This is a genomic window from Indioceanicola profundi (assembly GCF_003568845.1).
Lineage (GTDB): Bacteria > Pseudomonadota > Alphaproteobacteria > Azospirillales > Azospirillaceae > Indioceanicola > Indioceanicola profundi.
The window spans coordinates 401,695-454,210 of record NZ_CP030128.1 but is presented as its reverse complement, the minus strand read 5'-3'; the positions used below and the strand labels follow the sequence as shown (position 1 = coordinate 454,210).

The window sequence follows — 52,516 nt, the reverse complement described above, 5'->3', positions numbered from 1 at the left end:
GAGAAACGTTCGCAGGGGAGTCGTCGCGAAACAATCCACATAATTCAGATGTTAGCCATAGATTAACGTTATGGCCGGTGATGCGTGTTGCACATCTATTAACCAATTGTGATGAAAAAATAAGCACTTAGGGAACATGGCTATGGACATCCGAGATCTGCAGCTCGTCATTGGGATCGCCGAAACAGGAAGTCTTTCGGCCGCGGCTCGAAAGCTGAACCTGACGCAGCCGGCCCTGAGCGCATCGCTACGCAGGCTCGAGGAGGAACTCGGCGTCAAGCTTGTGCACCGGCATTCACGCGGATCAGAACTCACCGAGGAAGGCCAATATGTATTGGAGCGGGCCTACGGCATCTGCAATGACGTTACCGATATCCGCTCCGTGGTACAGAACCTTGCGGACGAGCCCACAGGACTGGTGCGCATCGGTCTGCCTACAACGGTCGCCGGCAAGCTTATCCCAGAGTTCCTCCCGCTCCTGCGTGCGCGCTATCCCAAAATCAAACTGCATATTGTGGAGGCAATGAGCGGTGTGCTGGCCGAGCTTCTCCAGCTCGGTCGCCTCGACATCGCTATTTTATTTGATATCCAGCCCATGGCAGGACTTCGCAGCGAGCCGATTCTGCGTGAACGCCACCATCTCCTCGTTCCGCCGGGGCACGAGCTGGCTCGGAAGGATGTCGTCCGGCTGGAGGAGATGGCCCGCCTCGGCCTTCTTCTGCCAAGCCAGGGCAATTCCATCCGCCGCTATATTGATCAGACCTGCGTGGCCGAGGGGTTGAGCCTCAATATCCTCGGGGACATAGATTCCTTGAATGGGCTCATCAACTTGGTCGAGTCTGGTTACCCTACGATCCTGCCGCTCTATCTCTTAACGGATCGGATCCGGGAAAAGCGGATCGTTGCGATCCCGATTACGCGGCCTCAATTGGAATGGACTGTACATTTGGCCTCGCGCCATGATGCCACCCGTCCGCGTGCCAACCTCACTGCCAGCCGGCTTCTTATTGACGTTGCGACGCAACTTGTAAAATCCGGGAAGTGGCCAGGCCAACTTGTCGGCGCAAGTTAGAGCGGTTTCCATACGGCGGGAATCGCGAGGGATTTCCTAAAAGGTAACTTTCTGATTCAACCTGCATGCTGGATATAGAGGTCAGCATGTATGGGTCTTGGGCTTTCGATGGATTTGCGCCGGCGGGTGGTTGCAGCGGTCATGGATGAGGGAATGAGCTGCCGTATGGCGGCTGCGCGGTTTGGGATCGCGCCGTCGACAGCGATCCGCTGGTGCGCACGGACGCGGGCGACGGGCAGCCCGGCTCCGAAACCGCAGGGCGGGGACAAGCACTCGCATCGGATCGATGCGCATGCCGACGTCATCCTCGGTCTCTGGGAGGAGCAGCGCGACATCACGCTGGTGGAGATACAGCGCCGTCTGGGCGAATGCGGGACGCCGGTCGGCATCGGCACGGTACATCGCTTCTTCAAGCGCCACGGCATCACACGTAAAAAAAGACCGGGCATGCGATCGAGCAAGACCGCCCGGATGTCCTGAGCCGGCGAACATCCTGGTTCGAAGCTCAACCCGACTTTGTTCCCGAACGGCTGGCTTTCATTGATGAAACCTGGGCGTCCACAGCCATGGCCCGAACCCATGGCCGCGCTCCGCGGGGAGAGCGGCTGCGCATGGGCATACCCTTCGGCCACTGGAACACCACAACCTTTGTCGCGGGGCTGCGCCTATCCGGCATTGTCGCCCCCATGGTGCTGGATGGGTCCATCAATCGTCGCGCCTTCCAGGCCTACGTTGACCAGGTCCTCTCCGGAGTTGCGGCCCGGCGACGTGGTGATCATGGACAATCTCGCCAGCCATAAGTCCCCGAACGTCCAAGCCGCCATTGAAGCGGCAGGTGCGAAGTTACGCTTCCTGCCACCCTACAGCCCCGACTTCAACCCGATTGAAAACGCCTTCGCCAGACTGAAAGCGCTGCTCCGGAAGGCCGCCGAGCGAACCGTCAACGGCCTTTGGAACGCAATTGGCGGTCTGATCGACTGCTTCACACCAGCCGAATGCGCCAACTTCTTCACCGCAGCCGGGTACGAGCCAGAGTGAACGGAATCCGCTCTAGGAGCGGCTCCCAGATAAGGGTTCCCGCCTCGCGCTAAAGGCGGGCGGGGCAGAACACGGGGTTCTGTTGTAGCGTTTCCAGCGCTGCTCGGATCGCGTAGAACCTCGGCCGGTTCGGCAGCTAGGGTGCCAGGGTGATGCGCAACGGGAAGAGCCCGGTCAAGGGCCGGCAGTTCACGGCGGAGGTGATCCTTTGGGCGGTGCGCTGATAGCTGCGGTTTTCAAACAGCTACTGCGACCTCGAACATATGCTGGCCGACCGCGGTGCACCAGCAGCTTGCGGGCGACCAGTAGCGCGCGCACCTCCTGAGCGCTGGCCGTCTTGCAGTGGACCGGCCGGTACCAGCCTATCCGCACCATCTGGGCAATGCCGCGGGCGTCCTTACGATCGGTCTTTACCGTCATCGCCGACAACGCCGCCTTCACATGCCGGATTTCCAGCAGCACCGCCTCGAACCCGGCGGCGCTCAGCCCAGCATGAAGCCACTGCGACAGCGGCCCCGCTTCCAGTCCGATCCGGACAGGGAGCTGTGTCAGCGCCCGGAACCACGAGACCAGCGCCTCGGGATCGCTGGCCACCTTCGCTTTCCGAACGATCCGGCCCGAGGCGTCCACCACGCAGATGCTGCTCTGTTCCAAAGACACGTCGATGCCGGCATAGTGTTCCATGGCTGTCCTCCGATGATGTTGGAGCCGATAAGGACCCCGTCGCTGACACCATCACTCTGGAGGACAGCCACCCCGGCCGCTATGCTCGGCCCGGCCTCATACCGCATCTGGAAGCAGCGGCATCGCCCTGGCAAGTGAGACCGCCATTACCCGCGGCACCATTGTGCCGTTCGAGCTTGATGACTTTAAATACGTGCTCAAGTCCATGAAGGAACGCGTGTTGACCGCGGAACTGGCTGCTATCGGAAACGATCCGCAGATTGCTGCAACCGTCTTCCAGCTGGCCATCGATATGGGCCTGACATAGGCTGTCAGCTATCGCTGGTCTACCAGCACCGGGACTGGCCAAAGTCGAGCTTACAGCTTTCAGCCTAGAATCTTACCGCTGCTCAATAGGTTGGCTTCTGATCTCGTTTGCGAGATAATCCAGCGCTTTGAGCCACGATCGATCATTGTCGCCTCGGAAGCTCAGCGTGCGTTGAAACATGAGCCGTCCCGTATCCACATCATGAATTTCTGCGTGTAATGAGAGCACAAGCTCGCTCATGCGGAAAACCCGAGCCATTAAGATCCGGTCGGCTTCTGCTTGCTGAGCTAATTCTATGAGGCATGCTTTGCACTTATCGACGGGTGCACTGATATGGTCGCGAGCTACGCCATCTGGAGCGGGAGCCAAATGGCTGACCTGGTATAAGCGCTGTTCTGTTAGCGCCGACCGTAATGCCTGCGTGGCCAATTCGGTGCGCTGCCGCCACTCATCTGCGCGTGCTGCGTCGCTGAGATCACCGGATAATTCAAGGTCAGGAACAAAAATGGTGGGTAATGCCACTTCTGCTTCGGCCCGCGTTTGAGCCTCCATGATTATGAATAGCAGAAGAGCAACACAGAAGAGATGGATCATTTTTCCTATCATGCCATCACCTCTCCATGACGAAGATACCCAGCAGGAAATTCTACATCACTCCTGACGGTGCGTCTCGTTCTAGGTGACTTTCACCGAAATTGAATCGGTCCACTTCCGGTCCGGATCGAACTGATCCGGCGGGTTCTGGAGGGGAGAACGCCCCTACGGCATTGATGTGCAAAAGCGGGTCTGTTGAGAGGTGGATTCTATTCTGAAGTTCGACTTTCCATGTTTTTCAGGGCTTTGCCTGAGGAGAGTCACATGGGACTGCACTATGCCCACCTCACCCTGGCCGAGCGGCGGACGATCTTCCGGCTGCTGCAGGAGCGCCAGTCGGTTGGCTCGATTGCAACGCTGCTGGGCCGGCACCGCTCCACGATCCACCGCGAGATCGCGCGCAACTTCCACCACAGTCCGGTGCGGGATCGCTGGGACTACCCAGAGCGCGGTCACCTTCGACCGGGGTTTCAAGTTCCTGGCCTACCGCATGCTGCCGGCGCCAGCGTATTTCTGCAACCCGCAGAGCCCCTGGCAGAAGGGCGCGGTGGAGAATGCCAACGGCCGCCTGCGTCGCCACCTGCCGCTCGACAGCGCACCGGAGCAGCGCTCCGCAGGCCCGTTGAGCCCGCTGGCCCACCAGCTGAACAGCACGCCTCGAAAGTGCCTGGGCTACAGAACTCCGGCCGAGGTGTTTGCAGCACAGCTGGAAACGCTCTCCAGAAACCGCTTGCCTCACCCCTCGCCTGTCGCACTTCAGCGTGATTCCTCACTGCTGGACCGCGCCAAGGAGCAGGGGTTGGTGCGAGAGGCGGAGCCTGCGTGTGGCGGGGTGGTAAGTTCGGCCCGTTGGGTATTCCAACTGTATCCTGACTAACCCCGCGCGGCTAACGCTGCGCGGGGTTTCTTCCGTCTCCTGGAACCGATGTGTGAGTGTATCGGTTAGATATGCGCGTCTATGCCGGGCGCATCTATCTCCAGAATATGGGCCCTACGGCGGCTAGCATCTATCCCTGCCAGCCGCCGTTTTCTTTTCCCATCGGCAGGAACCATATTTCCGCGACTCGGTTGCCGCCGCACCCCATATGGGGTTCGCTTGACATGTACCGCGCCTCAGCGGCTGGTTCATACGGACCAGCCGCTTTTTCGTGCTGGGGAACGCAATTACGAGCGTAGTGTTGACGTGCCAAGCGCGCACCGTGGGACGGGGGTCCTACGGTGCGTAGGAAAGAGGGTCGCGCAGCTCCCCTGGCGACTCTCTTTCTTTGTCTGCGGCTTGGTACAGCGGATTCAACAGCCCGCCAGTATGGCTTTGCTTCTCCACGGTGCAGAGGACCGCAGCCTCTACCGCCTTCGGCAGCACGCTTACGACTGTCGCCGCCGGCCGGCGCTACGAAGTGAAGCCGATCCGCACTTACGAGCGCGCGCAGGGAATTCCCTGCCGAGAGTACGAAACCAGTGTGATGATCGGGGGGCGTCTGGAACGAGCGGCAGGGACGGCCTGCCGTCAGCCCGACGGACGCTGGGAGCGTACTTTCGGCTAAGGCCGGCAACTGCATCGGCTCCACAAGGCGTGGTGGGTCGGGCTCTGTCGTAAAGTCCGAGCGAAGGCGCATGAAACCGGCTGTCGGCATCGCTGCCGGGTCAAATGGCCTGGAGCTCCAATAGCTCGGTGACAAATTGCACGGTCCTGGCAAGCGGGCAGGGACCGAGCCCGAAGGCGCGCTCACAGAGGCCGTGCAGTTCTCAGGGAAAAGCTGGAACTTGTGGCCGCGTAACACCGGCGCATGTCGCTGTCTGCGATCAGTAGATTCACCACATCCAGCATGTGTTTGGACTCGTGAAAGATGAAAAATGCGCGGTGTGCCAACCCTTTCTCCATGAAGTTCCGGCATCTGACAAACTTTCTTCGCTCGCTGGGAAAGGAGGGGCATAAGAGGGGGCAAGCGACGCTCCATTGCAAGCCGCCCTGGCTTCGGGCAACTCTGGTGTGTCCGCCAAGAGCGACCATGATGGCCAAATGCCAATCCGACGCGAGCACCGCTTTCTCTATCCAATTGACTGGTCATTCATCAGTCGGCGCATTCGCTTTGAGCGGGCAAATGGGCGTTGTGAAGCCTGCGGCCGTCCTCATGGCACTCATATTCTGCAGCTTGCGAATGGGCATTGGCTTGACCCTGACACGGGCAACTGGCGCACCGATGCCGGAGAGACCGCCCCCGTTCCGGATTTAATGCAACTGGCTGAGGCCTGCCGAAAGCAGGTTCGCCTTGCCGCCTGTCATCGAACCCATGAGCCATGGGTGGTCCACGATGATGCACTCGCGGCTTGGTGCGGTCGATGTCATCTCCGCCATGATCGAGAAGAGCATCGCCGCCAGCGTCGCCTGACTTGGCTCCGCAGGCGCGCGCTGGGCGACCTCTTCATCGGGCGCTACCCGCTTATCTGAGCGATTGCATCCTGCCCTGACCAGTCCAGAACCGTTACAAGGGTCGGTGCTCATACACCACGTGCCGGGACATAATCTCAGCATGCTGCACCTGAAACCGGCGCGGGCTGTGGTCTGCCGCGCGTCATCGCCCAACAGCAACACGGCCACTATCGCAAGTGCGAACGCCATAGTATGCTGAATTCACTTAATTTCGAGTTAACCTGACCGCACCGCGAGGGCACGCCATGAGTCTGATCGGTTCACTGCCGCTGCGCCGTCAACTCCAGATCCCCGCAGCCATTGGCGTGCTCGGCCTGATGACAATCGGTGGCCTAACCACCTTCAGTGCCCTGGACCAGCAGAATCAGCTGAAGGCCATGGACCAGGCAGGCCAGATCGCCGCTACGGCGGAATACGTATCCGCACAGTTCGCCGAAGCTCAGGTGGCCGCGAACATCTTCCTTGCCGAACGCCAGCTCGACATTCTCACTGAACGTGATAAGGCCCTCTCCAAGGCGCGTCGTGCGGTCAACGAACTGGCTGTGCTCGGAAACGAAACCGCCGACCTCGACCAGATGCTGGCGAGCTGGGATGCGGCATTCGCCACGGCATCAGGCGCCATCATGGAGCTTGGTCTGACGGAGAAGGATGGCTTGCAGGGGAACATGCGCGCCTCCGTCCATGCGATCGAGACGCGCCTGGGGGAGCTCCCGGCAACTGGCGCAGACCCGCTGGAAATGGCACAGCTCAGCGTTCTGATGCTGCAGATGCGCCGGCACGAAAAGGACTTCATGCTGCGCAGTGCGCCCGACTATGTGGAGCGTATGGCGAAGCGTGAAGCGGAGTTCAATGCGGCACTGGCCGTTGCGCGCCTGCCTGATGCCGTCAAAGCGGAAACCGCGCGCCTGATGGATGCCTATCAGAGCGATTTCCGCAAATTCGCCCAGGGATGGCTCGCCTCCAGGGAGGCAATCAACACCGCGCACCGGATTGCAAAGGAGCTGATGCCACGCGTCGATGACCATGCGGATGCTGCGAAATCCGCATATCTCGAGGCGAAGGCAGAAGCCGAAGCGGCGGCGAAGCAGTCCATGCTGCTGGCCAATGTCGTTGCGGCTGCGGTCGGACTGGCAATCCTGGCCCTCTCACTGATTGCTGCACGGTCTGTAGGCCGGCAGGTTCGGCAGACGGCGGGGGCCATGCGCGCCTTGGCCGAAGGAGACAGGACCATAAGCGTTCCTGGGCTGAACCGGTCGGATGAGCTGGGCGATATGGCTGGGGCTCTCGAGGTGTTTCGGAGGAATGCCATCGAAACGGATCGGCTTGCCGCGGAGCAGCTCGCCGAGCAGGCGGCCAAGGAGCGCCGCACCGCCGCTGTTGATCGGCTTGTCAGCGGATTCGACAATCAGGCCAGCGGCGTCCTTCGGGCGGTGAGCGCTTCCGCCACAGAGTTGGACGCCACAGCGCAATCGATGGCCGCCATTGCCGAGGAGACCAGCCGTCAGTCGGGCTCTGTTGCGACGGCGGCCGAGCAGACAACAGCGAATGTGCAGACCGTGGCGTCGGCCGCGGAAGAGATGGCGGCAAGCATCCGCGAGATCGCGGTGCAGGTGGCTCATTCGAAGTCGATTACTGACCAGGCCAGAACTGAGGTTCAGGCAACGAACCGGACGGTGGAGGGGCTGTCGGACGCGACCCAGAGGATCGGGGCGGTGATCCAGCTCATTCAGGATATCGCCAGCCAGACAAACCTGCTGGCGCTCAACGCCACCATTGAAGCGGCCCGCGCAGGCGAGGCTGGTAAGGGCTTCGCGGTTGTCGCTTCGGAAGTGAAAGCTCTGGCAACGCAGACCGCCAAGGCGACCGAGGAGATTGCGGCGCAGGTCGCGTCGGTTCAGCAGGTCTCGGCGGAGGTGGTCGCGGCCATCCAGGAGATCGGCGGGATCGTTCAGCAGGTTGATGAAATCTCCACGTCCATTGCTGCGGCCATGGAACAGCAAGGCGCCAGCACGCAGGAGATCAGCCGGAATGTGGCGCAGGCGGCCGCGGGCACCCAGGAGGTTTCGTCCAATATTGCCGAAGTGCGTGAGGCGGCGGGGCAGACGGGTGCGGCAGCCTCACAGGTTCTGGGGGCGGCGCGGGAGCTGGCGCAGCAGTCGGCGGGGCTGCGAACCACAGTCGAGCGGTTCCTTGCCGAGATCAAGGCGGCCTAGATGCCGTAATGGGCCGTGGCTGTTTTCGGCCCTGTTGTTCAGCCCTTTGTGCTGCCGATGCTCGGCACCGGGCATGATTGTCCGCTGCGCCGCCGCGTAGCTGGCCAGCTTGTCCGTGATCATCACCCGCGGCGCCCAGCCTTGCCGTTTCAGCAGCTTGTGCAGCCGCCGCTTGGCCACAGCGGTGTTTCGGCGAGATTGGACCAGGATGTCAAGCACCTGCCCATGCTGGTCGGTGCTTGCACCGCGTTTGGCGACAGCCAAGAAGGACACCTGCGCCGTCCTGTAAGAAGGCAACAGCAGGTTCCAATGGTCTGTTGACGCCAACGGACACTTGCAGGATCAGCTGGAGGCTACCATGTTGGCAACTGATGCCAAATGGGTGCAGGAGGTCAGCATGGAAGCGGACGTTGCTGGAATTGCCAAGGTGCTCGGCGGGCGGGAGGTCCTTGGAACCGAGGTTCGCTCGCTCAGAGACCTAGAGCTCGCCGTCATCGGAGGTTTGCCGAAGGAGACACTGCGGCACGTCGCCCGGGCCGTTTATCGAGACGCGCAACATCAACGCGGGCTCATCCTCAGCATTGTGCCCGAGGCGACTTACAAGCGCCGCCGCCTGAAGCTGAACCAGGCGGAGAGTGAACGGACGGAGCGCCTGGCCCGAATTGTGGCAAAGGCGAAGGCGGTATGGAACGATGGGGACGACGCGGCGGAGTTCCTGACCGCTCCGCATCCGCTGCTTGAGGGAAGATCCCCTATCGAGGCTGCCAGGAGCGAAGTCGGGGCCAAACGGGTTGAACACGTTCTGGGGGCCATCGAATACGGCCTTCCGGTCTGATGTTGCGGGTCTGGCGGATCAGTGGCGGAGGGCATCCCGTCTTCGCGGGTGAGGGCGCACGGCTATTCGGCGGACGCTGGAACTCGCCTGGACGATCAGTGATCTACTGCGGGTCCAGTTTTGCAATCTGCATGCTTGAGCGGCTCGTATGGTCCGGTATCGGCCGTGTGCCGAAAGGCGACCTATACGTCACCGTGGACATCCCCGACGAACTCGTCGAGCACCTGGATGAAACAAAGCTGCCAGAGTGGCAGGAAAAGGATTCGGAGATGGCCCGGCAGTTTGGGGACCAGTGGCTTGATGAGGCACGCGCAGCTGCCCTGTCGGTGCCGTCTGCCGTTACAGAATTGGACCGGAACATCATCATCAACCCCCGGCATCCGGACTTTGGTCGGATCACTCCGTCCGCCGAGCGGCCGGTGGCATGGGATAGCAGGCTGCTCGGGCGCAAGCCTGCCGACTGACCTATCATGAAAGTCGTCATGAAGCGACTGGTCCGACCAGGGCCGGGGGGAGTCCCGTACTGCGCGCCGGATCGTCGCCGGTTACGAGATCATGGGGGTAATTCGCAAAGAGCAAGTCGCGCCCGTTCCCGCTCGATCCGCTGGCATCGCCACCTTGTTCGATGCCGCGGCCTGAGGCTGCCGCCCAGCACGATCCTGCGGCCATCCAGAAATGGTGCAACGGACCTGCACTGTTCAGCCCATCACAGTCGAAACCCAGGACTGCTGTCGCAGCGCCCAATCCCCGAACAAGTCGGGAATGCCGCATCATATTTTTTATGGCCGTACTCTGAAGCTGATGCTGGTATATGTACCCTGATCTACATGTCAGCAGATTGTGCTCTAGATGTTTGACCCCGCCGGCGGTGACCTCCACCGGCATGAACACGGGTACGATAAGATGAGGCCTGCGCGGTTCCCCGGATACCGCCTTTACCGGATCGTTCGCGCTGAAAGAAGAGCATGGGCCGCGCGACCTGCCCACCCTGGTTATCAGAACCCAACCTGGTAGGCATCGTGGTTGAAGGACTGCACTTCGCCCCCCTACCAACTCGGCGGACTGGCAAGATTCCCGGCCCTGCCGTACTGAACAGCATAATAGGGGGCTTGGCCCTGAGGGCCAGGGTATCCGTCCCGCTCCCCCGTTGAAGCGGAACAGTGCACCGTCGTCCGACGTGACCATATTGTCGTTGGCGCCCGCCGCGCTCCCCTCCATGCCTCATACAGAAACGCTGGCATTCTCACCGGAGTCCGGGACCGATTTGGTGAGAATGCCCCGATCGGCGCCTGTTGTCTCTTCCGCCTCCCGCATAGGCGCCTGTCCCGGCCACCAGTGTCCAGAATCACGTTGGGATCGATATTGCCTTTCTCCTCCGCGTCGAGCCACCCGCGGTTCTTTTAAAAGTCCGGGCTGTCCAAAGGCCTCAAACCACTGTGTGCAGAGCGCCGCACCATTACGAGCGACAACGCCATAGTGAAGTTTTGCTGAGGCCAAGCCGCGTCAATGCCTGGCTACGGCATGCCGATGCCGATGGCTCTTGGCGCCGGGTTCTCCGCTGTCTCCGCCTGAAGTGGCCAAGCCACGAACTTCCGGCGGCTATCTCAAATTGAGCGATCTATTCTGTTGTCTTCGCGCTCGGGCGCAGAGGGGGAAATAGACAGGTCCGTTACTCCGGCCTCACGAACCTCAGCGTCATGCGGTCGCTTTCGCCAATGGCGAGGAATTCATTGCGGCGCTCCTCACCCAGGCGGAGCGTGGGGGGAAGGGTCCAGACGCCACGTGGGTGGTCCTTGGTGTCACGCGGATTGGCGTTGATCTCGCTGGCACCGGCGAAACGGAAGCCGGCGCGCTCGGCCGCGGCGATCACGTAGTCCTGGCGAACGTAGCCGCTGGCCGCCTGCGGATCCTGCGGCTCTGTGTCGGGAGCCCGGTGCTCCACGAGGCCAAGCACGCCCCCGGGCCTCAGGCTGTTATACATGGCTGCCATGGCCTCATCCAACCAGCCGGCTGCCATCCAGTTGTGCACATTGCGGAAGGTCAGCACCATGTCGGCGGTGCCTGGCTCGATGGGCGCCAAGTCGTCACGGCTGAACTCCGTTACCCGCACCCGATCATAGATATCCGGCCGCTCCGCCAGCTTTGCCGCAAAAGCGGCATTGGCGCGGGCGGCGAAACCCTCTGCCTCCTGGTCGAAGTTGGCAGCCACGAGCTGCCCCTTCTCATCCAGCACCGGGGCCAGCACTTCAGTGTACCAGCCGCCTCCACCAGGCCAGATCTCCATCACGGTCATGTCCGGTTTCAAACCGAAGAACAGCAGCGTTGCCCTGGGGTTACGAAACCGGTCGCGGGCGCGGTTCGCCTCCGACCTATGATCGCCGGCCATAGCGGCCCCGATAGCCGCGGCAACGGCGCCCCGCTCACCAGGATTGTGGGCATCGTGAACCTCATGCTCATGCGCCTGCGCGGTCGGTGTGCCCGCCACCGTCAGTGCTGTACCGGCCCCCAACGCCAAGGCGAATGCCCCGGACACCGCACTCACATATTTCATACCTTGTTCCTTCCCGGACGTTCCGCCGCCTGTCCACCCTCAGGGATCGCCGCAGCTGGGCCTAAATTGTGCCGCCCTGACTGCCCGTTTCCCAGCGAAATCCGCCGGTGAGGCCGCCCGGCGATGGTGCGGATGGTTGCCAACGCGTCCTGTCCGATCATGAGGCGAGCGCCTGTCTCTTTTGCCGTCCCGCCGACTTTTTCCATGCCGACCATCGTCGCCATGGATCCGGGGTCGTCCGAATTTGGGCCGCGCTGATCCATGCTCATACCGGGCCTCGTTGCGACACCGACCAGGAGGTTCGTGGTACCGCTGGCGCGTAATCCAGGAAGTGGCTCAATGCGGCATTCACGGCGCCAGGCGCAACGAGATGCGGGAAGTGGCCGTCCGCCGGGATCATAGCGAGGGATGCCGCAAACGCGCCGGCCAGCCATTTCGCAGCTGCCCGGGGAACTGCCACATCAGCCATGGACTGGATAACCAGGGCCGGCATGCGGACCTTCTCGATCTCCCGCCCATAATCCGAGGTGACGGCGGCGCGAAATGCCGGCAGCGCCACATCGAGCCGGTAGGCTGCCAGAGTTCAGGTGAACTCATCCGTGAACTCCGGCCGGTCGGGATTGGCCATAGGATCAAAGCCTGCCGCCCAAGCTGCGAAATCCTGCTCAATGGCGCTCAGCAGGGCCGTAATCCGGGTAGTCGTGAACCCGCCCATATAACCGGATGGATGAGGTATTCATCAGCATAAGCGGCAAGCAGTATTACCTGTGGCGCATAATTGACCAGAACGGCGTTGTCCTCGACATCCTGGTCCAGAGCCGCCGCAAGAAGAAGGCGGCCAAGCGCTCTTTTCGCAACCTGCTGAAAGGGCTGCGCTATGCGCTGCGGGTCGTCATAACCGACAAGCTGAAATCATATGCGGCGGCGAAGAGGGAGATGAAGCTCGGTAGCGAGCATTGGCAAAGCCGCTATCTGAATAATCACTGCGAAGTTTGGCGCCAGACAACCCGAAAACGCGAGCGGCACATGAAACGGTTCAGATCCGCCGGCACGCCCAGCCGTTCCTCTCTAGCCATAGCCTGATCCACAACCACTTTCAGCTGAGCTGGCACCTCATCTCCGCCTCCGAATACCGCGCCGCCCGCACTCGTGCCCTCACTACCTGGCGCGAGGCGACCGGCATGGCCCAGGTGGGCTGACCCAAGAGGCGATCAAAGATCGGCGGCCTAAAATTCCTCGCCACATCATCAACTTGACAGCACCCGGCTGATGCCGCTGAAACCAATCCCCCAATGCCCTCTGTTGAGCTTCGCGACGTAAACATGGCGCATGCTCGTCCTCACGCCAGCATCAGAGCAGAACTCCGATAGGACAAACGGAATCTGCCCTATCGCATCAATCTCACATCGCCATCACCTTGTTCTCCCTCTGCTGATAATGGAAGATCGACTTATATCCTCCTGACCAGTCTGGCGGCACTTGGCATGGGCGCGGATCGTGATGGGCATAACGCGCCATCTTCCCCCGAATAATCTCCTGACTATGTGGGCTATCGATTGGGTTCGGCGTATAGGCCATAGCATCTGCCGAACTAAAGGTATGCAGCAACAGCGGACGTCCCGATGGCGACTCATTTGGTCGCGAGCCGTGCACCGTCCGGCAGTTGTGGATGGTAATCGATCCAGCCGGGCCAGGCAGATAGACGGCCGATACGAGATCTACCCGCTCAAGGTCCCGATCCGAGATGAAGCCGGTCCAGTTGCCGTCGGTACCGTACTGATCGAACAGCTCGCCGCTATGACTCCTCGGGATCACGGCAAGCGGTCCTTGATCCATACCGCAGTCGTAGAGGTATGTGCCGACTGTTAGTGGCGAGTAGTTCGTGTGCGGCCAGAACTGAATGTCCTGGTGCCATTTCACCTCAGCCCCGCCACGAGCCCATTTGAAGTTTAGCTTTGAATGATGAAACTTGACGTCTGTGCCGACAAGATCGGCGACGATATCTCCCAGGATCGAGTGGGAACAAAACTCCCAGTAATAGGGATGATAGTCAACTGGACTGGAGAGCCTGCGAAGCCGCGGCTCCTCGGCTGTATGGGTAGGTTCGAGATCGAAAATGTGATCGGACCGTGTCCTGCTTCGGGAGTCCTTGACCACCTCTGCCGTGACACGGCGCAGCTGGTCAATCACCTCGTCCGGAATAATCCGCTCTAAAAGCAGATAGCCATTCTCGAAGTAAAATTCCCTTTGTTTCTGGGATAGGACACGTGGTGGATTTGAAAGAACGTTCTCCGGTGTCATCGCGCTTCCTTCTCATGGTTCGCCAGTTGACGATCCGCGCAGCCGGGCTGCGATTTCCAAGGTCTGTCGACAGCTACTTCGTCGTTCTTCCCCTGGCCCCTTTACCGCCGATCTGCGGGTAACATATCAGACGTACATTACCTTGTGCTTGTAGTCAAGCGCCGTGAGGGCATCATCACGTTACCTCGAGCGATACGGCAGAAGGACAGCACCAGGGCAGTTGCCTGCATCATGCTGTTGAGCGAGCACACGTCTCCTGGTGCCAGACGGCAAAAGCGTGAGCGCGATCGGCGCGGTATTGTGCTGGAGAACTAGGCCCTGAGCGGAAAGAAACTGCCGGGCTTGCCGAGGTGACGTGAAGCGCTTCATCCGTCGCCCGCGTAGCCGGGTCGGCTGATGCGCATTCTCTGCACGGTTGTTCAGGCAGCGGCTCTGCCGATGTTGCACCCGGGGAATGATCTTGGTCTTGGCGGCTCTATAGGACCTCAGGTCGTCTGTCACAATGACCTGTGGCACGTAGAGCAGGCCCTTCAGCCGCTTCTTGAAAAAGCACTTGGCCGCTTTGGTGTTGCGTCGCCTCTGCACTAGAATCGCAAGCACCACGCCCTCCTGGCCGACCTTGCGCCAGAAATCAGGTGCAAACATTACCGGCAACTTTTTGAACACTGGCCGCAGTATGGGCTGGCTATATTCGCTTCAGGCGACCATGACAGCGCCAGCCAACGCGCCGAGGTTCAGGTAGTTGATGGTGCTATTGTACCTATAGGCAGCTGATCGCCGTCACCAGTTGCGACGTCCCAGCACGGCCCCTTTGGAGAGCGGCTGCACCAGCTGGCCGTAGAGGGATAGCCAGCCGAACTGGGATGGTGGTGCCGGCGGCGTCCAGCTCTTGGCCCGCTCTGCGAGATCAGCGTCGGGTACCAGCAATTCGATGCTGAGCTGGTTGAGGTCGATGGCGATGCGGTCGTCGTCACGGACCAACGCCAGTGGTCCCCCTTCGGCGGCCTCGGGCATGACTTGGCCAACGGTGATGCCGCTGTTGAGGCCGGACAGCTCGCCGTCCGTTACGACGGCGACGCCGCTGCTAAGGCCGGCTCCCACAAGAGCCGCCATAAAACTACAAGCAAAGACGGTACCCGGTCCGCCCTTCGGCCCTAGATTGCGGAGTACGATCACCTGCCCACGCTGGATTGAGCCATCTTCCAAGCCTTTGATAGCCAGATCTTCGTCCTCGAAGACCCGCGCAGTACCCTCAAAAGTGCGTACAGCAGCGGGGACGGCTGAAAGTTTGACTACGGCGCCATCGGGGGCAAGGTTTCCGCGAATAATGACAAGGCCGGGTTCATTGCGGAACGGTCGGTCCAGCGGCCGGATATAGGTCTCATCCGGAGCGGGAACCTCGGCGAGATTGGCGCCCATGGTCTTACCGGTCACGGTCATGACGTCCAGATCCAGCTTCGGCGATAGCTGACGCATGGCACCGGCGCAGCCGCCCGCCTTATCGAGATCCTCGATGCGGTGCGGTCCGTTCGGGCGAACCTGGGTGATCTGGACGGAATCATGGGAGAGACGGTCATATTCGGCGACGACATCGATGTCGCATTGGGTCTCAATCGCAATAGCTGTGAGATGGCGAACCGTATTCACGGAGCAGCCCAGCGCCTGTGCAACGCGGATGGCATTGCGGAAAGCGCCAGGCGTCATGATCTGGCGCGGGCGCAAATCCTGCTCGATCAAGCGGACAATGGCGCTGCCTGCCTTTGCGGCATAGTCGTAGAGCGCCGGGCCGTTGGCCCGAATCGGCGCATTCCCGGTCAGGGCCATGCCAAGCGCCTCGGCCAGGACATGCATGGAATTAGCTGTAGCGAGACCCGCGCAAACGCCAGGCCCCTTGATGGCCTGACAGGACATGGCGGTGAGATCGTCCAGAGTGATCTGGCCGGACTTGTAGGTTCCGACGCTGTTGTACAGATCCTCGATATCAACGGACTTGCCGCCGCACTGGCCGCCAAGCTGATAGCCGCAGGTGAGCACCAGAGAAGGAATGTTCAGGCGTCCCGCTGCCATCAACTGGCCAGGTGTGGTCTTATCGCACGATGCCAGGAGCACCATGCCGTCCAGCTCCGCCCCTTCCACCTGAACCTCGACATCGTTGACCAGAAGGTCGCGCGAGGGCATCAGGTAGCGGGCCTTGCGGCCGGCCGACGTTACGAAGTCGGAGGGGGCCACGGTGCGGATCTCGAAAGGCAATCCGCCGGCGTCGCGAATGGCGCTCTGCACGGCCTTCGACACCTCATCAAGGTGTTGATAGCAGACCGAGAGGCCGCTGGAGGAATTCACCACCGCGATTTTCGGCTTGTGAAAGTCCTCCTCTTTGATACCCATAGCCAGCCATTGAGCGCGGCGGACTGCCCAGCGGGTCGTGCCAGGCTCAAATTCGCTCCGCAGTGTCTTACGCGTCTTGTCGGACATCTTTTTCTTCTCCTGGGGCGGCGGATGCAAGGCCGCCTGCATGTAAGTTCGATCCTGGAGGGGACGTGGTATGCTACAGAGCGCTGCCGTTCCGTTTCATCATGTCGCGGACGGCATCGCCCGGCAGGTCGCGGAAGGGAGTGTTATCGTTTAAAGACATGATGGCTGCGGACGCGGCGGCATGGCCGTATTCGAAGCATTGGGCGGTGACGCGCGCGGAAGCGAGAGCTTCATGCTCAGCACTTAGGCAACGTCCAGCCACGATGATGTTTTCGCCTATTTCCGGGACAAGCGCCAAATATGGCACTTCGTAATAATCGTCGAGAAGCCAGTGCAGCTTTGGTTTCTCGCCGGCATGCAGCTCAATGGGCCAAGGAACACGACAGATGCCATCCGGTCGTTTGCGCCCTTCGACGACATCGTCGTTGCGCAGCCTGTCTACCCCGACAATGGAGCGTGTTTGGCGAATCCCTGCTTCGACGCCGGTATCCACCACATAGCTGTTCTCGCAACCCGGCACGGTCTCGGCCAGGAAACGGGCATAGTCCCGGACTTGCTGACGTCCGGAAATTTCCGCTTCCGTAAAATCGGCGGGATCGATGACATTCAGCATGCGGCCGTCTTTGCTACTGAGCCGGGTCGCATTCACCATCAGCTCATTGGCACGGGGAGTCGGGAAAATCCAGATCTTATGGCGCGGAAGGTTATAAGCCCCACTGGCATTGGCCTGTTGGATGGCTTCGGTCAGCTTGGGCGGGCAAATCGTATCCTCGCCATAATAAGCTAAGTACCGCTCGATATCGACATTGCCGAGCCTGAAGAACATGGTTGGGTTTTGGATCTTCCCGTTGTCGCCAAAAACATAGCGGTGTCCGGCACGGGCAACCACGGCGGCATCGCCAGAAGCATCGATGATCCGTTTGGCGTAGATCATAGACCGGCCAGCGTTGGATTCCACGATCACACCGCGATAGGTGTCAGCGCTCATGAGAACGCCGGTAACAACAGTATGGAACAGCACGCAGACATCAGCCTCGACCAGAAAACTGTCAGCCGTTTCCCGCCACATGAGCGGATCATGGGTCACGGTAAAGGTCTTGCCATAGATCTGCGGCTTAGTAAGACCGCCACGTTGCTCGATCGCTTGCCGAAATCGCTCGGTGAAGCCGAAAACAACCTGTTCCGGCTGGTTCTGGCGTTCGCTGGCGAGATACATGCCGCAGATCGTGCCGGACATGCCGGCCACGGCAGCACCGCCACAGAAACCGTAGCGCTCGATCAGTGCGACGGAACGTCCAGCCTCAGCAGCAACCGTCGCAGCGGCCACCCCGGCGGCTCCGCCACCGACAACAAGTACGTCTACGTCGGCAAGCACCTGGAGATCAGGGTCTTGCTCCAGGCGGCAGGCCGTTGTCCAGCCGGTGAAGGGTTCAGATCGATTCATACGGCGCTTCCTCCCGGTATTCGATTGTTCTTGGCCTTTGCGGGCTTGCGACCGACTGGGCTGATTATAGATAGACATCTAGTATATCACGCGCTGGATAACGCTATCTCCGTAGGAATGCCTTGTCGATCAGTTTTATAGAGGCGAGCGCTCTGGCAGAATCAGCCAGAGGCTGCCAACGACTCCTTGTGTTTCGGCCGGTCGTCGATCCGGCGTAGTGTCTGATAAGCGTATTCCGTGAGATAATCGTTGAGGGCGAGAGCTGCGGCGGAAGCAGCGGACTCGTCGCTGCGCGCAATGGCGCGGAGGGCTGCAGCGTGATAGCTGGCTGCTTTGCGCATCTCAGTTTCGCGGTTCTTGATATTCGCGAGATTTGCAAACCAGAACCGGCGCGACAGACCTTGGAGCGGTGCCATGGCGAGGCGCAGATATTCGTTCTGAGCCGCAGTGACAATGCACTCATGGACCAGCCGGAGCGAGTGTCCATAGGCATGCAGATCATTGGCGCAGTCCGGGCCCCCAAGCTGGTCGGCCAGAGCAAGCATCGTGCGCTGCTGTTCGGGGCTTGCCCGGCGCGCCGCCATGCGCACGGCCAACTCCTCAACAGCCCGCCGCAGTTCGAGGAGCTTTAGCTGCACCTCGACGGAGATCGGCGGGATGATGTTGCCGCGGCGGGGATGAATCTCGACCATGCGTTCACGCGCCAGGCGCTGCAGCGCTTCCCGGACCGGCGTGCGTCCGAACCCGGTGGCGTCCATCAGCATGCCTTCGGACACCATGCTTCCGGGCCTCAGCTCCTGGAAGGTGATCATGGACAGAATTCGGTCGTAGGCCTGATCGGCCTTATTGATCGTCGGCGACATGGCCTCGCTCCTACCTGGCTGAACAACCCGTTCCGCTGATGGGGCGGTCCGGTCACAAAGCTATCGACAAATCCAAACGAGCACAATATCGTGATCGGCGAGTGATATACCAGCATGTATATCAGCTGGCGAGCGGGTCGTCTCGCAAGGGCAGGAGGTCCAACGCAAACACGTGTTCTGGGCGCAGAATGGTTGGTCTAACCAGATAAGGACATTGACGGAGCACCGTCGGCAGACCAACATGGCAATGGGCAACCGGTGAGATATCACCGGACAAGCAGCGGTCTATCACTCGATGGATCAGCAGAATAATGCTAGGGAGGTTACGCATGAAGCGGATGTGGAAGTTGGCCTGTGGGGTTGCTGCCGCGTTGATGCTGGTCAGCCCTGCCATGGCGCAGGAGACCTTCAAGTGGAAGATGGCCACCGGCTGGGCCAGCGGCCCGCTGATGGATTATGGTGCAAAGGCCTTCGCCGAGCGCCTCAGCGAGCTGACCGACGGGCGGATACAGGTCCAGGTCTTCACCGGCGGTGCGCTTGGCAATGCGCTCAAGGTCTCGGATACCGTGAAGAACGGCGTTGCCGAGATGGGCCATACCTGGATGGGCTACGATTGGGGCAAGGACCCGACAGTGGTTCTGTTCGGTGGTTATGCCGGAAGCCCGGACAGCGAGCGCATGCTCCACTGGCTCTATTCTGGCGGTGGGGCCGAGCTGCAGCGCCAGTTCCGGGAAGAGAAGTTCGGTGTTGTCTCCTTCCCGCTGTTCATCCGGCCTACCGAAGTGTTTCTGCATTCGCGCAAGCCCGTGCGCACCCTGGAAGATCTGAAGGGGCTCAAGCTGCGGACGGCTGGGTCCTGGCTGGAAATGGCCAAGGAGTTGGGAGCGGCTCCGGTGACCACGGCAGGCGGCGATGTGTTCCCGATGCTGGAACGCGGCGCCATTGATGCCACTGAGTGGGGCACGCTTTCTGAAAACATCCCGACCGGTTTCCACAAGGTCGCGAAGTATGTGATCATTCCGGGCGTGCACCAGCCATCCGCTCCGTTCGAGCTTGTCGTGAACAAGCAGGCTTTCGAAAAGCTGTCGGATCACGACAAAAAGATGGTGGAGCTGGCCGCAAAGCTCGTCACCTTCGAGAGCTGGACCAAAGTGGGCCAGGATGACGCGAAGGCGTTGGAGTTCTTCCACAAGGAGGGGAACGAGATCATCGAGCTCGCTCCGGAAGTTCAACACCAGACGCGGGAAATCGCCAATAAGTGGGCCGAGAAGACGGCCGCCGAAAATCCCTGGTTTGCCAAGGTGCATGAAAACCAGGTCACTTTCGACAAGCTTTGGAAAGAGGCTCCGAGCTATCGGAACCTGAAGCTGAAGGACTGAGCCGAGGGAAGCGGGGCATGCCCCGCTTCCATCCTGGTTCCCCTCCACGCGGAGTCCCTGAACATGAAATGGTTAATTACAGCCATTGATCGGTTGACCGGTGCGACTGGCGTGCTGGGTGCCTGGATGGTCGCTCCTCTTGTTATCGCGATCTGCTACGAGGTCTTTGCACGGTACATACTCGGTGCGCCGACGATCTGGGCTTTTGAGCTTGGTTACATGCTGACAGGTGCCAACTTCCTGTTGGGTGCTGCTCTCGTTTTGCGGTCAGACTGCCATATCAGGGTTGACGTTTTATATGGCCGTTATTCGGAGCGCACAAAAGCCATCGTCAATGGCCTGACCTATTTGGTGATCGTTGTTCCGTTTTGCGCCTGGCTCTCGATTGCCCTCTGGCATTATGCCTTTGAAGCTTATGTGAGCATGGAAGGCAGCGGTCAGTCCGCCTGGAACCCGCCGATCTGGCCGTATCGTGTCGTCTATTTCATCTCCTTTGCGATCCTCGGCTTGCAGGCTTTCGCTCAGCTGCTGCGCTGCCTTGATGTGATCTTTGGCCGCTCGGCAGACGCTGATGACCATGTCATTTCTCTTCAGGCCACCGGCCATCCGCGGGGGCGGTAATCAGTATGCTCGCACTTTATATGTTCCCGGCTCTGCTCAGCGCGCTGGTGATCGGCGTCCCGGTTGCTTTCGCTATGATGGGTGTAGCCATGCTGTTCGGCTACATCGTGTTCCAGGACGCGATCATCTACCAGCTGATCGAAAAGGTGGATGATGTCGCCAGCAACTATGTGCTGGCCGCTGTAGCGCTGTTCGTCTTCATGGGCTGCATGCTGGAGCGGGCGGGCGTCGCCCAGCGCCTGTTCGAGGCGGTGCACCTCTGGACGCGGCGTGTACCGGGCGGCCTCGCCGCTGGCACGGTGTTGATGTGCATCATCTTTGCGGCAGCTAGCGGTGTTGTCGGAGCGACGGAAGCCGTGGTCGGTTTGCTCGCCATCCCCGTGATGATGAAGCATAAATATAACAAAGGGCTGATCTCTGGCACGATCTGTGCTGGCGGCTCGCTGGGAACCATCATCCCGCCCTCTGTCGTGGTGGTGGTCATGGGACCGCTGGCCAATGTCTCGGTTGGTGATCTACTGGTCGGCATGGTGTTCCCCGGCCTGATCATGGCGGGGCTGTATCTGACCTATATCATCGCACGCTGCTACTTCCAGCCCTCCGCCGGGCCCGTGGTGCGCGAAGAGGACGATCCGATTCCGCTGCGGGAAAAGCTGCGCATCACGGCGACTGCCCTGATCCCGCCGCTCTGCATGATCGTGGCCGTGCTCGGCTCCATCATGACCGGCATCGCCGCCCCGACGGAAGCGGCGGCGATCGGTGCAGCGGGTGCCGTGCTGCTGAGCATGTTCTATCGCACTTTCAGCTGGGATGTGCTGAATGACGCCATCATGAAAACCGTGCAGATCACAGCAATGATCATGCTGATCCTGCTTGCCGGCAGCATGATGACCGGGGTCTTCATCTCGGCTGGCGGCGTATCGCTGACGCAGGAGCTTGTGGATGCCCTAAGTCTGGGGCCCTGGGGGCTGCTGTTCCTGGTCCTGGGTTTGGCCTTCCTGGGCGGCTTCTTCCTGGATTGGATTTCGATTGTTCTGATCATGATCCCGCTTTTTACCCCGCTGATCGTGGCACAGGGTTTTGATCCGGCTTGGTTCTGCATTGCCTTCCTGGTGGTGATCCAGACCAGCTACTTGACGCCGCCAATGGCTCCGGCCATTTTCTATCTGCGTGGCATTGCGCCGATCGAGATCACCACGCGCGACATGTATCTGGGTGTGCTGCCGTTCATCGCCCTGCAGTTTGTCACCCTGGCGATCGTGCTGAGTTTCCCGCAGACGGTGCTTTGGCTACCGCAGAAGCTGCTTGGCTTCTGAGCCGATCTGGCTGACGCTCAAAACAGACCGGCCGCCTCAGATGAGGCGGCCGGTTTTCTGTGTGAGGATGCTTGCCTTAGGCGTCGAGGGTGCGTCGGGCAAAGCTCTCAATGTAGTCGATCAACGCATCCGACGCGGAAGCGGCGGCCGGGGCATCGCGCCGTGCGATGGCATCGGCCACGGCAGCGTGCAAGCGGGCGCAGAGGGGCAGATCGGCCACCTGCTTATAATGCTGATACCAGAAGCGGCGAGACAATCCGTGCATCAGCCCCATCGAACGCTGAGCGAATTCGTTGCGGGCTGCCTGGGCCACCAGCGTATTCATCTGCTGATCCAAGCGCATGAAGGCGAGATCGTCAGCCTCTTCGGAGGCCTTGCGCATGCCGGCAGCAAGTTCGGAAAACTCGGCGCATTCTGCGGGCGTGGCCCGCTCGGCGGCTGTCCGTGCCATCAGCCGTTCCAGCTCGCGCCGGACTTCCAGCAAGCGGAGCTGGGTGCGCAGATTGATCTCGGAGACGAGGATACCCCGGCGCGGAAGGATCATGACGAGTCCTTCACGCGCGAGGCGCTGAAGCGCTTCCCGGATTGGCGTGCGGCCGATCATGAGCTTCTTGGCCAGCATCTGCTCCGACAAGACAGTGCCAGGCGGCAACCGCAAGGTTGCAATCAACTCCTCGAGCTGCCGATAGGCCCGGTCGGTGAGGGTTGCATCAGCAGCGTCTGCGGTGTTTTCAGCTTCCGGCGCATCCGTGGGAACTGGATTTGCTGGCATCAACTTGGCAGCTACCCGAGGTGCAGCACGCCGCCGCCCAGGGGCGGGAGCAGCCGAGGCCGGCACGTCGGCTTCGTCCTCAATGGGAGCAACGGCCGTCTTCTGATGTGCACGTGGCATGGGTCGATATCGTCCTTGCTATCGTATGATCACGATATGTTGCGCGTCAGCCTGCTGGGCAAGGCTGGAACAGCTAACAGAACACTGATTGCCATCAGACATGTCAGCGGTAGATTAGTCAATGCAAATTCGGGGTGGAAACCTTACAGAATCGTGAAATCTGCAAGCAGAAGGATGTCGGGGATGGAACATGCAACATCGGTCGCAGGGAACAAGGCCTCAGACTTTCGAGCACTTCATGAACGGGACTACCCCTTTATTATCCCCAATCCCTGGGATGTCGGCACCGCGCGCCTCCTTGAGATGATGGGCTTCGAAGCGTTGGCGACCACAAGTGCAGGGCTCGCTTTCTCCAAGGGGCGCCCGGACGGGGCTGGAAGGCTTTCGCGGGAGGAAACCATCGCGCATGCGGCAGAGATCGTCTTCGCCGTTGATCTGCCAGTCTCGGCCGATCTGGAGAATGGGTTTGGTGACACGCCGGAGGAGGTTTATCGCACGATCCGGATCGCGAGTGAGGCGGGGCTGGCGGGTGGCTCCATTGAAGATGCGACCGGTCGTCCGGAAGCCCCGCTGTATGACCATACGCTGGCAGTCGAGCGGATCACGGCGGCCGTGGAAGCGGCACGCTCGCTCGGCACAAATTTCGTGCTGACCGCGCGGGCAGAAAACTTCCTAATGGGGAAGGCAAATCTCGACGACACGATCCGACGCTTGCAGGATTATGACAAGGCGGGTGCGGATGTATTGTATGCCCCTGGGCTCCCTAATTTAGGTCCTGTCTGACGGCCTCAGGGCTCGGAGATATTGCCGCATAAAGGCGAGCTTCACCATGGCAAGGAAGCTGGTGGCGAGCTTGTCGTGGCGGGTACCGACGGAGCGGCAGCCCTTCAGCCAACCCACGCAACGCTCGACGGCGTTCCGGCGCCTGTAAGTGTCGGGGTCGACCGGCAACCGCAGCCGGCCCACCCCAGGGCCTGAGCGCTGTGGGATGGCGTGGGCTATCCCGCGGCGGCGCAGGTACCGGTACACGGGCTCATACCCATAGGCCTTGTCGCCGGCCAGCCGCCCCGGCCTGCTCCTGGTCCGCCCATTGGCGAGGCGGACGCGGACGCCGTCCATCAGCGCCGGGAACACAGGCGCCTCGTGGCGCTGCCCGGGGCTCAGCATGGCCGCGAGCGGCAGGCCATTGCTGTCGGTCACCAGGTGGAGCTTCGTGGAGATGCCGCCCCGGCCGAGGCCGAGCCCATGGTCCGAGGGTTCGCGCGGGCCCCCTTTTTTCCGCCGCCCGCGGCCGAGCGGCTGGCCCGCACGTGGGTGCTGTCCACGCACCAGAGCTCGGGGTCGATGCGACCCTCGGCGTCGAGGCGAACCTGGAGGCGTTCCAGCACCCGGTCCAGCAAGCCGTCGTCGCGCCAGCGCGTGAACCGCTCGTAGACGGTCTGCCAGGGGCCGTACCGCTCCGGGACGTCACGCCATTGCGCACCCGTCACAAGCTTCCAGAACAGGCCGTTGACGACCTGCCGGTGGTTCCGCCAGCGCCCGCCGCCTCGGGCCGGGGCGGCGGGCATCAGGTCGGAGATCAGTGCCCACTGCGCCGGGCTGAGTTCGTGACGCCGCATCCTGCCCTCCCGCTCGCCATCCGCGGCGAACAGGAGCTTCGCCCCATTGTTTCGGGGCCGTCAGACAGAACCTAGATGCCATCGCCTTGACCTGTCTTTCCGTGGGCAAGCCGGTGAATGTTGTGGTCGGGCTGGCGGGAAATTTCGCCAGCGTAGCCGAGCTGGCGGCGGCGGGGGTAAAGCGCATCAGTGTGGGATCCGCCCTGGCTCGTGCGGCGCTCGGCGGATTTCTGCGGGCAGCTCGTGAGATGCAGGATAGGGGCACCTTTGAAGAGCTGCGTAAGGCTGAACCTTACGCGGTGTTGCAGACCTTCATGGCAAAGCCTTCGGCGGGTGTTTAGCCGGAACGCAGGCGAGGATCGCTGCCAAGGCCTCCGGCAGCTTTTTCCAAGGTGCCCGGCACCGCTAGCATTACAGTTGCAGCAGTAGGGATTTTTGGCTGTTGGGTCGGATTTGCGGAGGTGTCCCATGTCCGGCATTGCCGTCGATGATCTCCTCGACGTGTGGTCGGCGAAGTTGCAGGGCGCCAAAGCCCGGCTTCAGACCCCGTTTGCTTGGGCAACCGTGACCAGGTCCGCTGCCGCCTTCCTGGACGGGCTATTGGGCCCTGTAGAGAGCCTGGCCACGGCGGATGCAGTGCTGGTCATCGACGAAACAGGGGTCCTGAAGCAGGGCAAGGCGTCCTGTGGGGTTGGGCAGCAGTACACCGGCTCGGCGGGGAAGATCACCAACTGCCAAATCGGCGTGTTCGCCGCCCAGGTCTCCGCCAAGGGGCACGCCTTTGTTGACCGGCGGCTGTATCTCCCAAAGCATGGACAGATCATCTGGAGCGGTTGGCGGGCGCTCATGTGCCGGACGGGGTGAGGTTCGCCACCAAGCCCGCCATTGCAGCGGCCATGGCCCGGCGGGCGGAAAATGCCGAGGTGCCGTTTGCCTGGGGGGCGGCGGACAGCATTTATGGTGTGGGCGAGCTCGAGATGTCGCGACGCCGGGCTGGCAAGGGATATGTGCTCGGTATCGCCAGCAGCCATCTGTTCAACAGCTGGCGGGCGGACCTCTGGATTTCCGGGACCGCGCCGGCGATCGCACAAAGCCTGCCGGCCGACGATGATGTCCGGCTCTCGGCCGGCGCGGCCGCCAAGAGCTCACGCCTGTACCAAGCTTTGGCCCCGCGCCCGTTTCGGCATTCAGGCAGATTATGCCGCCATCACCCGCAGAGGCGTCGCCGGATACCAGCTGCCCTGGCCGGAGAGCGTGGCGATGTCGCGGGCCGTCCGTGCCCCGGCGATAACGGCCAAAGCCTTGAAGGGCGGAGATCAACAGCTAATCGCATAGCTGGGCCACAGGTTCTGTGCTAGAACTATGCCAAACGTTATAGGTATTGTCTAGCCGCAGTCCGGCCACCACAGATCACGCGCCGGGAAAGCTGTTGTCGTCATGACTGCCTGACATCGGTGGCCGTCGGGCATGAGGTGTCAGATGCATCGCGCATGTGCTGGGTTCTGGGTCGTCTGCTTTCTGGCCCTCTGGATCGCGGTCTCGCCGTCGTCGCTCGCGCACGAACTGCCGGTGGTGACCTTCGCCTTTCCGGACATGACCCCGTACTTGGTGCGAAATCCCGCTTCGGATGAGGTGGAAGGGCCGATTGCCGATCGCGTTTCCGACCTTGCGGCGTGGGCCGGATTGCAGATCCGGTGGGTTGGCCCCCTGCCGCGGGCGCGCATCTGGGCCGGGATGGACGCGCAGAGACCGATCTGCCATCCGAATGCCCGGAACACACCGGATCGCGCCGGCCGCTTCAAGATGACCTTGCCGATTTTCCAGGAGGCCAAATACAGGCTGATCTCCCGTGTCGGGACGGAGCTGCGGGGGCATGGAACCTTGACGGCTATGCTTGCTGACGAAGGCCTGGTATTTGGGAGGTTGCTGGGCTCAAGCCTGAACCCGGAACTGGACGGCTTGATTACGCAGAAGAAAAACATCGAAGCCATCCGCGGCTCCCTGGTCGACCTCCTGAGAATGCTGGTCAGCGGCCGAGTACACTACATCGTCTCCGACGCCAATGACCTCTGGTATGCCCTCGAGGGAACGGGATGGACGTTGAAAGACTTCGAGGTCCTGGACCTGCCGGATCTGCCGCGTCCGCAAGCAGGCCGCATAGTGTGCTCGCAGGCGATATCGGACGATGTGATTGATGCTTTCAACGCGGCAATTAATGCCCTGCCCTATACGACAGAATCTGCCCGGTAGATTATACCGCGAAACATGACGCTCAGGTGGAGAAGGGTTTCACCTCAGACGAATGATTTCGTAATTTCCGCGCGGGCAGCACTTTTCTTTCTGGCATGGCGTTTGCTCTCCGTATCCCCTTGTGCAGGCCATGAGCCTGAGACCCTGATACCGGAGACGACCATGAACATCCGCACCCGTCTTGTGAAGGTTTTCGCTGCCGCCGCCCTGAGCTCCACCGCGCTCGCGGGCGTGCTATTCTTCACCATGGACACCGCCGAGCGCTCCGCCGGCGTGCAGGAACCGCTGGTTCAGATGGCTGGCATCTGCATCTCCTGCAATCCGGACTGACATAGGATCCGACCGCTGGTCACAGGATCGGCGCGCCATATCCTTGAGGGCACAGCCATCAGGCCTGTGCAAATACAAGGGCGGCGTGTGCCCGGCACACGCCTCCTGTCCTGGTCCGTCCTCTTCACCCGCCAAACCGTCGGGGCTTGCCATATGCCCCGGCCGGAGGGCTGGCGCTGCGCCGATTCCCTGTGGAGTCCGAACCGGACTGGCTCCTTTTGGCAAGGGCGTGCTCGTATCCTCGCGGCGTGAGACGCCGAGAGCCGCATGCCGGCAGAGAAGCAGAGCCGCACCCACCCCGGCCAGAAGGGGCGGAAGATCGGATCAACGCACTGAAGCAACAGAGCGGTTCTTTCGTTGCTGCCGTGGAGGCCACGCGGATGCCGATGGTGATCATCGTTCCACAGTGGTCGACAATCTCATCATCTCTGCCAATGGCGCCTTCCGGAGGTGTGCGGGCCAGAACCACATGCTCCTGGCCGGGCAGAACACCGATCCAGAGGTGGAGACCCGTATCAGGGATGCCATGTCGACGCGCCAGAACCTGGTCGAGGATGCGCAGTTCTACCGCAAGGACGGCACGCCGATCTGGGTGGCCGCCCTTGTCAGCAGCGTCCGTTTCTTAAATCTCGGCCGCAGTATGGGCCGGCCATATCTGCTTCGGATAGCTGTGGCCGCACCGGTCAGCGCGGCCCAGGTCTGGAAGGCCTGAGCCCTGTCTCGGCGATCATCGGCATTGGAGAGGTTGGCCGGGCGGCGGAAAAGGTTGGCAACCTGGTCGTGGATGGCGAGGTACCGTTGGGCATGGCCCGGCGGCGTGAAGCGCTTCATCATCCGCTCACGTCGCCGGGTCGGCGGGTGGCTGGTCCCGGCCCTGTTCAGCCCTTTGTGCTGCCGATGCTCAGTCTCGGGCATGATCGTCCGCTTTGCCGCCGCACAACTGGCCTGCTTGTCCGTGAACATGGCCCGTCACGCCCAGCCCTGCCGCTTCAGGAGCTTGCGCGCTGGCTGCTTGACGGCCTGCTAAAGCGCTCGTCAGAGATGATCGCGCTATGGCCTTCGATCATGGCGCGTGCGGCACGATCAGGCTGAGCCTGGGAGCAAGAGGTTCCAAGTTTTTTGCCTCCGGAAACGGTGTATTAACCATAGCCGTTGCACGTATCGGATTATGGGTAACGCGGGGGCACACTCATGAAAGATTCGGCAATTGATTCTAAAATTGCAGATATGTACGCGCGGGGGCATCTGACCAATGAGATTGCGGATGCGGTCGGCTTGCGGCTCGCAGAGGTGATCGGCCGCGTCCGGGCGATGAGCTTACAGCCGCCGGGAATGGGCGTGCGCCTGAGCCGCTCAGCGCAAGGCAGTGAACCGCACGCCCAGCCTGAGCCACTGCCCAGCCACGAAAGCATTTCGAACCCCGTTGAGCTGCAGGAGGAGCGAGCTCCCCTTGTGAGGCGGACTCTTGTCTCTCTTCCGGCTGCATTGCCGAAGCGCCAACCGGTTTTGCGGTCCAAGCAGAGTACGAAGCTCGTCCGTCCAAGCCCGGCGCCGGATTTTGAGGACGATCTTGAGGACGATGACGAGCAGTCCAGACGGGCGGGCGTGCCCAAAGGATGGCTGGTGACCGAGGAGGAGTTCCACAAGGCCTTCTCCAAGGCTCAGTTCGAGACCTTGATCTTCAAGCCGGTGCCGCAACGGCGGCCGCTGTAAGGTGGAGGGTAGGAAGGCTGGGTTCTTGCCCAGCCTTCCCCAGGCGGAGGCACCACTGGCGCAGGCGGCCCCTGTGCTGCCGTCACAGCGCCAACCATCCGCTCCTGGCGGTTGGGAAGGACAGAAGCATAGAGCACGCGCCCGTGATAAGGGTCATGATGATCCGGGCGATTTATAGATATGGGTCGGGATCGGCGCCCGGCCCTTCAGCGCTTCGATCTCGCTGCCCTGGTAGACGGGACCGGTGACCACATAGCGTTCGCCGCGCCCCAACGCCCGGCCGCGCGTCGCCGTCAGGTTCCGGTTGTAGTCCAGGGCCTGCAGGATCATGCGCGCCAGTGACAAGCTCTGGTGCTGGCTTTCCGACTCCGGCATGTCGCCATTGGGCGCGAGGTGGCCGCGGTCATAGCCGGCTTCCCGCCGCATACCCGCACCAGGCGCTCCGGATCTCCCCGGCCTACATCAAGACAGGATTCCGGGACCGGGCCCAGGAGCTGGCCACCGAGCGGCTGGGCCCGATGTCCAGGCGCGAACTGGCCGCCTGCCGGCAGCAGGCCGCCGAACAGCGCACTGCATGCGGGGCGAGGCGTGGGGAGTGGTCGCGATGACGGGATGGATCGCCTGGGCCGCTGCAAACAGCTTGTGGCTCATCCCCTTGGGTGTGCTGGCCTTGGCGCCGCCGCTGGTCTTTCGCTTGCTCCAAAGGCGGCAGGGTAGCAGTGATTTCGGGTCTGACCGATGGGCGACGAAAACCGACATCAAGCGGGCGGGTCTGTTCCGATGAATCCGGCGGGCGGCGTTATCCTTGGCAGCTTCGGCGGGCGGCAACTGGTGGATCGCTCGGACGGGCATGTACTGGTGGTCGGCCATACCGGGGGGAGGCTTACGAGGCCATCCTCGTCCCATCCACGCCGATCGGACTGCGCCCGGCGATCAAGGAGCTGGCGCAAAGCCGCTCAACCTCGGAGCGGCCGGTGCTGGACCGGGATCTCTATGCCGAGGCGATCGCGGATCTCCTGGCTGCCAGCGAGGCCGGCGAGGTGATCGTCTGGCGGGCACCCCGCCGCTCCGGCAAGCGTCTCATGATCTGGGTGCCCGTCAACTTGGCCGCACGCTTCCGGGCCTTGGCCGGGCGCGAGGACATGACCCATACCGTCATCTTTCTTGAAGCGATGCGCCGGTATTGCGCCAAGTATGGCTTGGCCGTCCCGTTCTGAGGGCAGGCACTTCGGACAATTGAAATTGTCAGAAATCAGCGAGGTGCTGCAACCGGTGCCGGTGCAAACGCAGCTGGTGATGACGGTATCAGAGGCGATGTGGCGATTTTCATGATGAGCAACAGGCCCTCGCGGGTTTCACGGGCCGCACCAAGCTGCCGGACGCGGCGGAAGTTGGTATTCACCAAGGGATTGGTCATCGAAGCCACGGCATGAGTTGCTTTGGCCGCATGATCCTCCTCCAGGGGACAGGCCATTGCCATGGCCGGAGCGGTTAGCAGGATTCCCACCACGGCGATCGGCAGGTAAATGCACATGATACCTCCCAGTATTACGGGACTCTGTTCTGCTGCTGGATTATAGTAGGTATCCTGGAAAGTCTGCCTGTTCTTATTCAATAAGCGGCTACTCATTAGAATCCAGCGCCCCTGATATTAGGGGCGGGAGGTCGATTCAATCTCTCCATTCGTTTCTGTGCAATAGGGCGACCCCATGTCGCGGCTCGGACCAGATCGTGGTTTTCCTGTCAAGATTCGCGCTGAAGTGCGACAGGTTAGCGGCTCCTGGAGAGCGCTTCCAATAGCAGAGAAGGTCGAATACAGGCCGCCAGTGCCGGGAAAGGGTGGATTATTCCTGGCCGAGATAAACCCGGTGCCAGTGTTCGGCATGTTGCCAACACGTCTCTGCGTGTACCCTGTCCCCGGCCATGTCTGCCTCTCTGGCACGGGCCACCCAAATGTCTCGCCTCTGGGTCGGAGTGCCCCCTGAGGAACTGGGATGAGCTTGCTTGAACCCAGGGCGCTGGAACCGAGTATGTGGTTTTTCTGAAATGGTTGCGAGCATGGCCTGAGGCTGTTGTTCTTGCGTAATGGCAACCTAAAGAATTTCATATGAACATGCCAGTTCTCATGTTGTTCCGGATATGTAGTTCCGGGCACAGCAAAGCAGTTCGGATTGTGTCATGGAAAAGCCGCTGGACGATCGTCCGCCGCTCGGCCAGGGTGAGGTGGGCGTAGTGCAGTCCCATGTGACTCTCCTTAGGCAAAGCCCTGAAAAACATGGAAAGTCGCACTTCAGAATAGAACCCACCCGCCTGGAGAGCGCTGCTCCGGCGCGCTGTCGAGCGGCAGGTGGCGGCGCAGGCGGCCGTTGGCATTCTCCACCGCGCCCTTCTGCCAGGGGCTCTGCGGGTCGCAGAAATACGCCGGCGCCGGCAGCATGCGGTAGGCCAGGAACTCGAAACCCCGGTCGAAGGTGACCGTGCGCCGGGCGGCCGCGGGCAGGGACTCCAGCACCTCGCGGATGCGGCCGATCACCTGAACCGGCCGCCGATCTGGATTGGCCAGCAGCACGTGATAGCGGCTGGTGCGCTCCACCAGCGAGGTCACGTTCGCCTTGCCATGGCGGCGCATGAAGATCACCAGGTCGCATTCCCAATGGCCGAAGACCTGCCGATCATCGACCTCGGCCGGCCGGAAGCGGATCGCGTGCTCGGGCGCGATCGGGCTGGCGCGTGGCTTGCGCCCGAACCGCACGCGCCGACGGCGGCGCCGGCAGGCGAGCAGGGGGTGCAGGTCCAGCTCGCGGCCATCGGGGCCGTAGACATAGCGATAGATGCTCTCGTGCGAGATCCGGCTGCCCGGCGGTTCGCCCAGGCACCGCAGCCGGCCGGAGATCTGCTGCGGCGACCATCCGGCCCGCAGCTGCTGGACGACATGCGCGCAGAGTTCGGGCCTGCGGGCGAGCTTGGATGTTCGCGTCCGGCGCCGATCGGCGAGGCGCTGCGCCGTGACCGGATAGTAGCCGCGTTCCGGATGGCCCCAGCGATCCCGCACCGGGCTGTGGTGGAAGTTGCGCGCGATCTCGCGGTGGATCGTGGAGCGGTGCCGGCCCAGCAGCGTTGCAATCGAGCCAACCGACTGGCGCTCCTGCAGCAGCCGGAAGATCGTCCGCCGCTCGGCCAGGGTGAGGTGGGCGTAGTGTAGTCCCATGTGCCTCTCCTCAGGCAAAGCCCTGAAAAACATGGAAAGTCGCACTTCAGAATAGAACCCACCCCGTTACAACCGTTGTCGGTGCCAAGTAGAGATGTCGCTGTTTGTGCAGGATAGAGATGTCACTGCTGGCCGGGGCGGGCGGGGCGCGCAGCCCCTCCATTGCGCGCAGCGCCCCGCCCGCGGCTCAGCTCGACAGCGACATCAATCCCCTGGACTGGGCCGTGCGCTTGAGGTTGTTGTTGCGCCGACGTGGCCGCTCTGCCTGTGCTTCTGCCGCAAACGCCAGGGCTGCAGATAAGCGCTTGTTGTCGACGATGGCGCCCTGGTCCACCTGCCGCAGCTTGTCGAAGGCGCGATAGGGCAGGTCGACGCCTTTCCAGCGGATCGCCAGCCGGCCATCAGGATAATCATACACGGTCACCCGCTGCCGGGCCGCGGCCCGGGTGATCCGGTTGGGCTCCAGCAGGAACATCACCTTGTTGTAGTGCAGGGTCAGGTTTGCCGTGACGGTACGCTGCTCGCGCCAGGCCAGCGCCTCGTCCAAACTCTCATACGGCGCCAGCGGCCGGTGCACATCCTTGGAATTGCGCGGCGCCTTGCCAAAGCGCTGGTTGTAATCGGCAATGAAGCCCGGCAGGAACCGGTTCGCCGCCTCCACAGTGGAGATCCCTTGCAGCCGCAGCTCCTTGACCAAGCGATCCTGCAAGGTGAGGTGCGCCCGTTCCACCCGGCCCTTGGCCTGACAGCTGTTGGCGCACAGGATGTCGATGTTGAGATCATGCAGCGCCCGACCGAACTGGGTCATGCCGTCGCCACGCAGCTGGGCGCCGGGCCGGTTCACCCGGAAAATACCGTGCTTGTCGCTGTAAAAGGCGATCGGCTTGCCATAGGCGGCAATGTAGTCCCGCGTGGCCTGCAGATAGGCCAAGGCACTCTCCGAGGGCACGAACTTCAGATGCATCAGCCGGCTGGTGGCATCGTCCACAAAGACCAGCAGCGTGCAGTGCGGACCGCGCTGCTCAAACCACCAGTGTTCGCAGCCATCAATCTGCACCAGCTCGCCAGGGCAGTCGCGGCGATAGCGCGGCTGGTGGACGGCCCGGGCCCGCATCCGCCGCTCCAGCCAGAGGCCATCGGCAATCATCCAGCCCCGCAGCGTCTCCCGGCTGAGCTTGATCCCGTGCAACTCGGCCAGCTTTTCGGCCGCCAGCGTCGGGCCGAAATCCGCATAGCGCGCCCGTACCAGCGCCAGCGCCGTGGCCCGGACATCCTCCGGCAGCCGCCAGCGTCGGGCCGAAATCCGCATAGCGCGCCCGTACCAGCGCCAGCGCCGTGGCCCGGACATCCTCCGGCAGACGATGATTGCTCGGCCGGCCGCGATGGCCGGACACCAGCCCAGCCGGACCAGAGTGCCGGTACCGCTTACGCAGCCGCAGCACCTGGCGCCGGCATAAGCCCAAAATCTCCGCCGCCGCACCAACCGTCAGCTTGCCAGCCTCAAGCTGAACGAGAACCTCGACGCGCGACAATTCCAATCGGGTCATGGTCACCACCGTCATCGGATGTCTCCCTGAGCGGCTGTAAAGCGGCCACACAGAGTGACATTTCAATCTGGCCAGGGGGTGACATCTCTATATGGCGCTTACAACCGTTCAATCCGATAAGCAGCCTTATGGAAAACACTGCGCATGCTGAGGAAATAGAATTAGTAGCCCTTTGTAGGCCGCGGCTGAAGTCCTGCTGCACGCCGTACCGGATTGCACGGCATGCCCTTTGTCGCCATTCCCTGCGCCAGATCGAACCTCAGGCTCGGAAGAAGGCCAGCAGATCGGCGTTGGTCACGTCGGGATGGGTTGTGCACATGCCGTGCGACAAGCCCGGATAGGTTTTCAGTGTGCCCTTCTTCAAGAGCTTGACGGAGAGATGCGCCGAGTTTGCAATGGGAACGATCTGATCGTCCTCGCCATGCATGACCAGAACAGGCACGTCGATCTTCTGCAAATCCTCCGTGAAGTCGGTTTCAGAGAAGGCTTTGATGCAGTCGTAATGCGCCTTGGCTCCCCCCATCATGCCCTGACGCCACCAATTGTCGATCACGCCCTGTGAGGCCTCAGCGCCATTCCGGTTGAAGCCATAGAAGGGTCCGGCGGGCAGATCCTTGAAGAACTGCGCCCGGTTGGCGGCAAGGGCCTGACGCAGCCCGTCGAATACCTCGATCGGCAAACCGCCGGGATAGCGGCTGGTTTTGACCATGATCGGCGGCACGGCCCCGATCAGCACTGCCTTGGCCACCCGGCCCTTGCCATGCTGCGCAACATAGCGGGCCACCTCGCCGCCGCCCGTCGAATGTCCCACATGGATAGCATTCTTCAGATCGAGATGCGCGACCAGCGCCGCCACATCGGCGGCATAGGTATCCATTTCGTTGCCGGTATAGGTCTGGGACGATCGTCCATGCCCCCGGCGGTCATGCGCGATCACGCGATATCCCTGGGACAGGAAATACAGCATCTGGGCATCCCAGTCGTCGCTGCTGAGCGGCCAGCCATGGTGGAACATAACCGGCTGACCGCTGCCCCAATCCTTGAAGTAGATCTCGGTTCCATCCTTGAGCGTGATGCTGTCCATGGAGTGCACTCCTTTATCCTGGTTTTTGGGCCTGTGGCCGGATGCGGCCTGTGAATCAGTGATGAGCCCGCCGGCGGAGATGCCGACAGCCAGTGCTGCAGCCCCTTGCAGGACATCGCGGCGTCTGGGGCCGTCGAGCGGTTTGGGAACGATCATGCTGAGAGTTCCTCGGTTGCTGTTGTCGGCAGTCGAGCACCTGTTCCATCACGGCCGGTCAGTCGAGCCATAGCGGGAGCTGACCGGGTCGTTATAGGTTCAGCATCAGGCATGTAGTCCGCTGTGAGAGACTGGATCTGTCACACGGTGGCGCTCATGGCCGTGCCGAACAGCCGAAGACCGGCTCGTCGCAACACTTCGGGCTTATGTTCGCCAGCGGTGACGAGGTGCAGAACATGGATAAGCCCCGGGCCGATTTTGTCGGTTAAACGCTGCTTCTGGATAATCCTGCCAGGGTGAGATGGCCGGGAATTGTTCCGTTGAGCGATCCAGCTGACCCAGACTGGGTGTTCAAGCGCCAGCGGTGCTGCGGCGCGCCAAGCATGCTGTAAAATGCCGTCGTAGAGTGACTCTGGTTGCAAAAGCCTACCGGCAGTGCGATCTCCGGCAGCGTGTTGTCCGTCTCAGCAAGAAGCCGGCATCCCAGCTTTATGCGTCTGACCTTACGAATTTCGGTAGTGCGCTGCCGAGCTGGATGCTGAAGAACCGGCCTAAATGAAACGGACTCATTCCGGCGACGGATGCCAGCTCAGTCAGCGGCAAACGCTGATGAATTTTCTGATCCATAGAGCTGATCACCGCATTCAGGTGATGCGGTGCAATCCGGATGCGGTTGCATCCGTTCGTGGCCCCGGCTGGGATGGATCGGGGTGAGCCGTGCCTGGCATGTACTTCAACTCTATCCGCCATTATCAGCTCCTCCATACCGCTGTTCTCTGTCATGCGCCTAAATGCTCAGAGCATGAGGAATGGGTGTGAATCGGCGTGGGGTCTTGTGCCGATCGGGATGATGTTTCGTGGCAGAGGTGTGATCCCGCACGACAAGTCGCACCGTCTCGGATTCATTGCGGCACGCCCAAGGCCGGGCGCAGCATGCAGTTGCACCCGGCCTGTCCATCAGTCGCCGCCCGTGGCGCTCGGCTGGACATCACGCTGCTGCGTTTCCCGTGCGGCGCGATCGATCACGTCGGACACGGCCTCGGCCTGGGTCATGAACAGCGCGTGGCTGCCGGGCACCTCGGTGATGTCCGCCTTCATTCGGCGGGCCATGTGCAGCAACATGCCAGCGCCGAAGGCCTTGTCGTCACGGGCGATCACGGCCCAGCTGGGTTTCGTGCGCCATGCGGCTTTGGTGACCGGGGTGGCGAATACCGACATGTTGATCGGCACCTGCGAGTCCCGCAGAAAGGACGCGTCACTGTCGCTCGCGTCGGCCGCGAAGCCGGCCTTGAACTTCTCTGGATTTACGAAGCCGAAGCCATCGCTTTGCGTGTCGATCACGAACTCGGTCGCGGCGGGAAAGCCCTCGTACTGCTTGGCAGTCGTCTCGCCCGTATCGGGAGCGAGCGCCGAGACGTAGACAAGGCCGACCACTTTGGGATGATTCCCGGCCTCGGTGATCACCGTACCTCCCCAGCTATGTCCCACCAGGACGACGGGCCCCGGCTGACGCTCGATCACCCGGCGGGTCGCGTCGACATCATCCTTGAGTGAAGTCAGGGGGTTTTGGACAATCGCGACGCGGTAGCCCCGCGCGGTAAGGCGGTCATAGACACCCCGCCAGCCCGATCCATCGGCAAAGGCGCCGTGAACCAGCACAACGCTGCTCTCATTTTTGCGCTCGTCGATGGGCTGAGCATTGGCAGTGCTAGCAACGGCGAGCGCGGCCGCCGCGCCAAGGGCGATCTGACGAATCTTGTTTGTCATATCAGGTTCCTTCCACCTAGCTGCGGAGGAACATAGTAGATAACGGCATTTGCTCATACATGCTCATAATGTTATGCTAGATAACGGACTTTGTGAGGTGGCCAATGGACGCCCGAGGACTTCAAGTATTTGTCAGCGCAGTGCGCAAAGGAAGTCTTTCCGCGGCAGCCAAGCATCTCAAGCTGACGCCTATGTCGACCACCAGGCGGTTGGTGGCATTGGAGGAAGAGCTGGGGGTCCGCCTGGTCCATCGAACGTCCCGATCCCTGGCGCTTACGCCGGAGGGCGAGGCTTTCCTCCCGTTCGCATGCGAAATCCTCGACACCCAGGAAGCCGCGCGAGCGACCCTCAGCCCCACCGAGGGCGGCGCGACTGGACTCCTGAGGGTCACGGCACCCGTGACCCTCGGTCGCAAGAGGATCATGCCGATCGTTCACGAACTGCTGGACGAAAACCCGCGACTTCGAATCGAATTGGACCTGAACGACGCCATGGTCGATATTGTTGCGTCCGGCGTGGACCTTGCGATCAGAATCGCGCCACTCAAGGACTCGGGTCTTATCGCTCGGCGGCTCGTGGATAATCCAAAGCTGATCTACGCCGCCCCGGCGTACCTGAACCGGCATGGAGCGCCCCGGACCATTGAAGATCTCGCAAAGCATGAATGTTTGACCTTCACCAACTTCACCCACTGGCAGTTCGTCGTCGATGGCAAGGAGCGATCGGTACCGGTGAGCGGCCGTTTCTCGTCGAGCAGTGTCGACGGTTTCTTGTCAGCTTGTGTCGCGGGGCTCGGATTGGCGCAACTCTCCGCCTGGGATGTCCAGGACGAGGTAGCGAATGGAACGCTTGTTCCTGTGCCGATCGCGGGTGCGTCGCCGCGCGACCTAGCGGTTTGGGCCGTTTTCCCCTCGCGGAGGCAAGTCCTTCCGAAGCTCCGGGTTTTCTTGAACAGGTTCCAGAAGAGCTTAGAGGGCACTGTCAACGCGACGGGCCGGGTGGCCTGCGGTATAGCGCCGGCATAACAAGCACGATATCTCCTTCCTATTCCGGGTTCCGGTTCCCACCCTGCATCATCAGCCATGCTGTCTGGCTGTATTTGCGTTTTCCGCTGAGCCTGCGCATGGTCGTGGAGATGCTGGCAGCCCGCGGCATCGCACAGTCAGCCACGAGACAGTCCGGCAATGGGCCTGAAGTTTGGCCAGAGCCTCGCTAATCAAATCTGCCACCGGCTCCCGAGGCCCGGGGAAAGTGGCACCTGGACGAGGTCGCGATCACCATTGCCGGCCAGCGACACTGGCCTTGGCGCGCGGTCGATCAGCATGGGCAAGTGCTGGATATCCTGGTCCAGAGCCGCCGGAATGCGGCCGCCGCCAAACGGCTGATGTGCAAGCTGCTGAAGCGGCAGGGCCGGGCGCCGCGGGTCGTGATCACGGACGAGCTGGCCAGCTACGCGGCGGCAACGCGGACAATCATGCCCAGTGCTGAACACCGGCAGCATAAAGGGCTGAACAACAGGGCCGAAAACAACCATCAGCCGACCCGACGACGGGACCGGATCATGAAGCGCTTCAAATCACCGGGCCAGGCGCAGCGATTCCTGTCCGTCCACGACCAAGTCGCCAATCTTTTCGCCGCCCCGCCAACCTCTCCAATACGGACCATCGCTGCAATCGGGTCCAGGCTTTCCTGACCTGGGCTGAGGTGACCGGCGCAGCCTTCGCGGTCCGAGAGTGAACCCATCAGCCCTCTTTGCGACCAAAGGCCGGTAAGTTGACGGTGCCGTTCCGCGTGCGGCCTCGTGCGTCTCAACCATCTCCGCGGCAAGGAGGTGAAAGGCTTCTCCCTCTGGCGTGAGCAAGAGCGACCGCGACGTACGATCGAGAAGGCGGAAGCCGAGTCCCTCTTCCGGCGCTGCGAGCCTGCGGGTCGCGGCCATCGGCATGAGCCGCAGCTGCCGCCCGGCACCCGAAAAGGCTGCCGGTTCTCGCCGCGCAGGAATACATCCAGCTTCTGCATGTCCGTGGCCGCCCTAACGATTGGCGTTAGTAAGCTTCACCATTTCGGCAGATAGTATCGAATTCTGTAGAGAACTACATCTGTCCGCAGCCAAATCGAACAAGAGGTCATGATATGGCACAGGACATTCTCTTCCGCCCGCTCCAGCTCGGCGCCCTCGCGCTCGACCACCGCGTGGTGATGGCGCCGCTTACCCGGATGCGGGCGCAGCAGCCGGGCGACGTTCCCCATGAGCTCAACGCAACCTATTACGGCCAGCGCGCCAGCAAGGGCGGGCTGCTGATCAGCGAGGCGACCGACATCAACCCCTTCACCAAGGGCTATGTTCGCGTGCCCGGCATATATACGCCCAAGCAGATCTACGGCTGGAGGAAGGTGACCTCCGCAGTGCACGCCAAGGGCGGCTTCATCGTCAACCAGATCTGGCACGTCGGCCGGGTCTCGCACACCTCGCTCCAGCCGGACGGCGCCCTTCCCGTGGCGCCCTCGGCGATCCCGGCGCCGGGGGAAGGGTTCGATGCGAACGGCAATTCGGTGCCGTACGAGATCCCGCAGGCCCTGACCCTCGGCAAGATCGCGGCGATCAGGGACGACTTCGTCCAGGCGGCGCTGAATGCGCGCGAGGCGGGTTTCGACGGCGTCGAGATTCACGGCGCCAACGGCTATTTGATAGACCAATTCCTTCACGATGGCAGCAACCAGCGTACAGACGCCTATGGTGGCTCGATCGAGAACCGCGCCCGCTTCCTCCTGGAGATCGTCGATGCGGTGGTAGCTAGGATCGGCGCGGATCGTGTCGGCGTGCGCCTGTCCCCTTGGAGCGGTATTCTGGGGATGCAGGACAGCAGCGGGGTCGCGCTCTGGAAATATGTGATCGCCGCGCTCGGCCAGCGCCGGATCGCCTATCTCCACCTGATAGAGCCACGCGCCGACTTCACCAACGACGAAAAGCCGTTGGACATGGAGGCTCCCGACGTCGCCGCGCTGTTCAAGCAGGCGTTCGACGGGCCGGTGATCTCCGCAGGCGGCTTTCTGCCGGACACAGCGGCAGCCGCGGTGGCGACCGGCAATTCCGACGCGATCGCCTTTGGCCGCCCGTTCATCGCCAACCCGGACCTGCCCGCGCGCATCCGGAACGGCTGGCCCCTCAACAGGCATGACCGGGCAACCTTCTATGGCGGTGCGGCAGAGGGCTATACGGACTATCCGTTCATGAGCGCCGCAGCCCAGCGAGCACATGCAGCTCCCTAGCGTATCCGCAACATTCTGCGCTGGTTCACAGCAGCGCAGAATGTTGCAACCCGGTGTGGCCCGCGTCGACGGCGCTACCTTCACAGGGCTGGCAAGCCGGATCGCTTTTTCAACCGTGCCGGATCAGCGGGCATGCGATCTGACGGAGATGAGAGGTGAGCGATGCCTGATGGGAGCGCACGCGGTCGACGCGAACGCCGGATGATCTGTGCGGCTCCCGAACGCTCCGACATGCCACCCGCGGACCTCCTCGGATGACGAGCTCTCCTTCCGCGGCGCCCCCTCGCAGATGCCGGAACGCACTTGCGGTGCGACGAGCGCCCTGCGCGGCCTGCGACTTTCAAAGGAATGGATCCCATGAACCTGTTGCCGCCCCCGAGCCTCACCAAAGCGCCCGACCCCGCTGTCCGGCTCGCCGGCAAGGTCGCGGTTGTAACTGGCGGCGGGCGGGGCATCGGCGCCGCCGTTGCTATCGAGCTCGCACGTCAGGGTGCGTCCGTGGCGGTCGGCTACCGGGCATCGAAGGAAAAGGCAGAGAGCCTGGTCTCCCATCTCGTTCATAAGGGGCTAACCGCGTCGGCGGTTGAACTCGATACCGGCTCCTCCAACCAGCTTCGCGCCGGATTTGCCGCCGTCGCCGGACGATGGGGCGCTCTCGACATCCTGATCAACAATGCCGGCATCTCGCGCATGTCCAGGATCGAAGAGGTCTCAGAAGCGATGATGGAGGAGATGTTGGCCGTGAACGTGAAGGGCGTATTCTTCGCGATCCAGGAAGCCTTGAAGTATCTTCGTCCAGGAGGGCGCATCGTGAATATTGGCAGCATCAGCAGCGACTATGCTCCTTATGCGGGCAACTCGCTGTACGTGATGACGAAGAGCGCCGTCGCGGGCCTGACCCGCGGGCTGGCCCGCGAACTCGCCGAGCGCCACGTGACGATCAACAACGTACAGCCCGGCCGGGTGGAGACGGACCTCCTGCGGGACATCCTTGGCGACAAGTTCGACCGCCTCCGCAGTCAAACCCCACTGGGTCGGTTCGGAGACGCTACCGAAGTCGCTCACATGGTGGCGTTCCTATGCGGAAACGAGGCCGCATATGTGACCGGAGCGAACCTCAAAGTGGATGGCGGCGTCTCCGTCTAAGGGGCTGCCGAAGCGTCACCGCTGGTGGTCGTGTACATTGGCCATCGCGGCCATGACGTTAGTAGTGGACCTTGAGGCGATTGGAGGCGAACGGCGGGATCGGCCTCAGTTCCAAGCGCCACAGCGGCCATTCACGCGGAGCCGATGGTCAACATGAACGGACGACCGTTTAGAGGATCGGCAGCGCCACCGACGAGCGGCGCAAATGAGGGCGCTCTCCTGACCGACGGCTAATCGGCTTGAGCTGGGACGTATGCTGGCGGTCTGCTTTTTGTCTACGGGTTCGTCAGCCTGGAGAAGTTCACGGCGGCATTCGCTGCGGACACGAGCGACAGCGATGATGCCCTCTTGCGGGACTCGCAGGTGCCGATCAATATATCGGTGTTCGCTACCGTGCTGATGAGACCTGTGCGCGGGTGGGGCCTTGACCTGCCCCACCTTGGTGGTCCGGGGTGAATGTTAGTGCAGGGCCGCCCCTTCCGCCAAGTTGGCCGGGAGGCGGAGCGCAGCGGAGCCGGACGGCCAGCTTGGCGGGCCGACCGTTTCCGGCGCCGGTGGACGGTAGCCCAGGCTGCTGTGGGGTCGCTCCGTATTGTAGTGACGTCGCCAAGCCTCGATCAGCACCTTGGCCTCGGTGAGGGTATAGAACACCTCCCCGTTCAGCAGTCCGTCCCGGAGCTTGCCGTTGAAGGATTGGTTGTAGCCGTTCTCCCAGGGGCTGACCTTCTCGATGTACAGCATCGTCACGCCGATCCAGCCCAGCCAAGCCCTCACTGTCGTGGCATTGAACTCCGGGCCCTGGTCGGAGCGGCTGTGCTCCGGTGGTCCCCGCTCGACGAAAAAATCCGTCAAGGTCGCCAGCACAAGGCGGACCACATTGAGGCGGAACTCTTCACGTTTATCCAGCAGGCAAGCGGCTCTGAAATGCGCGCGCAGTAGGTCACCAGACCGAAGCTACGGGGCAACTTCGCACCGACGTAGCAAGCCCGCTCTATAGTGGCTCGCCATGTCATTGCCGCAGGTGATGTGCGGCAGCGGCCGTCAGGTCCTCGCCGGGACGCGGGAAACTCTCTCCCCTGCCCAACAATGTCTGCCATATTTGCGTAAAAGCGGCGCCTGGACATGGCTCAGCAGCTAAAGCCGTCTGCCAGTTTATGCGTAGAGGGACAGTCACCGGCACAACCTTCCACATGGTCAAGTCAAGGCTGAGCCGGGCCCGGGCCACGCTGCGGCGGCTCATCGACGGCTACGAATGTCCCGAGGTCCGTCCGGCCAGGGCTGCACAGTGATAGGCGTATTCTTTACTGCCTGACCTGACGTGCTTTCCGGCGCCGCTGTTGCTGTATCAGGCCATGGGCTGCCTCTGCCAGTGACGCTCTGCGCCCACGCAGCCAGGCCCAGATGCCGGTCGCGGAAATCCAGGCAAGTCCGATTCCTGTTGCCGCCGTCACCAGCGCGAAGACGAGACCGCCGATGCGGGCGGCGTGGATCGGATAGATCGCGTTCGACAGCCGCTCTCCCTGGGACAGGGCATTGGCGTCCACGGCCTGAAGAAGGGCGCCCGTGGTGGGCTCCGCCTGCACCGTGCTGCGGCCGTTGGGGTGCCATTCGCCGGGCTGGCGCAGGCGGAAGGAGACGGGCCCGCTTGGCCCCCGCGGCGGGCTGATGAACACCATGTCCGCCTCTGGGAAGGCCTCCCTGGCGGTCGCCAGAGCTGTCGCCCAATCCACAGGACCCGCGGCACCGGTGGCCTTGGAGGGCGGCGGCAGTCGCGGCTTCTCGAACGTGACCGCGATCAGGAGTGCTTTCGCCTGCGCATGGAACACAACCGCGGCGCCGGTCGCCAGCGGGACCAGGCCCAGGGGCAGCAGCAGGATGCCCGCCGTCCAGTGCGCGGACAGCCATGGACCGCGCCGGTTCGCCTTGGGCTTCAGCAGCCCCGCCCGGAAGCTCCGCCGCCGCGGCCACCACAGCACCGCTCCGGTAACCAGCATCACTGTGCCGGCAATCCCGATGCTGCCCGCCACGAGATGCCCCGCATCCCCGGCCAGCAGGTCGGCGTGCAGCTTGAACAGGAACTCCAGCGGGTGCCCCACCCCCTGCCACTCGTCCAGCACCTCGAGGGTGCGGCCGTCCAGGATAGCCCGCCCCTCGCCGGTCAGCCAAAGCTCCCAGGCATCCAGGTGGGGCCGAGGCGTCTTGATGTTGCGGAGGGTGTCGCCGTAGCGGTGATGGATCGCCGCCACCCGATCCGCCCACATCCCTTCCGCCAGGGGCGGCCGCCCGGCCTGCTCGGGATAGAGCAGTCCGGTCAGCTCCGGCCGGAAGACCAGTGCGGCTCCTGTCACGCCCAGCAGGATGAGGACCGAGCCGATCGCCAAGCCGGCCCAGCGATGAAGTTGGGCGAGAAGCGGCAGGAACCGCACCGCCCTAAAACCCGGCCGTCAGGCTGAGCGTGAAGGTCCGGCCGCGCCCGGCATAGAAGGCGCTGTTGTCCGTGGGCCGGGTGGTCTGGCTGTAGTAGGTGATGTATTGCCGGTCCAGCAGATTCTGAACTCCGAACTCCAGTTGCGGCCCCTGCTCCAGCCCCTGGAAAGCGGGCAGACGGTAGCCGGCATAGAGGTCGATCAGGCTGAACCCGTCGAAGTCGTTTCGGGGATCGCCGCCATCGAAGCTGCGGTCGAAATAATGGGCCAGCTGGATGCGGGCATTCAGCCCGTCGACTGGTTCCGCCTCGGCATAGACGTTCAGGCGGTCGGGGGAGATGTTGGTGCCGTCCAGATCCTGGTCCACTCCTCCGTCCCCGTCGGAGTCGAACTCTCCCTCCAGTATGGCGTAGCTGGCTCCGATGGCATAGGCGTCGGTCACGTCCCAGCGTAGGGACAGCTCAATGCCCTCGATCTCCGTCTTCTGGCGGCCGACCTCGAAAATGCCGTCCGCATTGGCGATCAGCACCTGGCCGAAATCGCTTTTCGAGGAGAACCAGGCGGCGCTGGCCGCCACCGGCCCGCGCCGCAGCTCGATCCCGACCTCCAGATTGTCCGCCACGATGGGTTCGAGATCGAGGAACTCGTCCACATTCTGGCCGGGCTGGTCGATGGCGCGCAGCACGCGCCCCACATCCGGCATGGTGAAACCCTCGGCGAAGGAGCCGTAGAGCTGCACGCCCTCCACCACCGTGACCACGCCGCCTAGGTTCCAGAGCGTCTTCTCGAAGGACGGGGTGCCGCCCTCCACGAACTGGCTGCCATAGCTGGCCAGGGTGGTGAAGTCATCCACCTCAAGCTCGGCCGTCTCGTGCCGCACGCCGCCGGCGATGCGCACACGCTCCTCCAGGAAGGTCTGCTCGAGCTGCAGGAACGGCGACCAGGTCTGGTACAATGTCTCCGGCACCCAATTGCGGCCGGTCTGCACGAGTTCCTGATAGGTCTTGTCGCGCAGATAGTCGAGACCGAGCGCCACCTGGAGGCCGGGCAGAACGCCGTCCCGGACCCAGGTGGTCTTCACCCCCTGCTTCTCGGAATTATTGGCCGACTGGTCGAACAGATTGCCCGTCGGATCGATGGCCGGGTCCTGGAAATTGGCGAAGGTGCCACCGCCATAGACCCCCTCGAAATCCTGAAGGAAGGCCTGGGCGCTGAACTGCCCGCCCAGCAGGCTGTCGTTTGTGTAGTCCAGGGACGCCGTGCGCACCTTGTTGGCCGTCGGCTCGCCGGGAAATTCGCCGCGGGCGCTGCTGGTCGGCAGGTTGGCGGCGCGGTTTCCGGGAACGGTCACGTAATCGGCATCGCCCTCGATCTCGAAGGCGTTGGCCATGAGCTGGATGCGCTGCCCTTCGGTCAGGCGGTATCCCACCTTCGCGAACAGGTTCCAGCTATCGCTGTCCATCAGGTCGCCCTGGGTGGTGTCGACGCCCACCGGCCTGCCCTCCCCGTCATAGAACAACCCGCGGCTTTCATAGCTGGCCGCCGCAGCCACGTCCCACCGTTCCCAGCTCTTGCCGAGGAAGTATCCGCCCTTGTAGCTCCACCCGTCATCCTCCAGCCCGTCGGCGGCGGTCACGGAGATCTTGGCGAGATTGACCCAGTCGCCGCCGCGCGGGGCGGAGCGGGTTACGAAGTTGACGATGCCGCCGGTCGCCCCCATCCCCTGGATAGCGTTGGCTCCATAGACCACCTCCACACGCTCGATCGCGATGGGGTCGATGGTGAAGCCCTCGCGGCTGCCATTGCGCAGCGGGTTGGACTGCGGCACCCCGTCGATGAGGTAGAGCGGGCTGCGCCCCCGGAAGCTCTCCCCGAATCCGGACAGCTTCTGGCGCGACGGGCTGAAGCTGGGCACGACCTGGGAGATGCCGTCGATGATGCTGGAGCTGACGGTCAATTGCGTGTCCAGCAACGCCCGATCCAGGATGCGGACCGTGTTGGGGATGGCGGTGATGGGCCGCGGCACGCGCGTGGCCGTAATGACGATCTCCTCCGGCTTCTCCTGCTGGGCGGACACCGGGCTCGTCAGGGCGAGAAGGGCAAGCGCGGGCAGCGCGCGACGAAGCATCGTCCGCATTCCTGAAAGTTCCTCTTGATATTGCCCCCGGCACGGCGGGCCGGGTTGGGACGGCGGCGGAATGAGCGCCTCTGCTCGCTTCGATAATGCGAATTGTTCGCAGTATCAAGGAAAAAGAAAACTGCTCAAGCTTGGGGCGGGAAGCCTCGGTGAGATTTGGTCCGATTGGCAAAACGCGAGCACGACCGGGGTGACCCGTCTTGCATCTGCTTCGCCGAACCCAGTGCGCAAGTGGATGCAAGATGGACGGCACCGTCAATTTGCCGGCCGTTGGTCGCAAAGAGGGCTGATGCGTTCTCTCTCAGACCGCGAAGGCCGCCCCGGTCACCTCAGCCCAGGTCAGGAAAGCCTGGGCTCGTCGCCAGCGATGGTCGGCATTGGAGAGATCGGCGGGGCGGCGGAAGAGGTTCGCAATTTGGTCGTGGACGGCGAGGAACCGCTGCGCCTGGCCCGGTGATTTGAACCGCTTCATCATCCGTTCCCGTTGTCGGGTGGGCTGGTGGCTGTTCTCGGCCCTGTTATTCAGCCCTTTATGCTGTAGATGCTCTCGTGCGAGATCCGGCTGCTTGGCGGTTCGCCCAGGCACCGCAGCCGGCCGGAGATCTGCTGCGGCGACCATCCGGCCCGTAGCTGCTGGACAGCATGCGCGCAGAGCTCGGGCCTGCGGGCGAGCTTGGATGTTCGCGTCCGGCGCCGATCGGCGAGGCGCTGCGCCGTGACCGGGTAGTAGCCGCGCTCCGGGTGGCCCCGGCGATCCCGCACCGGACTGTGGTGGAAGTTGCGCGCGATCTCGCGGTGGATCGTGGAGCGGTGCCGGCCCAGCAGCGTTGCAATCGAGCCAACCGACTGGCGCTCCTGAAGCAGCCGGAAGATCGTCTGCCGCTCGGCCAGGGTGAGGTGGGCATAATGCAGTCCCATGTGACTCTCCTCAGGCAAAGCTCTGAAAAACAGGGAAAGTCGCACTTCAGAATAGAACCCACCCGCTTACAAGGGGCCGGACCTAGAAGAATTATGGAAATACCTGGAGCGGAATTGGATGTCTGATGCGGTACCAACGGATCGTGCGGTCCGATGATCGTATCTCCTTCACGCTCCTGAAGATCGAGAAACTCAGGATCAAAGAGGTATTCGCCCGTTTCTTCCGAAAGAACCCGGCCAAAGTCGCGGACCCGATCCCCGGCTGACTGCTGCCGGGATTGGGTCCGTTGCTGCCGGTCCTGACAGTCTGCGGGCCGGCAGCAGCTTTAGGAGGCAGACCAAGTTGTAAGCGGCAGCAGTCAGGTGAACTGACACCCCACCCGGACCAGAACCCATCCCCCTCCGACACGTGTTGTGCCTTCGGCATGGCCCGGTCTGCGAAGCCTTGTCGCTGCCGCCAACGAGGATCAATGAATGAAGCTCTGGATCGAACGCCACCGGAAGAAGCGGAAATCCTTCAAGTTCGCCCGATCCTATCTGGAGAAGATGGGCTGGTTTGAGAGCCTTGGCGGCATGCCGAGGAACAAGGAAGGGGATGTTCCCTGGATCACCTATCCCGCCTTCCGGCAGGTGAAGCGGCTGATCCGGCCGGATATGAAGGTATTCGAATATGGCTGCGGCGGCTCGTCCCTCTGGTGGGCGCGGAACGTGGCGGAGGTGGTCAGTGTCGAGCATGATGCCGTCTGGGCCGGAAAGATCCGGGAGTGGAGCCCGCCCAATCTGAACATCATGGTGCGGCAGATGGATGAGCCGACGGCTCCCGACGCCCTGACCGGGGTGGAGCCGTTCTTCGCCTCCACCCCGGACCTGCCGCTTGCCGAGAACCGGGACCACAACATCGCGCACGGCCTGCTCTGCCGTGAATTCACCGCCTATGCGGCGGAACTGACCCGATATGGGTCGGGCTATTTCGATGTCGTGGTCGTGGACGGCATGGCGCGGTGCCTCGCGGCTTGGCTGGCCGCACGCTATGTCAAGCCCGACGGCTTCATCATTTTCGACAACTCCGACCGGTGGCAGTACAATGCCGGTTACCGGCATCTGCGCGAATACGGCTTCCACCGGATCGATTACTACGGGCCGGGGCCGGTAAACCTCTGGGAATGGTGCACCTCTCTCTTCACCCGGAGCCTGGAGCCCTTCTCCAGCAATGTGGACAGCCCTCGGGGAGACAACGATCTGGGCTGGTAGCCGCGCACGGCCGGAGCCGCCCTTCTTAGGCATCTCCTGACGGTCTGGCTTATCGGGTGACCCGCGGCTCTCACCGGATCATGATGTGCATCCATCCGGCCTGTATCGCGGCCGCTCCTGTCCCCTTCGAGACGCACGGATATGCACATCGCTCTGATGACCCTCGGCTCCCGTGGTGATGTGCAGCCCTTCGTTAACCTCGGCCGCGGCCTGCGCGCAGCGGGGTATCGGGTCCGGCTCGTCACTGGCCGAGGCTTCGGGGACATGGCGGCAACGGCCGGGCTGGACTACGCCCCCATCGACCTCGATTTCGCCGCCCTGATAAAGGACCCGCAGGTCACAGCGTCCCTGCGCAGCCCTATGGGACTGCTGCGCTTTTGGCGGCAGGCCGGCGAGCTGGTGCGGCACAGTCTTGACGCATCCGTAGAGGCGGCTGCCGGCGTGGACGCCATTGTCCACCACCCCAAGATGATCGCAGCCCCGCACCTGGCGGAGCGGTTCGGCCTTCCCCTTGTCGCCGCGACGCTTCAACCGATCCTGTCGCCGACGGCCGATTTTCCAAGTCCGCTACTGCCGGTCCGCCAATTGGGGCGATGGGGAAACCAGCTCTCCCATTGCTTGGTTCTTCGGCTGATGGCGACCGGCGGCTACCCGAGGGTGCTGTCGGCCTGGCGAGCAGAACGACTACACCTGCCGCCCAAGTCGAGATTGCCGACCAATGCGACCATGGTTGCCGGCAGAGCGGTGCCGGTCCTCTATGGCTATAGCCCAGCCCTGGTTCCGAGGTCGATGGATTGGAGTGACTTGGCTCATGTGACCGGCGCCTGGTTCGGGCCGGTGGAAACGAGCTGGCAACCGCCGGCCCCCCTTGCCCGCTTTCTGGCTGAAGGCCCGCGCCCGGTGTATGTCGGTTTCGGCAGCATGGTCACTGGTGACGCGGCCGAGAAGGGGCGCATGGTGGTCGCGGCGCTGGCCAAGGCGGGGCTCCGCGGGATTGTCGCCAGTGGCTGGGGTGGCCTCGCCTCCGAGGCTGCGCCGCACGTCTACGCGCTCGACGAAGCGCCCCATGCTTGGCTGTTTCCCCGCTGTGCGACAGTGGTCCACCATGGCGGGGCCGGGACCACCCATGAGGGCCTGCGGTGGGGGCGTCCAACTCTGGCCTGCCCCGTGTTCGGCGATCAGCCCTGGTGGGGGCGGCGCATTGCCGATCTGGGGGTTGGGCCGGCACCGGTTCCGCCGCGTCGCCTGAGCATCGACCGCCTCGCCGCCAGCCTTGTCGACCTCGTGAGCATACGCGCCTACGCGGATAAGGCAGGGGTTCTGGGGGCGTTGCTGCGAGCGGAGGATGGAGTCGGAACCGCTGTCTCGCAGATCCGTCATATTCTTGATCTCCCCCAATCTCGTCACTGTATTCGTGGAGATGCCGTTTCATGACAACACAAGCGCGGCTATCAAACGCGCCAACCACGTAAAGCATCATCGCTGCCGGCCAGAGCAATGCTGGAGCAGGTCGACCAAAGCGCTGGTGTAGGGGGGCGTCATTGCGCCTCAGGCGTCGGATGGCCGCCTGGTCCTCCGGCGTGACCGGCCGCACGGGTCCGACCCAGTGTCTTTAGGCTACCAGCGCGTTCGTGACACCGTGGTCGATTGGCCGAGTGTCCAGGAACCGGCAAATCCTGTTCAGCTGGTGAGGTTTGGTGGACGGGAGGATCGCCATCATGCCGAAACCCATGACCTTCTCCAGCCTTGTTCCGGCTCTGCTCGTTCTGTTTCGGGCCCGGATGTCCTATCGGCTTTCAATCTGTTTAGAGTCGACCGAAGCAGAGGATGGGATGATGGGTATAAGGGGGCGGTACGGTCTTGCAGTGGGGCTTGCGCTTACCAGCGCGGTCCTGAGGTTCGCGTTAGACCCATTCTTTGCTGAGCGCTCGCCCTTCCTCTTCTTCCTACCTGCGGTGCTTGGAGCCGCATTGTGGCTTGGCAGTGAACCGGCGCTGATGGCCACAGTCACGGGCCTGCTGGCGAGCCTTCTACTGTTTATAGCGACGTGGCTGCACTTCGTCTCCACCGATCCAACAGCCGCAACTACCCCGTGCTCGACATATCGGGGCCGCCGACCCCTGTGATCCTGCCCCTGTCACCCCGGCCCGGTGAGTTGGATAACGTGATCGCCGCCGGATTTCCCGGACTGCTCCTGGCAAACGACCTGAGCTTCACCGCTCTGGTCGGCGGCGACATGAGCGCGATGCCGAACCTAGCCCTTTCGCAGGGAACCATTATGGCGCGGCAGAATGCCGGGCGGGGGGTGTTACCCTTGCACATACCGCAACCATCTCCGGAGGGAACAGTGGAGGGCCGCTGGCGGATGCTTGTGGTCGGGTAGTGGGTGTAAACACCTTCATCAATGTTTCTGTTGACCAAGCATCCAGTGCTGGTTCCGCCCTCTCGGCGGAGGATCTCTTAGCTTTCCTGGAAGAGGTGAAAATTCCCTTTGCCCAGACCAGGACGTCTTGTTCTGCGCCATGATTTCTTCCAATTTCGGGATTCCAGCTGTGCATTTCCACCTGGACCTTATGAAGCCCTGGAAGTGCCCTGCGCATTTGTTCAGCGCAAAAACAGCCAGGACGTTTTGGCCTCCGCCGGGCCTGATTGTCCGCTTTGCCGCGCCATAACTGCCGGGTTTGTCGGTCACCATGACGCGCGGCGCCCAGCCCTGCCTCGTCAGCAACCTGCGCAGCACCCGCTTGGCGGCCGCATTCCGGCGGCTCTGGACCAGGATGTCCAGAACTTGCCCACGCGCTGGTCGGCCGCCCGCCAGAGCCAGTGCTTCCGCCCGGCGACGGTGATCACGACCTCGTCCAAATGCCACTTGTCCCCGGGCCGCGGCAGTCGGCGCCGATTTGACTATCGACGCCCTGGCCGAGCTTCACGCCCCACTGCCGCACCGTCCCATGGCTGACCTCAACGCCACAGGCCGCCAGCATCTCCTCCACCATCCGCAGGCCGAGGGGACGCGGAAATACAGCCAGACGGCATGGCTGATGATGGCAGGTGGAAAATGGAAGCCGGCATAGAAAGGCGATGTCGTGCTTGTCATGCTGGCGCTATACCGTAGGCCAACAGCCCCGTCGATTGGACGGTGCCACCCAAACACAGGCACGGCACCAATATCCATCGCAGGTCCGACGTTGAATAAGACGAGGTGATCAGTGCTTCGCAGGAACTGGACCGATTCAGACAGATTAGCTAGCATCACATGCTTTGCTTAGGATCCCTCCTGCGGAATTGAGCCGACCTCCATCATCGTCCCACTGCAATCCCCAGGATGGGAGCAGAAAATGAATGGAGTTGATGCAGAAAGGCGGCAGATCAGATTGCCTGCCAATCGCGTGGATGATGACGATACGCATCCGGCTGTCGCTCTCTCGCAGATCCTGCCGTTGCCCAAACATAATGCCGAGATCGTTTTCGGCCCGTTTCGACTCTTTCCCGAAGCGCGCATGCTGTTTCATGGAGAGACGGCCGTTCGCATCGGCAGCCGTGCGCTTGAAATCCTCATCGCGCTCGCACGACAGCCGGGGACCACGGTTGCAAGCGATGAATTGCTCGCTGCGATCTGGCCGGGCATCCACGTCGAAAGCAACACGCTGCGGGTCCACATCGCGGCGCTTCGCAAGGTGCTCGGCGCGCAGGATCCCGGTCACGACTACATCGCCAATGTCACAGGGCGTGGATATGCACTCATCCCGCCGCCCGTCGCGACAAGAGGTCCCGCCTTCAGTGAGGGCAGAGCCGCCGGGCGCAAGCCGCTTTTGCTCAACCCGCCCCGGCTGATCGGCCGGAACGCGCTGCTTGCACAGATCCGTCGCCAACTGCGCCGCCAGCGGCTGGTCACGCTGGTGGGGCCCGGGGGGGGTGGGAAAAGCGCGCTCGCCATGCAGATAGCAGCCAGAACTGTCCGCGATGGAGGCGATGTCGAGTTCATTGACTTTTCGCCGCTGAACGGGGGCGACCTCCTGACGACCCATATCGCTAGCCATCTCGGGCTCGCCGGGAACAGCCTCGACGCGACGGCGACGATCCTGCGGTACGTCGCAGACAGGCGCATGCTGCTGGTCCTGGATACTTGCGAGCATGTCATCGCCGCGGCAGCCCGCTTCGCCAATGCGGTTCTGGCGGCTGCCCCGGACGTCCGCATTCTCGCGACAAGCCGGGAGGCGCTGCGGGTCGCCGACGAACATGTCCGCCCCGTGCATGGATTGACGGTACCGACGATCGGCGAGATCACCTTGCGCGAAGTTCTCGCCAGCCCAGCGGGGCAACTGCTCGGCAGGCGGGCAGAGGCGGCATCGGCGGACGTCCGGTTCGGGGAAGACGATGCGCCTGCGATCGCCGAGATCTGCCGAACTCTGGATGGGCTGCCGCTTGCAATCGAGTTTGCGGCGGCTCTGGTGCCCCACTTCGGCGCGAAGGGACTGGCGCGAGGGTTGGCGGACCGCTTCGCGCTGCTGAAGAACGGGTACCGTACCGCGCTGTTACGCCACCAGACCCTACGGGCGACCGTCGATTGGAGCTACAGGCTCCTGACCGATCACGAACGGGTTGTTTTCCGCCGCTTCGGGGTTTTCAGTTCCGCCGTTCCATGGGATAGCGCAGTGGACTTGCTGCCGTTGCGGGACCT

At 62.3% G+C, this 52,516-nt stretch carries 41 protein-coding genes and 15 pseudogenes (1 of these 56 cut by a window edge); 28 read left to right on the top strand and 28 right to left on the bottom strand.

The genetic code is table 11. From position 1 onward, the window contains the following. The first annotated feature begins 142 nt into the window (after positions 1-142). Both DOL89_RS23330 and DOL89_RS23325 read left to right on the top strand, forming a co-directional pair. Positions 143-1,072, top strand: a complete 930-nt coding sequence (locus DOL89_RS23330) for a LysR family transcriptional regulator (RefSeq protein WP_162937851.1) — start codon at positions 143-145, stop codon at positions 1,070-1,072. 90 nt (positions 1,073-1,162) lie between these two features. Next, positions 1,163-2,110, top strand: a pseudogene (locus tag DOL89_RS23325) (IS630 family transposase). Between the two features lie 285 nt (positions 2,111-2,395). On the opposite strand, the pseudogene DOL89_RS23320 reads toward DOL89_RS23325, so the two are convergent. Further along, positions 2,396-2,794: pseudogene (locus tag DOL89_RS23320) on the bottom strand (IS110 family transposase); the annotation flags it as partial. Positions 2,795-2,957: 163 nt separating this feature from the next. Between DOL89_RS23320 and DOL89_RS25280 the strand changes: the two are divergent. Beyond that, positions 2,958-3,101 (top strand): hypothetical protein, encoded by a 144-nt coding sequence (locus tag DOL89_RS25280; RefSeq protein ID WP_162937850.1) that lies wholly within the window; start codon positions 2,958-2,960, stop codon positions 3,099-3,101. Between the two features lie 72 nt (positions 3,102-3,173). Here the strand turns inward: DOL89_RS25280 and DOL89_RS23315 are convergent, their stop codons facing one another. After that, entirely contained in the window at positions 3,174-3,695 is a 522-nt protein-coding gene (locus DOL89_RS23315) for a DUF2380 domain-containing protein (protein ID WP_162937849.1), read from the bottom strand. A gap of 231 nt (positions 3,696-3,926) precedes the next feature. Between DOL89_RS23315 and DOL89_RS26130 the strand changes: the two genes are divergently transcribed. Beyond that, positions 3,927-4,460, top strand: a complete 534-nt coding sequence (locus DOL89_RS26130) for a helix-turn-helix domain-containing protein (RefSeq protein ID WP_119681733.1) — start codon at positions 3,927-3,929, stop codon at positions 4,458-4,460. Between the two features lie 1,911 nt (positions 4,461-6,371). Continuing rightward, complete coding sequence (locus tag DOL89_RS23295; RefSeq protein WP_119681730.1) at positions 6,372-8,339, top strand: methyl-accepting chemotaxis protein; 1,968 nt, start codon at positions 6,372-6,374, stop codon at positions 8,337-8,339. Here DOL89_RS23295 and DOL89_RS23290 read toward each other — a convergent pair. After that, positions 8,331-8,567, bottom strand: a pseudogene (locus tag DOL89_RS23290) (DDE-type integrase/transposase/recombinase); the annotation flags it as partial. The gene DOL89_RS23295 and the pseudogene DOL89_RS23290 sit on opposite strands and share 9 nt — an antisense overlap. 130 nt (positions 8,568-8,697) lie before the next feature. Here DOL89_RS23290 and DOL89_RS23285 point away from each other — a divergent pair. Both DOL89_RS23285 and DOL89_RS23280 read left to right on the top strand, forming a co-directional pair. Further along, positions 8,698-9,174 (top strand): antitoxin Xre/MbcA/ParS toxin-binding domain-containing protein, encoded by a 477-nt coding sequence (locus DOL89_RS23285; protein WP_225890074.1) that lies wholly within the window; start codon positions 8,698-8,700, stop codon positions 9,172-9,174. Next, complete coding sequence (locus DOL89_RS23280; RefSeq protein WP_225890073.1) at positions 9,174-9,638, top strand: RES family NAD+ phosphorylase; 465 nt, start codon at positions 9,174-9,176, stop codon at positions 9,636-9,638. The genes DOL89_RS23285 and DOL89_RS23280 overlap by 1 nt, the downstream gene beginning before the upstream one ends. Before the next feature lie 1,205 nt (positions 9,639-10,843). Here the strand turns inward: DOL89_RS23280 and DOL89_RS23275 are convergent. Both DOL89_RS23275 and DOL89_RS25275 read right to left on the bottom strand, forming a co-directional pair. Beyond that, entirely contained in the window at positions 10,844-11,725 is an 882-nt protein-coding gene (locus tag DOL89_RS23275) for a class I SAM-dependent methyltransferase (RefSeq protein WP_404813519.1), read from the bottom strand. Next, entirely contained in the window at positions 11,722-11,994 is a 273-nt protein-coding gene (locus DOL89_RS25275; protein ID WP_162937847.1) for a hypothetical protein, read from the bottom strand. The genes DOL89_RS23275 and DOL89_RS25275 overlap by 4 nt, the downstream gene beginning before the upstream one ends. A 454-nt stretch (positions 11,995-12,448) precedes the next feature. Between DOL89_RS25275 and DOL89_RS23265 the strand changes: the two genes are divergently transcribed. Then, the gene (locus DOL89_RS23265) at positions 12,449-12,808 is read left to right on the top strand and encodes a DDE-type integrase/transposase/recombinase (RefSeq protein WP_119681728.1); all 360 of its coding nucleotides are present in this window, start codon (positions 12,449-12,451) and stop codon (positions 12,806-12,808) included. Between the two features lie 318 nt (positions 12,809-13,126). Here the strand turns inward: DOL89_RS23265 and DOL89_RS23260 are convergent, their stop codons facing one another. The 6 genes and pseudogenes from DOL89_RS23260 to DOL89_RS25270 form a co-directional block, all read right to left on the bottom strand. Then, complete coding sequence (locus DOL89_RS23260) at positions 13,127-14,026, bottom strand: phytanoyl-CoA dioxygenase family protein (RefSeq protein ID WP_119681727.1); 900 nt, start codon at positions 14,024-14,026, stop codon at positions 13,127-13,129. A gap of 300 nt (positions 14,027-14,326) precedes the next feature. After that, positions 14,327-14,653 (bottom strand): annotated as a pseudogene (locus tag DOL89_RS23255) (DDE-type integrase/transposase/recombinase); the annotation flags it as partial. Positions 14,654-14,806: 153 nt separating this feature from the next. Then, on the bottom strand, positions 14,807-16,498 hold the full coding sequence (ilvD, locus tag DOL89_RS23250) for a dihydroxy-acid dehydratase (RefSeq protein WP_119681775.1): 1,692 nt from the start codon (positions 16,496-16,498) through the stop codon (positions 14,807-14,809). 73 nt (positions 16,499-16,571) lie between these two features. Continuing rightward, positions 16,572-17,942, bottom strand: coding sequence for an FAD-dependent oxidoreductase (locus DOL89_RS23245; protein WP_119681725.1), 1,371 nt, complete (start codon positions 17,940-17,942; stop codon positions 16,572-16,574). A gap of 161 nt (positions 17,943-18,103) precedes the next feature. Then, the gene (locus DOL89_RS23240) at positions 18,104-18,805 is read right to left on the bottom strand and encodes a GntR family transcriptional regulator (protein ID WP_119681724.1); all 702 of its coding nucleotides are present in this window, start codon (positions 18,803-18,805) and stop codon (positions 18,104-18,106) included. Positions 18,806-18,926: 121 nt separating this feature from the next. Further along, positions 18,927-19,199 carry a hypothetical protein gene (locus DOL89_RS25270; RefSeq protein ID WP_162937760.1) on the bottom strand — a complete coding sequence of 91 codons (273 nt, stop codon included), beginning with the start codon at positions 19,197-19,199 and terminating at the stop codon, positions 18,927-18,929. On the opposite strand from DOL89_RS25270, the gene dctP reads away from it, so the two are divergent. The 3 genes from dctP (at position 19,198) to DOL89_RS23225 (ending at position 22,121) form a co-directional block, all read left to right on the top strand. Further along, positions 19,198-20,184: a TRAP transporter substrate-binding protein DctP gene (gene dctP / locus DOL89_RS23235; RefSeq protein WP_225890071.1), complete on the top strand. Its 987-nt coding sequence runs from the start codon at positions 19,198-19,200 to the stop codon at positions 20,182-20,184. The genes DOL89_RS25270 and dctP overlap by 2 nt on opposite strands. Positions 20,185-20,247: 63 nt before the next feature. Beyond that, entirely contained in the window at positions 20,248-20,805 is a 558-nt protein-coding gene (locus DOL89_RS23230; protein ID WP_119681722.1) for a TRAP transporter small permease subunit, read from the top strand. 20 nt (positions 20,806-20,825) lie between these two features. After that, complete coding sequence (locus tag DOL89_RS23225; RefSeq protein ID WP_119681774.1) at positions 20,826-22,121, top strand: TRAP transporter large permease; 1,296 nt, start codon at positions 20,826-20,828, stop codon at positions 22,119-22,121. A 76-nt stretch (positions 22,122-22,197) separates the two neighbouring features. Here the strand turns inward: DOL89_RS23225 and DOL89_RS23220 are convergent, their stop codons facing one another. Beyond that, entirely contained in the window at positions 22,198-22,893 is a 696-nt protein-coding gene (locus DOL89_RS23220) for a GntR family transcriptional regulator (RefSeq protein ID WP_119681721.1), read from the bottom strand. A 303-nt stretch (positions 22,894-23,196) separates the two neighbouring features. On the opposite strand from DOL89_RS23220, the pseudogene DOL89_RS23215 reads away from it, so the two are divergent. Continuing rightward, positions 23,197-23,775, top strand: a pseudogene (locus DOL89_RS23215) (isocitrate lyase/PEP mutase family protein); the annotation flags it as partial. 6 nt (positions 23,776-23,781) lie between these two features. On the opposite strand, the pseudogene DOL89_RS23210 reads toward DOL89_RS23215, so the two are convergent. Beyond that, a pseudogene (locus DOL89_RS23210) lies at positions 23,782-24,581 on the bottom strand (IS5 family transposase). 110 nt (positions 24,582-24,691) lie between these two features. Between DOL89_RS23210 and DOL89_RS23205 the strand changes: the two are divergent. From DOL89_RS23205 to DOL89_RS23190, 5 genes and pseudogenes are all read left to right on the top strand, one after another. Continuing rightward, positions 24,692-24,973: pseudogene (locus tag DOL89_RS23205) on the top strand (isocitrate lyase/phosphoenolpyruvate mutase family protein); the annotation flags it as partial. A 127-nt stretch (positions 24,974-25,100) separates the two neighbouring features. Continuing rightward, positions 25,101-25,789 (top strand): annotated as a pseudogene (locus DOL89_RS23200) (IS701 family transposase); the annotation flags it as partial. Positions 25,790-26,099: 310 nt separating this feature from the next. Continuing rightward, on the top strand, positions 26,100-26,882 hold the full coding sequence (locus tag DOL89_RS23195; protein WP_205574738.1) for a hypothetical protein: 783 nt from the start codon (positions 26,100-26,102) through the stop codon (positions 26,880-26,882). A 162-nt stretch (positions 26,883-27,044) separates the two neighbouring features. Then, positions 27,045-27,212, top strand: coding sequence for a hypothetical protein (locus tag DOL89_RS25265; protein ID WP_162937844.1), 168 nt, complete (start codon positions 27,045-27,047; stop codon positions 27,210-27,212). A gap of 406 nt (positions 27,213-27,618) precedes the next feature. Next, positions 27,619-27,924 (top strand): PAS domain-containing protein, encoded by a 306-nt coding sequence (locus tag DOL89_RS23190; RefSeq protein WP_119681716.1) that lies wholly within the window; start codon positions 27,619-27,621, stop codon positions 27,922-27,924. Here DOL89_RS23190 and DOL89_RS26170 read toward each other — a convergent pair. Continuing rightward, a pseudogene (locus DOL89_RS26170) lies at positions 27,876-28,235 on the bottom strand (IS6 family transposase); the annotation flags it as partial. The gene DOL89_RS23190 and the pseudogene DOL89_RS26170 overlap by 49 nt on opposite strands. Before the next feature lie 168 nt (positions 28,236-28,403). On the opposite strand from DOL89_RS26170, the gene DOL89_RS23185 reads away from it, so the two are divergent. Next, complete coding sequence (locus tag DOL89_RS23185) at positions 28,404-28,925, top strand: hypothetical protein (protein WP_162937843.1); 522 nt, start codon at positions 28,404-28,406, stop codon at positions 28,923-28,925. Positions 28,926-29,078: 153 nt separating this feature from the next. Here DOL89_RS23185 and DOL89_RS23180 read toward each other — a convergent pair whose 3' ends face one another. Further along, positions 29,079-29,351 (bottom strand): DNA/RNA non-specific endonuclease, encoded by a 273-nt coding sequence (locus DOL89_RS23180; protein WP_119681714.1) that lies wholly within the window; start codon positions 29,349-29,351, stop codon positions 29,079-29,081. A 548-nt stretch (positions 29,352-29,899) separates the two neighbouring features. On the opposite strand from DOL89_RS23180, the gene DOL89_RS23170 reads away from it, so the two are divergent. Then, on the top strand, positions 29,900-30,142 hold the full coding sequence (locus tag DOL89_RS23170) for a hypothetical protein (protein ID WP_119681712.1): 243 nt from the start codon (positions 29,900-29,902) through the stop codon (positions 30,140-30,142). 35 nt (positions 30,143-30,177) lie between these two features. Here DOL89_RS23170 and DOL89_RS25260 read toward each other — a convergent pair whose 3' ends face one another. From DOL89_RS25260 to DOL89_RS23145, 6 genes and pseudogenes are all read right to left on the bottom strand, one after another. Then, complete coding sequence (locus tag DOL89_RS25260; protein WP_162937842.1) at positions 30,178-30,459, bottom strand: hypothetical protein; 282 nt, start codon at positions 30,457-30,459, stop codon at positions 30,178-30,180. Between the two features lie 310 nt (positions 30,460-30,769). Further along, positions 30,770-30,985: a DUF4167 domain-containing protein gene (locus DOL89_RS26125; RefSeq protein ID WP_119681711.1), complete on the bottom strand. Its 216-nt coding sequence runs from the start codon at positions 30,983-30,985 to the stop codon at positions 30,770-30,772. A 230-nt stretch (positions 30,986-31,215) separates the two neighbouring features. Then, entirely contained in the window at positions 31,216-32,133 is a 918-nt protein-coding gene (locus DOL89_RS23160) for an IS30 family transposase (protein WP_162937840.1), read from the bottom strand. A gap of 187 nt (positions 32,134-32,320) precedes the next feature. Beyond that, positions 32,321-33,695: pseudogene (locus DOL89_RS23155) on the bottom strand (ISNCY family transposase). Positions 33,696-33,939: 244 nt separating this feature from the next. After that, complete coding sequence (locus tag DOL89_RS23150; protein ID WP_119681709.1) at positions 33,940-34,764, bottom strand: alpha/beta fold hydrolase; 825 nt, start codon at positions 34,762-34,764, stop codon at positions 33,940-33,942. A gap of 1,113 nt (positions 34,765-35,877) precedes the next feature. Continuing rightward, positions 35,878-36,687, bottom strand: coding sequence for an alpha/beta fold hydrolase (locus DOL89_RS23145; protein WP_119681708.1), 810 nt, complete (start codon positions 36,685-36,687; stop codon positions 35,878-35,880). A gap of 104 nt (positions 36,688-36,791) precedes the next feature. Between DOL89_RS23145 and DOL89_RS23140 the strand changes: the two genes are divergently transcribed. Further along, on the top strand, positions 36,792-37,712 hold the full coding sequence (locus DOL89_RS23140) for a LysR family transcriptional regulator (protein ID WP_119681707.1): 921 nt from the start codon (positions 36,792-36,794) through the stop codon (positions 37,710-37,712). After that, a pseudogene (locus DOL89_RS23135) lies at positions 37,709-38,424 on the top strand (IS6 family transposase). Before DOL89_RS23140 ends, DOL89_RS23135 begins: the two are co-directional and overlap by 4 nt. Positions 38,425-38,539: 115 nt before the next feature. Here DOL89_RS23135 and DOL89_RS25740 read toward each other — a convergent pair. After that, positions 38,540-38,689 (bottom strand): annotated as a pseudogene (locus DOL89_RS25740) (helix-turn-helix domain-containing protein); the annotation flags it as partial. A 131-nt stretch (positions 38,690-38,820) separates the two neighbouring features. Between DOL89_RS25740 and DOL89_RS23125 the strand changes: the two are divergent. Then, a complete protein-coding gene (locus DOL89_RS23125) occupies positions 38,821-39,957 on the top strand; it encodes an alkene reductase (RefSeq protein WP_119681706.1) in 1,137 nt (378 codons plus the stop codon). Between the two features lie 357 nt (positions 39,958-40,314). After that, positions 40,315-41,103, top strand: a complete 789-nt coding sequence (locus DOL89_RS23120) for an SDR family NAD(P)-dependent oxidoreductase (RefSeq protein WP_225890070.1) — start codon at positions 40,315-40,317, stop codon at positions 41,101-41,103. A 459-nt stretch (positions 41,104-41,562) separates the two neighbouring features. Here the strand turns inward: DOL89_RS23120 and DOL89_RS23110 are convergent. The 5 genes and pseudogenes from DOL89_RS23110 to DOL89_RS23090 all read right to left on the bottom strand — a co-directional run. Further along, positions 41,563-41,967, bottom strand: a pseudogene (locus DOL89_RS23110) (integrase core domain-containing protein); the annotation flags it as partial. A 437-nt stretch (positions 41,968-42,404) separates the two neighbouring features. Beyond that, entirely contained in the window at positions 42,405-43,529 is a 1,125-nt protein-coding gene (locus tag DOL89_RS23105) for a PepSY-associated TM helix domain-containing protein (RefSeq protein WP_119681703.1), read from the bottom strand. A 4-nt stretch (positions 43,530-43,533) separates the two neighbouring features. Then, on the bottom strand, positions 43,534-45,666 hold the full coding sequence (locus tag DOL89_RS23100; RefSeq protein ID WP_225890069.1) for a TonB-dependent receptor: 2,133 nt from the start codon (positions 45,664-45,666) through the stop codon (positions 43,534-43,536). Between the two features lie 301 nt (positions 45,667-45,967). Then, positions 45,968-46,213, bottom strand: a pseudogene (locus DOL89_RS23095) (DDE-type integrase/transposase/recombinase); the annotation flags it as partial. Then, positions 46,189-46,584: a helix-turn-helix domain-containing protein gene (locus DOL89_RS23090; protein ID WP_119681702.1), complete on the bottom strand. Its 396-nt coding sequence runs from the start codon at positions 46,582-46,584 to the stop codon at positions 46,189-46,191. The gene DOL89_RS23090 and the pseudogene DOL89_RS23095, both read right to left, overlap by 25 nt. 125 nt (positions 46,585-46,709) lie before the next feature. On the opposite strand from DOL89_RS23090, the gene DOL89_RS25250 reads away from it, so the two are divergent. The 4 genes from DOL89_RS25250 to DOL89_RS23075 all read left to right on the top strand — a co-directional run bounded on the left by DOL89_RS25250 (position 46,710) and on the right by DOL89_RS23075 (position 49,961). After that, complete coding sequence (locus DOL89_RS25250; RefSeq protein WP_162937838.1) at positions 46,710-46,850, top strand: hypothetical protein; 141 nt, start codon at positions 46,710-46,712, stop codon at positions 46,848-46,850. A gap of 208 nt (positions 46,851-47,058) precedes the next feature. Beyond that, positions 47,059-47,835: an O-methyltransferase gene (locus DOL89_RS23085; protein WP_119681701.1), complete on the top strand. Its 777-nt coding sequence runs from the start codon at positions 47,059-47,061 to the stop codon at positions 47,833-47,835. Between the two features lie 156 nt (positions 47,836-47,991). Continuing rightward, positions 47,992-49,269, top strand: coding sequence for a glycosyltransferase (locus DOL89_RS23080; protein ID WP_205574737.1), 1,278 nt, complete (start codon positions 47,992-47,994; stop codon positions 49,267-49,269). A gap of 284 nt (positions 49,270-49,553) precedes the next feature. Continuing rightward, positions 49,554-49,961: a DUF4118 domain-containing protein gene (locus tag DOL89_RS23075; RefSeq protein WP_162937837.1), complete on the top strand. Its 408-nt coding sequence runs from the start codon at positions 49,554-49,556 to the stop codon at positions 49,959-49,961. Between the two features lie 515 nt (positions 49,962-50,476). Here DOL89_RS23075 and DOL89_RS23065 read toward each other — a convergent pair. Then, positions 50,477-50,932: pseudogene (locus DOL89_RS23065) on the bottom strand (IS6 family transposase); the annotation flags it as partial. A 241-nt stretch (positions 50,933-51,173) separates the two neighbouring features. Here DOL89_RS23065 and DOL89_RS23060 point away from each other — a divergent pair. After that, positions 51,174-52,516 carry the 5' end (the start) of an ATP-binding protein gene (locus DOL89_RS23060; RefSeq protein WP_119681697.1) on the top strand. 1,576 nt of this gene lie beyond the right edge of the window, so 1,343 of the gene's 2,919 nt are visible here — the first part of the coding sequence; its start codon is at positions 51,174-51,176; its stop codon lies off the right edge, out of view.

Bases quoted from the DNA above. Each gene is read 5' to 3' on its own strand.
- DOL89_RS23230 (WP_119681722.1), top strand. From the start codon at position 20,248: ATGAAATGGTTAATTACAGCCATTGATCGGTTGACCGGTGCGACTGGC.
- DOL89_RS23185 (WP_162937843.1), top strand. From the start codon at position 28,404: ATGAAAGATTCGGCAATTGATTCTAAAATTGCAGATATGTACGCGCGG.
- DOL89_RS25265 (WP_162937844.1), top strand. From the start codon at position 27,045: ATGAACATCCGCACCCGTCTTGTGAAGGTTTTCGCTGCCGCCGCCCTG.
- DOL89_RS23080 (WP_205574737.1), top strand. From the start codon at position 47,992: ATGACCCTCGGCTCCCGTGGTGATGTGCAGCCCTTCGTTAACCTCGGC.
- DOL89_RS26125 (WP_119681711.1), bottom strand. From the start codon at position 30,985: ATGCTCGCAACCATTTCAGAAAAACCACATACTCGGTTCCAGCGCCCT.
- DOL89_RS23295 (WP_119681730.1), top strand. From the start codon at position 6,372: ATGAGTCTGATCGGTTCACTGCCGCTGCGCCGTCAACTCCAGATCCCC.
- DOL89_RS23330 (WP_162937851.1), top strand. From the start codon at position 143: ATGGACATCCGAGATCTGCAGCTCGTCATTGGGATCGCCGAAACAGGA.
- DOL89_RS23195 (WP_205574738.1), top strand. From the start codon at position 26,100: ATGAGGTGTCAGATGCATCGCGCATGTGCTGGGTTCTGGGTCGTCTGC.
- DOL89_RS23090 (WP_119681702.1), bottom strand. From the start codon at position 46,584: ATGGGACTGCATTATGCCCACCTCACCCTGGCCGAGCGGCAGACGATC.
- DOL89_RS23120 (WP_225890070.1), top strand. From the start codon at position 40,315: ATGAACCTGTTGCCGCCCCCGAGCCTCACCAAAGCGCCCGACCCCGCT.
- DOL89_RS23085 (WP_119681701.1), top strand. From the start codon at position 47,059: ATGAAGCTCTGGATCGAACGCCACCGGAAGAAGCGGAAATCCTTCAAG.
- dctP (WP_225890071.1), top strand. From the start codon at position 19,198: ATGGCGCAGGAGACCTTCAAGTGGAAGATGGCCACCGGCTGGGCCAGC.
- DOL89_RS23075 (WP_162937837.1), top strand. From the start codon at position 49,554: ATGCCGAAACCCATGACCTTCTCCAGCCTTGTTCCGGCTCTGCTCGTT.
- DOL89_RS25270 (WP_162937760.1), bottom strand. From the start codon at position 19,199: ATGGCAGGGCTGACCAGCATCAACGCGGCAGCAACCCCACAGGCCAAC.
- DOL89_RS23245 (WP_119681725.1), bottom strand. From the start codon at position 17,942: ATGAATCGATCTGAACCCTTCACCGGCTGGACAACGGCCTGCCGCCTG.
- DOL89_RS26130 (WP_119681733.1), top strand. From the start codon at position 3,927: ATGTTTTTCAGGGCTTTGCCTGAGGAGAGTCACATGGGACTGCACTAT.
- DOL89_RS23220 (WP_119681721.1), bottom strand. From the start codon at position 22,893: ATGCCAGCAAATCCAGTTCCCACGGATGCGCCGGAAGCTGAAAACACC.
- DOL89_RS23160 (WP_162937840.1), bottom strand. From the start codon at position 32,133: ATGGGACTACACTACGCCCACCTCACCCTGGCCGAGCGGCGGACGATC.
- DOL89_RS25260 (WP_162937842.1), bottom strand. From the start codon at position 30,459: ATGTGCATTTACCTGCCGATCGCCGTGGTGGGAATCCTGCTAACCGCT.
- DOL89_RS23280 (WP_225890073.1), top strand. From the start codon at position 9,174: ATGTTGCGGGTCTGGCGGATCAGTGGCGGAGGGCATCCCGTCTTCGCG.
- DOL89_RS23140 (WP_119681707.1), top strand. From the start codon at position 36,792: ATGGACGCCCGAGGACTTCAAGTATTTGTCAGCGCAGTGCGCAAAGGA.
- DOL89_RS23260 (WP_119681727.1), bottom strand. From the start codon at position 14,026: ATGACACCGGAGAACGTTCTTTCAAATCCACCACGTGTCCTATCCCAG.
- DOL89_RS23150 (WP_119681709.1), bottom strand. From the start codon at position 34,764: ATGGACAGCATCACGCTCAAGGATGGAACCGAGATCTACTTCAAGGAT.
- DOL89_RS23315 (WP_162937849.1), bottom strand. From the start codon at position 3,695: ATGATCCATCTCTTCTGTGTTGCTCTTCTGCTATTCATAATCATGGAG.
- DOL89_RS23125 (WP_119681706.1), top strand. From the start codon at position 38,821: ATGGCACAGGACATTCTCTTCCGCCCGCTCCAGCTCGGCGCCCTCGCG.
- DOL89_RS23265 (WP_119681728.1), top strand. From the start codon at position 12,449: ATGGATGAGGTATTCATCAGCATAAGCGGCAAGCAGTATTACCTGTGG.
- ilvD (WP_119681775.1), bottom strand. From the start codon at position 16,498: ATGTCCGACAAGACGCGTAAGACACTGCGGAGCGAATTTGAGCCTGGC.
- DOL89_RS25275 (WP_162937847.1), bottom strand. From the start codon at position 11,994: ATGAGCATGGATCAGCGCGGCCCAAATTCGGACGACCCCGGATCCATG.
- DOL89_RS23285 (WP_225890074.1), top strand. From the start codon at position 8,698: ATGTTGGCAACTGATGCCAAATGGGTGCAGGAGGTCAGCATGGAAGCG.
- DOL89_RS23180 (WP_119681714.1), bottom strand. From the start codon at position 29,351: ATGCGGCGGGAAGCCGGCTATGACCGCGGCCACCTCGCGCCCAATGGC.
- DOL89_RS23240 (WP_119681724.1), bottom strand. From the start codon at position 18,805: ATGTCGCCGACGATCAATAAGGCCGATCAGGCCTACGACCGAATTCTG.
- DOL89_RS23100 (WP_225890069.1), bottom strand. From the start codon at position 45,666: ATGCGGACGATGCTTCGTCGCGCGCTGCCCGCGCTTGCCCTTCTCGCC.
- DOL89_RS25250 (WP_162937838.1), top strand. From the start codon at position 46,710: ATGCGGTACCAACGGATCGTGCGGTCCGATGATCGTATCTCCTTCACG.
- DOL89_RS23275 (WP_404813519.1), bottom strand. From the start codon at position 11,725: ATGAAATATGTGAGTGCGGTGTCCGGGGCATTCGCCTTGGCGTTGGGG.
- DOL89_RS23225 (WP_119681774.1), top strand. From the start codon at position 20,826: ATGTTCCCGGCTCTGCTCAGCGCGCTGGTGATCGGCGTCCCGGTTGCT.
- DOL89_RS23145 (WP_119681708.1), bottom strand. From the start codon at position 36,687: ATGACAAACAAGATTCGTCAGATCGCCCTTGGCGCGGCGGCCGCGCTC.